The organism is Paenibacillus sp. ISL-20, from assembly GCF_018613005.1.
In the GTDB taxonomy this organism is placed as follows: Bacteria; Bacillota; Bacilli; order Paenibacillales; family Paenibacillaceae; genus Paenibacillus_AQ.
This window is the reverse complement of sequence record NZ_JAGGRD010000010.1, coordinates 115,343-173,013: the sequence shown is the minus strand read 5'-3', so window position 1 is coordinate 173,013 and position 57,671 is coordinate 115,343. Positions and strand designations below refer to the sequence as shown.

Annotated in this window: 54 protein-coding genes (2 of these 54 running past the window's edge); 2 read left to right on the top strand and 52 right to left on the bottom strand. The window is 49.4% G+C overall.

Annotation, left to right across the window (positions count from 1 at the left end; translation table 11 throughout):
- Positions 1 to 704, bottom strand: partial view of an NADPH:quinone oxidoreductase family protein gene (locus J7E85_RS07725; protein WP_215156562.1) — the 5' portion only. The gene continues 295 nt to the left of window position 1, outside the view; only the first 704 of its 999 coding nucleotides appear in the window; the start codon lies at positions 702 to 704; its stop codon lies beyond the left edge, outside the window.
- A 275-nt stretch (positions 705 to 979) separates the two neighbouring features.
- On the opposite strand from J7E85_RS07725, the gene J7E85_RS07720 reads away from it, so the two are divergent.
- A complete protein-coding gene (locus J7E85_RS07720; RefSeq protein ID WP_353049471.1) occupies positions 980 to 1,717 on the top strand; it encodes a hypothetical protein in 738 nt (245 codons plus the stop codon).
- Positions 1,718 to 1,796: 79 nt separating this feature from the next.
- Here J7E85_RS07720 and J7E85_RS07715 read toward each other — a convergent pair whose 3' ends face one another.
- The 27 genes from J7E85_RS07715 to uxaC all read right to left on the bottom strand — a co-directional run bounded on the left by J7E85_RS07715 (position 1,797) and on the right by uxaC (position 30,085).
- Positions 1,797 to 3,251 (bottom strand): nicotinate phosphoribosyltransferase, encoded by a 1,455-nt coding sequence (locus J7E85_RS07715; protein WP_215156575.1) that lies wholly within the window; start codon positions 3,249 to 3,251, stop codon positions 1,797 to 1,799.
- 60 nt (positions 3,252 to 3,311) lie between these two features.
- Entirely contained in the window at positions 3,312 to 3,866 is a 555-nt protein-coding gene (locus J7E85_RS07710; RefSeq protein WP_215156560.1) for a cysteine hydrolase family protein, read from the bottom strand.
- Between the two features lie 67 nt (positions 3,867 to 3,933).
- Positions 3,934 to 4,719, bottom strand: coding sequence for an NUDIX hydrolase (locus tag J7E85_RS07705; RefSeq protein ID WP_215156559.1), 786 nt, complete (start codon positions 4,717 to 4,719; stop codon positions 3,934 to 3,936).
- Positions 4,720 to 4,881: 162 nt separating this feature from the next.
- Entirely contained in the window at positions 4,882 to 5,331 is a 450-nt protein-coding gene (locus J7E85_RS07700) for a YlbF/YmcA family competence regulator (protein WP_076324921.1), read from the bottom strand.
- A 100-nt stretch (positions 5,332 to 5,431) separates the two neighbouring features.
- Positions 5,432 to 6,991, bottom strand: a complete 1,560-nt coding sequence (gene miaB / locus J7E85_RS07695) for a tRNA (N6-isopentenyl adenosine(37)-C2)-methylthiotransferase MiaB (protein WP_215156558.1) — start codon at positions 6,989 to 6,991, stop codon at positions 5,432 to 5,434.
- Positions 6,992 to 7,296: 305 nt separating this feature from the next.
- Positions 7,297 to 7,869 (bottom strand): phosphate propanoyltransferase, encoded by a 573-nt coding sequence (pduL, locus tag J7E85_RS07690; RefSeq protein ID WP_215156557.1) that lies wholly within the window; start codon positions 7,867 to 7,869, stop codon positions 7,297 to 7,299.
- Between the two features lie 178 nt (positions 7,870 to 8,047).
- The gene (locus J7E85_RS07685) at positions 8,048 to 9,004 is read right to left on the bottom strand and encodes a dipeptidase (RefSeq protein ID WP_215156556.1); all 957 of its coding nucleotides are present in this window, start codon (positions 9,002 to 9,004) and stop codon (positions 8,048 to 8,050) included.
- Positions 9,005 to 9,095: 91 nt separating this feature from the next.
- Positions 9,096 to 9,356 carry a stage V sporulation protein S gene (locus J7E85_RS07680; RefSeq protein ID WP_006211249.1) on the bottom strand — a complete coding sequence of 87 codons (261 nt, stop codon included), beginning with the start codon at positions 9,354 to 9,356 and terminating at the stop codon, positions 9,096 to 9,098.
- A 129-nt stretch (positions 9,357 to 9,485) separates the two neighbouring features.
- Positions 9,486 to 10,289, bottom strand: coding sequence for a TIGR00282 family metallophosphoesterase (locus J7E85_RS07675; RefSeq protein WP_076324925.1), 804 nt, complete (start codon positions 10,287 to 10,289; stop codon positions 9,486 to 9,488).
- A gap of 127 nt (positions 10,290 to 10,416) precedes the next feature.
- The gene (rny, locus tag J7E85_RS07670; RefSeq protein ID WP_215156555.1) at positions 10,417 to 11,958 is read right to left on the bottom strand and encodes a ribonuclease Y; all 1,542 of its coding nucleotides are present in this window, start codon (positions 11,956 to 11,958) and stop codon (positions 10,417 to 10,419) included.
- Positions 11,959 to 12,316: 358 nt separating this feature from the next.
- Positions 12,317 to 13,054 carry a regulatory protein RecX gene (locus tag J7E85_RS07665; protein WP_215156554.1) on the bottom strand — a complete coding sequence of 246 codons (738 nt, stop codon included), beginning with the start codon at positions 13,052 to 13,054 and terminating at the stop codon, positions 12,317 to 12,319.
- Between the two features lie 140 nt (positions 13,055 to 13,194).
- The gene (recA, locus tag J7E85_RS07660; RefSeq protein ID WP_215156573.1) at positions 13,195 to 14,256 is read right to left on the bottom strand and encodes a recombinase RecA; all 1,062 of its coding nucleotides are present in this window, start codon (positions 14,254 to 14,256) and stop codon (positions 13,195 to 13,197) included.
- 287 nt (positions 14,257 to 14,543) lie between these two features.
- Positions 14,544 to 15,806 (bottom strand): competence/damage-inducible protein A, encoded by a 1,263-nt coding sequence (locus J7E85_RS07655; RefSeq protein WP_215156552.1) that lies wholly within the window; start codon positions 15,804 to 15,806, stop codon positions 14,544 to 14,546.
- Positions 15,807 to 15,908: 102 nt separating this feature from the next.
- Positions 15,909 to 16,496 carry a CDP-diacylglycerol--glycerol-3-phosphate 3-phosphatidyltransferase gene (pgsA, locus tag J7E85_RS07650; protein ID WP_076324930.1) on the bottom strand — a complete coding sequence of 196 codons (588 nt, stop codon included), beginning with the start codon at positions 16,494 to 16,496 and terminating at the stop codon, positions 15,909 to 15,911.
- A 258-nt stretch (positions 16,497 to 16,754) separates the two neighbouring features.
- Positions 16,755 to 17,246: a YajQ family cyclic di-GMP-binding protein gene (locus tag J7E85_RS07645; protein WP_076324931.1), complete on the bottom strand. Its 492-nt coding sequence runs from the start codon at positions 17,244 to 17,246 to the stop codon at positions 16,755 to 16,757.
- A 148-nt stretch (positions 17,247 to 17,394) separates the two neighbouring features.
- Positions 17,395 to 17,616: a hypothetical protein gene (locus J7E85_RS07640; protein ID WP_215156577.1), complete on the bottom strand. Its 222-nt coding sequence runs from the start codon at positions 17,614 to 17,616 to the stop codon at positions 17,395 to 17,397.
- A gap of 29 nt (positions 17,617 to 17,645) precedes the next feature.
- The gene (locus tag J7E85_RS07635; RefSeq protein ID WP_215156550.1) at positions 17,646 to 18,629 is read right to left on the bottom strand and encodes a RodZ domain-containing protein; all 984 of its coding nucleotides are present in this window, start codon (positions 18,627 to 18,629) and stop codon (positions 17,646 to 17,648) included.
- A 48-nt stretch (positions 18,630 to 18,677) separates the two neighbouring features.
- Positions 18,678 to 19,445 carry a DUF3388 domain-containing protein gene (locus J7E85_RS07630; RefSeq protein ID WP_215156548.1) on the bottom strand — a complete coding sequence of 256 codons (768 nt, stop codon included), beginning with the start codon at positions 19,443 to 19,445 and terminating at the stop codon, positions 18,678 to 18,680.
- A 204-nt stretch (positions 19,446 to 19,649) separates the two neighbouring features.
- Positions 19,650 to 19,904, bottom strand: a complete 255-nt coding sequence (locus tag J7E85_RS07625; RefSeq protein ID WP_215156546.1) for a DUF3243 domain-containing protein — start codon at positions 19,902 to 19,904, stop codon at positions 19,650 to 19,652.
- Positions 19,905 to 20,012: 108 nt separating this feature from the next.
- A complete protein-coding gene (ymfI, locus tag J7E85_RS07620; RefSeq protein WP_076324935.1) occupies positions 20,013 to 20,783 on the bottom strand; it encodes an elongation factor P 5-aminopentanone reductase in 771 nt (256 codons plus the stop codon).
- A complete protein-coding gene (yfmH, locus tag J7E85_RS07615) occupies positions 20,783 to 22,063 on the bottom strand; it encodes an EF-P 5-aminopentanol modification-associated protein YfmH (protein WP_215156544.1) in 1,281 nt (426 codons plus the stop codon). Before yfmH ends, ymfI begins: the two co-directional genes overlap by 1 nt.
- 3 nt (positions 22,064 to 22,066) lie before the next feature.
- The gene (gene yfmF, locus J7E85_RS07610) at positions 22,067 to 23,347 is read right to left on the bottom strand and encodes an EF-P 5-aminopentanol modification-associated protein YfmF (protein WP_215156541.1); all 1,281 of its coding nucleotides are present in this window, start codon (positions 23,345 to 23,347) and stop codon (positions 22,067 to 22,069) included.
- A 125-nt stretch (positions 23,348 to 23,472) separates the two neighbouring features.
- Positions 23,473 to 24,285: a spore cortex-lytic enzyme gene (gene sleB, locus J7E85_RS07605; RefSeq protein ID WP_215156539.1), complete on the bottom strand. Its 813-nt coding sequence runs from the start codon at positions 24,283 to 24,285 to the stop codon at positions 23,473 to 23,475.
- A 191-nt stretch (positions 24,286 to 24,476) separates the two neighbouring features.
- Positions 24,477 to 25,589: a glycoside hydrolase family 88/105 protein gene (locus tag J7E85_RS07600; RefSeq protein ID WP_215156536.1), complete on the bottom strand. Its 1,113-nt coding sequence runs from the start codon at positions 25,587 to 25,589 to the stop codon at positions 24,477 to 24,479.
- Between the two features lie 45 nt (positions 25,590 to 25,634).
- The gene (locus tag J7E85_RS07595) at positions 25,635 to 27,149 is read right to left on the bottom strand and encodes a UxaA family hydrolase (RefSeq protein ID WP_215156534.1); all 1,515 of its coding nucleotides are present in this window, start codon (positions 27,147 to 27,149) and stop codon (positions 25,635 to 25,637) included.
- Positions 27,146 to 28,657 (bottom strand): tagaturonate reductase, encoded by a 1,512-nt coding sequence (locus J7E85_RS07590; protein WP_215156532.1) that lies wholly within the window; start codon positions 28,655 to 28,657, stop codon positions 27,146 to 27,148. The genes J7E85_RS07595 and J7E85_RS07590 overlap by 4 nt, the downstream gene beginning before the upstream one ends.
- A 3-nt stretch (positions 28,658 to 28,660) precedes the next feature.
- Positions 28,661 to 30,085: a glucuronate isomerase gene (gene uxaC, locus J7E85_RS07585; RefSeq protein WP_215156529.1), complete on the bottom strand. Its 1,425-nt coding sequence runs from the start codon at positions 30,083 to 30,085 to the stop codon at positions 28,661 to 28,663.
- A gap of 196 nt (positions 30,086 to 30,281) precedes the next feature.
- On the opposite strand from uxaC, the gene J7E85_RS07580 reads away from it, so the two are divergent.
- Complete coding sequence (locus J7E85_RS07580; protein WP_215156528.1) at positions 30,282 to 31,142, top strand: helix-turn-helix transcriptional regulator; 861 nt, start codon at positions 30,282 to 30,284, stop codon at positions 31,140 to 31,142.
- Between the two features lie 78 nt (positions 31,143 to 31,220).
- Here J7E85_RS07580 and J7E85_RS07575 read toward each other — a convergent pair whose 3' ends face one another.
- The 24 genes from J7E85_RS07575 to J7E85_RS07460 form a co-directional block, all read right to left on the bottom strand.
- Positions 31,221 to 33,884, bottom strand: coding sequence for an FtsK/SpoIIIE family DNA translocase (locus tag J7E85_RS07575; RefSeq protein WP_215156525.1), 2,664 nt, complete (start codon positions 33,882 to 33,884; stop codon positions 31,221 to 31,223).
- Positions 33,885 to 33,924: 40 nt separating this feature from the next.
- Complete coding sequence (locus J7E85_RS07570; RefSeq protein WP_215156523.1) at positions 33,925 to 34,167, bottom strand: YlzJ-like family protein; 243 nt, start codon at positions 34,165 to 34,167, stop codon at positions 33,925 to 33,927.
- Positions 34,164 to 34,940: a ClpP family protease gene (locus J7E85_RS07565; RefSeq protein WP_215156522.1), complete on the bottom strand. Its 777-nt coding sequence runs from the start codon at positions 34,938 to 34,940 to the stop codon at positions 34,164 to 34,166. Before J7E85_RS07565 ends, J7E85_RS07570 begins: the two co-directional genes overlap by 4 nt.
- A gap of 267 nt (positions 34,941 to 35,207) precedes the next feature.
- Positions 35,208 to 36,887: a ribonuclease J gene (locus J7E85_RS07560; protein WP_076324947.1), complete on the bottom strand. Its 1,680-nt coding sequence runs from the start codon at positions 36,885 to 36,887 to the stop codon at positions 35,208 to 35,210.
- A 224-nt stretch (positions 36,888 to 37,111) separates the two neighbouring features.
- On the bottom strand, positions 37,112 to 37,993 hold the full coding sequence (gene dapA, locus J7E85_RS07555; RefSeq protein WP_215156520.1) for a 4-hydroxy-tetrahydrodipicolinate synthase: 882 nt from the start codon (positions 37,991 to 37,993) through the stop codon (positions 37,112 to 37,114).
- A 103-nt stretch (positions 37,994 to 38,096) separates the two neighbouring features.
- Positions 38,097 to 39,311, bottom strand: a complete 1,215-nt coding sequence (gene dapG / locus J7E85_RS07550; protein WP_215156518.1) for an aspartate kinase — start codon at positions 39,309 to 39,311, stop codon at positions 38,097 to 38,099.
- 70 nt (positions 39,312 to 39,381) lie between these two features.
- The gene (locus tag J7E85_RS34515) at positions 39,382 to 39,576 is read right to left on the bottom strand and encodes a hypothetical protein (RefSeq protein WP_285228793.1); all 195 of its coding nucleotides are present in this window, start codon (positions 39,574 to 39,576) and stop codon (positions 39,382 to 39,384) included.
- A gap of 81 nt (positions 39,577 to 39,657) precedes the next feature.
- On the bottom strand, positions 39,658 to 40,248 hold the full coding sequence (locus tag J7E85_RS07540; protein WP_215156516.1) for a dipicolinate synthase subunit B: 591 nt from the start codon (positions 40,246 to 40,248) through the stop codon (positions 39,658 to 39,660).
- Complete coding sequence (gene dpsA, locus J7E85_RS07535; RefSeq protein WP_215156514.1) at positions 40,249 to 41,145, bottom strand: dipicolinate synthase subunit DpsA; 897 nt, start codon at positions 41,143 to 41,145, stop codon at positions 40,249 to 40,251.
- Positions 41,146 to 41,393: 248 nt separating this feature from the next.
- Positions 41,394 to 41,840, bottom strand: a complete 447-nt coding sequence (dut, locus tag J7E85_RS07530) for a dUTP diphosphatase (protein WP_215156512.1) — start codon at positions 41,838 to 41,840, stop codon at positions 41,394 to 41,396.
- Positions 41,815 to 43,083, bottom strand: a complete 1,269-nt coding sequence (locus J7E85_RS07525) for a M16 family metallopeptidase (RefSeq protein WP_215156510.1) — start codon at positions 43,081 to 43,083, stop codon at positions 41,815 to 41,817. Before J7E85_RS07525 ends, dut begins: the two co-directional genes overlap by 26 nt.
- A gap of 91 nt (positions 43,084 to 43,174) precedes the next feature.
- Positions 43,175 to 44,167, bottom strand: a complete 993-nt coding sequence (locus J7E85_RS07520) for a polysaccharide deacetylase family protein (protein ID WP_215156508.1) — start codon at positions 44,165 to 44,167, stop codon at positions 43,175 to 43,177.
- 213 nt (positions 44,168 to 44,380) lie between these two features.
- Positions 44,381 to 46,486, bottom strand: coding sequence for a polyribonucleotide nucleotidyltransferase (gene pnp, locus J7E85_RS07515; RefSeq protein ID WP_098746983.1), 2,106 nt, complete (start codon positions 46,484 to 46,486; stop codon positions 44,381 to 44,383).
- A gap of 407 nt (positions 46,487 to 46,893) precedes the next feature.
- Positions 46,894 to 47,163, bottom strand: a complete 270-nt coding sequence (gene rpsO, locus J7E85_RS07510) for a 30S ribosomal protein S15 (RefSeq protein ID WP_006211281.1) — start codon at positions 47,161 to 47,163, stop codon at positions 46,894 to 46,896.
- A gap of 165 nt (positions 47,164 to 47,328) precedes the next feature.
- Positions 47,329 to 48,282 (bottom strand): bifunctional riboflavin kinase/FAD synthetase, encoded by a 954-nt coding sequence (locus J7E85_RS07505; RefSeq protein WP_215156506.1) that lies wholly within the window; start codon positions 48,280 to 48,282, stop codon positions 47,329 to 47,331.
- 35 nt (positions 48,283 to 48,317) lie between these two features.
- Positions 48,318 to 49,229 (bottom strand): tRNA pseudouridine(55) synthase TruB, encoded by a 912-nt coding sequence (gene truB / locus J7E85_RS07500; RefSeq protein WP_215156504.1) that lies wholly within the window; start codon positions 49,227 to 49,229, stop codon positions 48,318 to 48,320.
- Positions 49,226 to 50,203, bottom strand: coding sequence for a DHH family phosphoesterase (locus tag J7E85_RS07495; protein WP_215156502.1), 978 nt, complete (start codon positions 50,201 to 50,203; stop codon positions 49,226 to 49,228). The genes truB and J7E85_RS07495 overlap by 4 nt, the downstream gene beginning before the upstream one ends.
- A gap of 30 nt (positions 50,204 to 50,233) precedes the next feature.
- Positions 50,234 to 50,587, bottom strand: a complete 354-nt coding sequence (rbfA, locus tag J7E85_RS07490) for a 30S ribosome-binding factor RbfA (protein ID WP_215156500.1) — start codon at positions 50,585 to 50,587, stop codon at positions 50,234 to 50,236.
- Between the two features lie 19 nt (positions 50,588 to 50,606).
- Entirely contained in the window at positions 50,607 to 53,282 is a 2,676-nt protein-coding gene (gene infB / locus J7E85_RS07485; RefSeq protein WP_215156498.1) for a translation initiation factor IF-2, read from the bottom strand.
- Positions 53,275 to 53,598: a YlxQ family RNA-binding protein gene (locus J7E85_RS07480; protein WP_215156571.1), complete on the bottom strand. Its 324-nt coding sequence runs from the start codon at positions 53,596 to 53,598 to the stop codon at positions 53,275 to 53,277. Before J7E85_RS07480 ends, infB begins: the two co-directional genes overlap by 8 nt.
- Positions 53,591 to 53,902: an RNase P modulator RnpM gene (rnpM, locus tag J7E85_RS07475; RefSeq protein WP_053492673.1), complete on the bottom strand. Its 312-nt coding sequence runs from the start codon at positions 53,900 to 53,902 to the stop codon at positions 53,591 to 53,593. Before rnpM ends, J7E85_RS07480 begins: the two co-directional genes overlap by 8 nt.
- Before the next feature lie 25 nt (positions 53,903 to 53,927).
- Entirely contained in the window at positions 53,928 to 55,025 is a 1,098-nt protein-coding gene (gene nusA / locus J7E85_RS07470) for a transcription termination factor NusA (protein WP_076324961.1), read from the bottom strand.
- 32 nt (positions 55,026 to 55,057) lie between these two features.
- Positions 55,058 to 55,519 (bottom strand): ribosome maturation factor RimP, encoded by a 462-nt coding sequence (gene rimP, locus J7E85_RS07465; RefSeq protein WP_076324962.1) that lies wholly within the window; start codon positions 55,517 to 55,519, stop codon positions 55,058 to 55,060.
- A 179-nt stretch (positions 55,520 to 55,698) separates the two neighbouring features.
- Positions 55,699 to 57,671 carry the final stretch of a PolC-type DNA polymerase III gene (locus J7E85_RS07460; RefSeq protein WP_215156496.1) on the bottom strand. 2,344 nt of this gene lie beyond the right edge of the window, so only the last 1,973 of its 4,317 coding nucleotides appear in the window; its start codon lies off the right edge, out of view; it ends in the stop codon at positions 55,699 to 55,701.

The window sequence follows — 57,671 nt, the reverse complement described above, 5'->3', positions numbered from 1 at the left end:
AGTGAACCCAGTTGGTTGCCTCCGACCGGATCTACCACTGCTGCCCATCGCTCGGCAGAGATGGCTCCCTTGGAGGCTGCCGCAGCTTCTGCCCTTGATATCACTTCATGGGCTCCCAGCTGTAAGAGCCAGTCCCTCTGACTGGATTTCCCTGTGGATGCCGTCACGCGATAGCCTAACTGACTGAGGATGGAAACTGCGAAGCTGCCCACTCCCCCCGTCGCGCCCGTAACCAGGACGGGACCCTGCTCCTGCTGCAGGCCATTCCGTAACAAGGCCTCTATCGATAATGCAGCCGTAAAACCTGCGGTTCCGATGGCCATCGCATCACGCGGGGACAAACCCTGCGGCAGCGGGACGAGCCATTCTCCCTTAACCCGTGCGTACTGGCTGAACCCGCCTTCGTGAGATACCCCTAATTCATAACCGGTACAGAGGACGGAATCGCCTTCCTTGTAATTTGCATGAGTGGAATGCACAACTGTTCCTGCTAGATCAATGCCCGGAATGAACGGGTACCGGCGAACAATTTTTCCTTCCGGTATGCTGGCCAGCCCGTCTTTATAGTTGACCCCGCTGTATAACACCCGGACAATAACGTCACCTTCGGGCAGTTGCTTCAAACTCAGGTTCTCCACGCTGCCGCGAACCCCTTGCTCATCTTGACGCAGCACGTAGGCCTGAAAGTCGGTTTCGTTGTACACACGGATCACTCCTTTGGTTAGTTTAGGTGCTGTAAAGCAATCTGGATCTGCACTATGAATATGTCGAAGCTTTATACATGCTCTCGGAATATGGCGACTTATGCGCTTTCCCGAGAAATGATCCAGTATCGTCCTTTATAATCAGAATTATGTTATTATGGAAAAAGGGTACTTTCATAAAAAAATTATCAGCAGGAGTTGAAATCCACGTTATGACTCATTTTGATCATGGATCTAAACGTAGATCCTTCCGCTTCTCGTACTTACTAACTTTGGTGACCTTAGTTCTGTTACCGGTCGTCTATAAATCGATCAGCCAGTTTTTTGAAGCCCTTGGTATTCATACACAATCAGGGGGCATTGCCGGCTCGTTTCTCGTGTTCTTTCTAAGCTTGGGGCTCATTCTTACACTGTATCGGCTAATCTTCAGAGTTTTCCCCATCATTACCCGGCCTGGTCTCAAAGTATACGTATTATTCGGTCTACTCTTCCTATTGATTATCGGGACCTACGAATACAGGAGCACATACCGCACGGTTGAAGCGGCCGTGTTCAATGGGAAGCATGCTTTTCTTGAGGCATCTTTCAGGGTTGATCATGCTGAAATCATACAATCAGAATTATCGCCGAACAAGGCATATGCTTTCTTGGATACACCTGGAACGGGATTGCATTTATCAACCTATACCAAGGGATGGTTCGGATGGAACACTTCATTTGCAACAATATTATACCCTCCTGCTAAAGATTCCTCTTCTCACTCCGTATTCTCGGAGACAAGCAAGTATTCATCACTCGTCATTGGCGTATATAGAAGCACAGAACCCATTCAGATTCATGTAAATGGTCAGCCGGCACATACCATACCCTACCAACAACTGAGGCCAGATGTCAGTGAAGATTTGTACATGTGGTATTACGAACGCCAGCCCGACATGCTTGAGAACAACGACCAAGTTCATCTCACCGCGAGTGACATCAACGGAAGTATTGTGGATCGACTTGACCTATAGCCGAGTACAAAAAGACGCTCCTTCTCCTGCCAAGCGGCAAGATTTGGAAAGCGTCTTTTTCATTGCTGTATTTTATAACTTAATCTTCATGTTGTTCCATGAACTCGGCCATCATCCGCTGTTTCACTTCCCAGACCTCTTCACTCAGATTAACGCGGTATATTTCCGGATTAAGCTTCCGCAGATACTCCGGCCAGAACTGATCCAGCTGAGCATCATGATAGCTGCGAATCTCTTCAAGCTTCGGCAGCTCATACACCAGTTCGCCATTCATGAACACCGGTTCAAGCATGGACACCGCTTCAAAATTCTTTACATTCTTGCGCATATAAGGATGCAGCGGATTAAACAGCTTTAATTTCCCGTTTTCCGGCGGCATCTCTTCTTCCGGGAAGCAGATGTAATCGGCTATCGCTTTGCCACTGCCCTTGGATATGATGCGGTATACCTCTTTTTTGCCTGGTGTGGATACTTTTTCGGGATTGCCCGAGATTTTGAGGGTCGGCACCATCTTGCCGTCAACCTCCCGCTCCACGAGCTTATAGACGCCTCCGAGCGCAGGCTGGTCGGCTGCCGTGATCAATTGGGTACCAACGCCCCAAGTATCCACTTTAGCCCCCTGTGCCTTGAGATCCAGAATCGTTCCCTCATCCAGATCATTGGATGCCACGATGCCAACATAATGAAGACCAGCCTCATCCAGCATCTTCCGTGCCTGAATCGACAGATAGGCCAAATCCCCGCTGTCCAGACGAATAGCATTCATCCGCTTCCCTTGGGCCTCCAGCTTCTTCGCTGTTACAATGGCATGGGGAATCCCGCTCTTTAACGTATCAAAGGTATCCACCAGCAGCGTCACTTGATCCGGCATCACCTCGGCAAAAATATCAAAGGCCTCCTGCTCACTCCGGAAGGTCTGCACCCAGGAATGCGCATGCGTACCTTTCGTCGGGATTCCGAACTTCTCGCCAGCCAGCATATTCGATGTGGCATGGAAACCGGCCAGATACGCAGCACGCGCGCCCCAAACCGCCGCATCCGCTTCCTGTGCACGTCTTGTGCCAAACTCCAGCAAGGTATCGCCGCTGGCAACCTGACGGATACGGGACGCCTTGGTGGCGATCAAGGTTTGAAAGTTCATGAAATTCAAGAGTGCCGTTTCAACCAGCTGTGTTTCAAAAATGGTGCCTTCAACTCGAATGAGCGGCTCATTCGGGAATACCAGCGCCCCCTCTTTCATGGAATGAATATTCCCTTGAAAACGGAACCGGCGAAGCTCCTCCAGAAATTCAGGTTTATACTTCTCTTCCTGTTTGGCCAAATACGCGATATCATCCTCCGTGAAACGCAAGGATTCAATATAATGTATAATCCGTTCAAGACCGGCAAAAACCGCGTATCCGTTACCGAATGGCAGCTTGCGGAAATACGCCTCAAACACCGCACGCGTACGATGAGAGCCATTAATCCAGTGAGCGTACATCATGTTGATCTGGTATTTGTCCGTATGTAGTGCTAATCCTGCTGTCAGCATCACGATCATCCTCCACTGTTACCCGGTTCATCTAGGCTTCCGGGTGGTTCAAGCTGTCTATTAATTAAGAAGTTCCTTACTTCGCACGACCGATGCCCCGAGACTGCCTTGAAAGTGACTTAAAGCCCACTTGTGTCCCTCCGGATTAAAGCTCGCGACGGCATCTTCATAAACCGTAATCCGGTATCCGTAATTATAAGCATCCACTGCAGTATGCAGCACGCAGATGTCGGTGCACACTCCGACGAGATCGACTTCGGTAATCCCGCGTTCCCGCAGCTTCTGGTTCAGATCCGTACCGCAAAATGCGCTGTATCTCGTTTTGTCCATCCAATAAATGGTGTCCTTGCGTTCCTCATATACCTGCTGAAGTTCACCGTATAATTCCCGCCCCCGGGTTCCCCGAATGTTATGCGGAGGAAACAGCTTGGTCTCAGGATGATAAGCATCATTGTGCTCATGCAGGTCCACGGCCATTACAACAAAATCACCGCGATCGCTGTATGACTTGGTTAGCTCCGCGATTGTGTTCTGAATGTCGATGGCGGGTTCGCCTACGGGCAGATTGCCATCCACGAAATCATTCGTGAAATCTATCACGATCAAGGCTTTCATCTGACACACTCCTCTTCAACATGATTAATGTGATCGATAAAATAACAGCGGGTGAATCCATTCATTCCTACGTATAAATCGATAGCAGCGGTGCATGATCCGTAAAACGATACAATTGGGCCGGCCGTTGGGAATATTGATTGGAATTTAGCGGCTTGCCGTTCTCATCCCGAGCTTCTTCCAGTATCCCCTGCCTGCTGCGGGTCGATGTGATTTTGCGGATAAAATTCGGCTCGTTGAACTCGGGCACGACGGTCTGAATGACCTGATACAACTCACTCAGTGTAAAATGCTCCGGTAAAAACTGTCGCGCAATCGTCGTTTGCAGCATTTGCTGCTGAATCTTGCGGTACGCATCCATAATGATATCCCTGTGGTCAAAAGCAAGCTCCAGCTCCTCCAGAGCTTCCGCTACAGTAAACAGACCCACCTCTTCCGCATCATCGGCAGCCTGGCGGTGCTCCAGCATCCATTCTTCTACCAGCGCGTAGAATGCGTGGCTAATAATCCAGCCCCTTGGATCCCGTCCCGGTGCGCTGTACACGCCCAAGTACTCCAAGTGACCGCCGTCCACCCCGGTCTCTTCCTTCAGTTCCCGTTTGGCGGCATCGTAAATAGACTCACTCTCACGGCAAAATCCGCCGGGGAGTGCCCACATCCCCGCACATGGCCATGATCTGCGCCTGATCAGCATCACCTTAAGCTCACGTATGGGCAATGTCTTGGTGAAGGTTTTCCGTTCCCGCTTCGTCAAGGTAAACATCACGATATCGGCGGGTACACCATCCGGTGTTCTGTATTTCTTGGCATTGCTCTTTGGCGCCTGTTCGCGATCCGTCATTTCCATCACCATAACTATTATTTTGATAATTTCATTATGACATATTTAAAGATGATGTCAAGGATTTCCTGACCTCATCCTCTTTATAAGTGTACTATGCCCTATTCATTCTCATTCTGTGCATAATGTAACAAGAATAGAAAAGGTGCGGAACCATTCCGCACCTCGTTTCATCTATCCGCAGCTGCTTGGCGGCGTATCTTTTCCTGTTTCCACATTCACTTTTTCCGAAACGGTATCATGAATCACGGACACAACCAGCTGAAGAAGATAATTAATATCGCTTTGACTTTGCTGGAATTCCATCACGAGCGGAATACCGTCAATTTCCTCTTGCAGTTCCTCGATCTCCCGTTCGATTTTGGCAACCATATCCTTGTTCTGGAACGATTCAAAGGCTACGATTTCTTTTTGCTTTTTCTTAATGGTTTTAATCAGGTTTTGAACCCGTTCGTGGTTCTGGATCTTCTCTTCGGCCTGCTTAAACATCTGAACTTCTTCACTGGTGGATATTAATTCAGCCAGCTCGCCGGCTTTTGCTAAAATATCGTCACGTATAATCAATTCACGCGTGTTGTAAGTTGACATACCGTATGTGTTCGTACGAACATGATCATGTGCCAAGGTTCATCGCTCCAATTCTTCATCATCTATATGGGAATATGCAGCACCAGCCGCATTCTGCTCGCAGCCCAATGCTGCATTTGAATGCTGTGCTTCTCTATTATACCGCATCCGAGGCAGGAATCGTGTTCGGGATCATATCCCCTTTGATATACCAGGTCTTCGTATCCGTAATTCGTACATTCACGAAGCTGCCTATGAGATCCGCTGAGCCTTCGAAATGAACCAGCTTATTCGTGCGTGTGCGTCCCGACAGCATGGAATCATTGTTCTTGCTGACACCTTCTACAAGGACCTCCACCGTAGCGCCAAGCAGCCTATCATTGCTCTGGCGGCTGTACTCACTAATGGCTGCATTCAAACGTTGAAGTCGCTCGCTCTTGACCTCCATCGGTACATTATCCTCCATCACCGCTGCCGGTGTTCCTTGGCGAGGAGAATAGATGAACGTATAAGCAGCATCATAACCTACTTCTCGCACAAGAGACAGCGTCTCCTCAAACTGCTCATCGGTCTCACCGGGGAACCCGACAATGATGTCGGTGGTAAACGCTACATTGGGAATTGCCTTCTTAATCTTATGGGCCAGTTCCAAATACGTCTCGCGTGTATATTTGCGGCTCATTTTTTTGAGCACTTCGGAGCTGCCCGACTGTACCGGCAGATGAATATGCTCGACCAGGTTGCCACCCTTTGACAGCACCTCTATCAGATGATCGTCGAAATCCCTTGGATGGGATGTCGTGAAGCGAATACGCGGGATATCGATCTTGTGAATATCATCCATCAGATCGCCGAAACGGTACTCGATATCTTCAAAATCCTTGCCGTAGGCGTTCACGTTCTGACCGAGCAGCGTAATTTCCTTATACCCTTGCCGGGCCAATTCACGAACCTCAGCAATGACATCCTCCGGACGCCGGCTGCGTTCCTTGCCGCGGGTGTATGGAACGATGCAATATGTACAGAATTTATCACAGCCGTACATAATGTTGACCCAGCCGCGGAGACCTTCTCTCTTCTTCGGAAGATTCTCAACAATGTCGCCCTCCTTGGACCACACTTCAACCACCATTTCCTTGCTGAAGAGCGCTTCCTGAATAAGGTGAGGCAGACGATGTACGTTGTGGGTACCAAAGATCAAGTCCACGAAGCCATGCTTTTGGAAAATTCGATTAACAACCGATTCTTCCTGCGACATACAGCCGCAAACCCCAAGCAGCATATCCGGCTTTTCGATCTTCAAATGCTTCAGGTGGCCGAGTTCGCCAAACACTTTGTCCTCCGCATTTTCACGAATGGCACATGTATTGAGCAAAATGACGTCCGCCTGCTTCCGATCCTCGGTTGCCCGGTAGCCCATCTGCTCCAGCAATCCCTTAATCGTCTCGGAATCATGCTCATTCATCTGACATCCGAACGTATACACAATATAATGCTTGCCAGCTCCGATGCTTCGGAACTCTTCCGGCAGCTCGGTATCATACAATACTTCGACACTCTGCTTGCCGCGCTGTTTTTCCTGTCTATGATTAGGCTCCGAAAGGATGTTGATTTCCCGGCCATTGATGCGAATTCTCTTCCCGTGTTCATCTTCCGAGAGAACTTTGGCTCCTGAAAAATCAAAATACTTGGAGTAGTCCTTACTTTCTTTGGACATGCTTGGTCACTCCTTAGATCCGCAAAATCTTTGGTTTACATGACAAAATATCTTAAATAGGCACTGTTTTAAATTATATCATGATCTTATTGCCTAAGCTACCACCCTGGCATTATTGAGGCTAAACCTTAACAGATGATCTTTCTCCTTCAAATTGGCTTCTCGAAACATTAAACCCTTGGGAAATTTCAAAAAAGAGCCTGAAATCGAAGTGAATCGACTCAGGCTCTTCCAGCTGTGATGGCTTAACAGCAGCACATGCGTGACACATACATATGTTCATAAAGGTTTACTGAAGCTATGGATTAATCAATAATTTCAGCAGTGTCTCCGGTTTTGGCGCCAGCAGCGTTAGCTTCATCGGTATCGATGTGCATGTCGAGCGCAAAATTATCGGATACGCGGGCAATGACATTCTCCAGTACAAGACCGCGTTCGCCGCCTAAGCGTACCTTCAGCAGATCCTTGTCTTTAATCCCCCATTGATCCGCATCGGACGTATGGAAGTGAATGTGACGAGCAGCTACAATAACACCTTCGTCCACCGTTACTTCACCTGCCGGGCCTTTAATCGTGATACCCGGGGTACCGGCGATGTTTCCGGATTCACGTACGGGTGCTTTCACACCGATGGCGAAGGAATCCGTGCGGGAAATTTCCAGCTGGGTTGCAGGACGTGCAGGTCCCAAAATTCTTACTTTATCGAATTGTCCCTTCGTTCCAATGACCGCTACCGTTTCGTTGGCTGCGAATTGTCCTAGTTGGGACAATGGTTTGAACTCTGTAAGCTGATATCCAGGGCCGAACAATGCCTCAATATGCTCTTGGGTTAAATGAATATGGCGGGCGGATACACCCACAGGTACAGTTTTACTCATCTGTCTCACTCCTTGTTTTTCTCTATATGCTGTACATGCCATCACCTATTATACTCTCTATTACCCAAAAATAAAAAGGCAACCCGGGTGATTTAGGCCGCCTTCTTCCGTTTCATGAGCAATCTGCAACAGGATTGTCAAAGTTATCCTCGAATCATGGTCGTTATGCAAAAGGTCACTATGCCTGGGCTGACAATGACGGCAAATTCTGCTCAAGAAAATGGAGGGCATACTCCGACATCCAGCCCTTGACCATCGATTCAGGATAATGTTTAAGCAGCAGCTCCTGAAAATCCGGATACCGGCCCGGATGCTCAAGTCCGTTGACCCATTGATCAATCCCGTCGAAATCCGAACCAAACATGATGTGGTTCTCTCCGCCCAGCTCACAAATCTTCTCGATGTGGAGCAATACGTCCTCCGGCTTGACACCCACTACTCCGCTGCGGATAAACCAGGGCACAAACGTGATTCCGATCATCCCGTTTAGCGCGATTAATGCCCGTATCTGTTCATCATTCAAATTCCGGGGATGCTGGCAGACGGAGTACGCATTGGAATGCGAGGCGATGATGGGTCGCTTGGTCAGCTCCGCGAGCTCCCAGAAGCCAGCTTGGGACAGATGGGACACATCCAGAATAATACCTGTCGAATTGCATAGCTCTACCAGCTGACGCCCCCGTTCTGTGAATCCCCCATTTCGCTGCTCCAATGCTCCATCTGCAGCCCAGTTCGCATAATTCCAGGTAATCCCCATAAAACGAACGCCCATCTCAAACAAGAGCTGGACGTAATACAGATTCCCCTCCAGCCCGTCAACGCCTTCCAGCGATAGAACGCCGTACCGTCCATTCTTCCGTTGTCCGAACTCTTGGACTTGTTCCCGCCAGAGCAGTGGCTTCAGATGACCCGGTTTAACAATGCGGCTGCGGTAAGTATCTATTTGTCCCAGCACCCGTTCAAAGGAGGGTCTCCCCCATTTCTCCGATAAAAAAACAGCGAACACCTGAAGGGCCAGATCGCCCTCCTCCATGCGCTGCAGCGTTACATCCAAATGCGGGTCATCCACAAAGGAGGCTTGGGAATCTTCCCACATTTTGCTCAAAACATCACAGTGAAAATCAACCGTCCGCATCGCGCCATTCATCTCCCTTCTAAACTTATCACAGCAAAAAGCCTGTTTACACCAAGGAGAGTAAACAGGCTAATACCTCAACATTCGAAATTTATCTAGGTTCTACGATCAATTTAATTGCCGTCCGGTCTTCGCCATCAATCACAATATCCGTAAAAGCAGGGATACAAATCAAATCCACCCCGCTCGGTGCTACAAATCCCCGGGCAATCGCTACCGCTTTAATGGCCTGGTTCAGTGCTCCCGCCCCAATCGCTTGCAGTTCCGCCCCGCCTCGCTCCCTAAGAACTCCAGCGAGCGCCCCTGCAACTGAATTAGGATTGGATTTTGCTGAAACTTTTAATACTTCCATGGTAAGTACCTCCCCTGGGAATGTTGAGTGATGGTTTGCTTCCGCTTACTAGATGTTATTCGTGAGAGGGGAAAAAATTCCTGCTTTTTACCATCCGTTCCTAATTTAATTAAACGGATTCCGCCTTTTTTAATCCATCCGCCATTCGTCTTCGTACATGCGGATTTTTTGTATCTTCCGGGCTCTTCCCGTTTCCTCATCCATATCCACGCATACGGCATGGAACTGCCATTTGCCTTCGTCGACCTGGAAACGAGCAGGAAGCTGGGTCTTGAACTTATACATTACCGCATCACGCTGCATACCGAGGATGCCTTCCTTGGAGCCGACCATGCCGGTATCCGTAATATAAGCTGTTCCTCCAGGCAGTATGGTGTCGTCATTGCTTTGTACGTGCGTGTGCGTTCCGACCACCATCGAGGCGCGGCCTTCCAGATGCCATCCCATGGCAATCTTCTCCGAGGTTGCCTCTGCATGGAAGTCCACCAGAATGCACTTCGTCTTCTGGAGAAGTTCATCCACAATGTCATCGGCTGCACGAAACGGGCAATCGATCGCAGGCAGGAATGTTCGTCCCTGTAAATTCACAATCGCTAGCTGTTTGCCGTTCGCTTTGATGATCGTGTATCCGCGGCCCGGTGTGCCGGGCGGAAAGTTTGCCGGACGAATCATGCGAGGCTCATCATCGATAAACTCAAAAATATCCTTGTTATCCCACGTGTGGTTTCCCAAGGTGATGCCATGAATGCCCCAATTAAAAAATTCATTGGCTATGGCCGAGGTAATGCCGCGTCCTGAAGCTGCATTCTCCCCATTGGCAATAATGATGTGCGGATTATATTTGGACTTCAGCTCCGGAAGGGAAGCCTTCAAAGCTTTACGACCTGTACTGCCGACAATGTCTCCGATGAATAATACGTTGATGTCAATCACTCCTTCAGGGATGCTTGTCCTGATTCCCGGCAAGACCGTTCCCGATTCATAAATGTCCGAACTGTATTTCCGGAAATTTCAAAGATAAAAAGTGGCCGGATTGCGGCCACTTTTTAAGGTTCAAACTCTATTTTGCGTAATCCACCGCTCGGGTTTCCCGGATAACGGTGACTTTGATATGACCCGGATAATCCAGTTCATTCTCAATCGTTTTGGTAATGTCGCGTGCCAAGCGGAATGCTTCAGCATCGTCGATTTTCTCAGGCTGTACCATGACACGAACTTCACGTCCTGCTTGAATGGCATAGGATTTCTCAACGCCTTCAAAGGATTCGGAAATTTCTTCGAGCTTCTCAAGACGACGGATATACGTCTCAAGCGTCTCTCTGCGTGCTCCCGGTCTGGCAGCAGACAATGCGTCAGCTGCGCCAACCAGCATGGCAATAACCGAAGTTGCTTCACAATCACCGTGATGAGAGGCAATGCTGTTGATAACCACCGGATGTTCCTTATACTTCTTCGCCAGCTCCACGCCGATTTCAACGTGCGATCCTTCCACTTCATGATCCAGCGCTTTACCGATGTCATGCAACAGTCCTGCCCGTTTCGCAAGCACGATGTCTTCGCCCAGTTCGCCGGCCATCAGGCCAGTCAAATAGGCCACTTCCATGGAGTGTTTCAACACATTTTGTCCATAACTCGTACGGAATTTCAGTCGACCCAGAATTTTGATCAAATCTGGATGCAAACCATGAACGCCAACCTCGAAAGTGGCTTGTTCTCCGTATTCGCGAATGCGTTCGTCCACTTCCTTGCGGGATTTCTCCACCATTTCTTCGATACGAGCCGGATGAATCCGTCCGTCTGCCACGAGCTTTTCCAAAGCTGTACGGGCAATTTCACGGCGAATCGGATCAAAACCGGAGAGAATAACAGCTTCCGGAGTATCATCGATAATAAGGTCAATCCCTGTAAGGGTCTCAAGTGCACGAATATTCCGGCCTTCACGTCCGATAATCCGGCCCTTCATTTCTTCATTCGGCAAAGTGACAACAGATACCGTGGTCTCAGCTACGTGATCAGCCGCACAGCGTTGAATAGCCAGCGTGATGATCTCGCGTGATTTCTTATCTGCCTCTTCCTTCGCCTGCTGCTCGATTTCTTTAATCATCTGAGCGGTTTCATGACGAACTTCCTGCTCAACATTACTGAGAATAATGCTGCGGGCATCCTCCATCGTCAGGTTGGAGATGCGCTCCAGTTCTGTCGTTTGTTTCTTGTAAATGGCATCGATTTGCTGCTGGGTTTCCTCTATTCGTTTCTCTTTGTTCGCCACTTGTTCTTCTTTACGTTCCAAAGATTCTATTTTTTTATCCAGCGACTCTTCCTTTTGCAACAATCTGCGCTCCTGCCGTTGAATTTCATTCCGGCGCTCACGAGTGTCTTTTTCAGCTTCGGCTCTGATTCTATGGACTTCGTCTTTAGCTTCGAGAACCGTTTCTTTCTTCAATGCTTCTGCTTCCTTCTTTGCACTTTCTACGATCTGCAAAGCGGCATGCTCGGCACTGGAAATTTTAGCTTCTGCAAGGGATTTGCGAATAAAATAACCGAACCCAAAGAATATAGCGGCTACAACGAGAACGATTACGATCCAGATCCATGATTGCATCTGTTCACCTCCTCGTTGGTTCCTCCAAGGCATTCCTTGGGAAATGTTCAATTGTCAGGTTACTCATTCATACATAAAATTTTCCGGCAGTGGAAGCTGCCGTCCATACTGCGCACGCCGTATCACGTACGCAAATCCCGCCTTAGCCAGCGGAATACATTTCACTATGAATTGGCGATTAAGAATCTTTCACAAAGTAGTCACTTTTTTGGAAGGAAAAAGGATTCTAATTTATGATAAAAAGATTCATATTTATTTTAGTATTTATAAAAAGATATTGTCAAGGGAAAGCAATGGGTAAACGTCAGTTTCATCCAATGAAACCATTTCTTACGCGAAAAAGTACCCAAATTGCCCTTTATTCGAAATCTCCGAGCTCGTCGTCCCACTCGCCCTTTTCCTGATCCTCATCCACCAGACGTTTGAGGACCTGACGCACCTGATCCCCGCCGAAGCCCCTACGCATTAAATATGCTCCCGTTTTACGTTTGCGATCCAGCATCTCCCCATGGGTTTGCTGCCATTTTTTCCGTCCCACGGCGAGCCCGCTCTCCAATTCGGCATCTGCACTGATCTCGCCCAATGCCTCGGAGATCAGCTCCGTGCCGATTCCCTTCTGTCTCAGTTCCTGCTTGACCCACAGCCGTCCCTTCTTATGGCTCGTCATTCGCTGCTCTGTCCACATCTTGGCGTATAACGCGTCATCTATCAGCTTGTCCTTCTCCAAGCGCTCCAGCGTTGTCTCCACGCTGCTCGGCTCGAAACCTTTTTGCTGCAGACGCTGGGTGATCTCCTTGGCTGTTCTTGGTTTCCTGGCCAGATGATTCAGTGCCTCTACGTAAGCCCGCTGTCGCTCGTCGGCCACGATAATTTCTTCTAACTCTTCCTTGCGAAAAACATTTCCCTTGAACATCCGGTATTTCAGTATTACATCTTCATGCACGGTCATGAGGTACGGACCAAACGCGATTTGGTATCGGTGTTTGGGCTTTTTCAGCATTTCGACTGACGTTACAACCAAATCCTCGTGAGCCGGAAAATGCTCAATACCTGATGATTCTGCCTGCTCCGACATTTCTTTATTCTCTTCTTCCATATGTCGCTCCTCTCACTACCGCATCATCCTGAGTAAAATAACCAAAACTGACTCTCAAGTCTCGATAAATGCAAAGAAGACCGTCTGGCGTTACAAACACCGGACAGTCCTCAACACTATAATCGTTAACCAGCAATTTACTACTCTACTTTAAACAACTCTTGCTCTTCTGTTTCCTCTTGTTCCTTATCCTTCTCGGAAGGCTCAGGAACAGCCGTAGTTAGATTGCTCGCTTCACGGATTTTGTTCTCGATAACACTAGCGATCTCCGGATTCTCCTTCAAGAATTGCTTCGCATTCTCACGCCCTTGGCCAAGACGGTCACCTGCATAAGAATACCATGCACCACTCTTATCCACGATATCGAGGTCCGTTCCGATATCGATTAGGCTTCCCTCTCTAGAGATGCCTTCACCGTACATAATATCAAGCTCAGCCTGTTTGAAAGGTGGCGCTACCTTGTTCTTAACAACCTTAATCCGTGTGCGGTTACCCACCACATCGTTCCCCATCTTGATGCTCTCAATTCGACGCACGTCCAAACGAACCGTCGAGTAGAACTTCAGAGCACGTCCGCCTGGAGTCGTCTCAGGGTTACCAAACATAACACCAACCTTCTCACGAAGCTGGTTGATAAAGATGGCAATCGTTTTCGATTTATTAATAGCACCCGACAATTTACGAAGAGCCTGGGACATCAGACGAGCCTGCAGACCCACGTGGGAGTCACCCATGTCGCCTTCAATTTCAGCTTTTGGAACAAGCGCAGCAACCGAGTCAATAACGATGACATCCACTGCACCACTGCGTACCAGAGCTTCCGCAATTTCCAGCGCCTGCTCACCCGTGTCCGGTTGGGAGAGCAGCAATTCATCAATATTAACGCCCAGTTTGCTTGCATACGATGGATCCAGAGCATGCTCGGCATCGATAAATGCAGCCTGTCCACCAGCCCTCTGAACCTCCGCAATAGCATGGAGGGCTACTGTTGTTTTACCGGAGGATTCCGGTCCATACACTTCAATAATCCGGCCTCTAGGCAAGCCGCCGGTTCCTAAAGCTATATCCAATGCCAACGATCCGCTCGGCACAATCTCTACTTGCATGTGGGTGGATTCACCCAGTTTCATGATGGAACCTTTTCCGAACTGTTTCTCTATCTGACGAAGCGCCATTTCCAGCGCAGCACGACGATCTGACAATTGTTCCACAACCCTTCACTGTTGATAGTCATATCATACCTTGTTTTGACACGTTTGCCAAGCTTTTTTTCGAACATACATTCGTTTTTTTTATTCAACGCCCCTTCCGGTATATGCTCCATACCCTATGTATAAAGAACAAGAACCGTGGCAACATCATTCGATATGCCACGGTTCTTCCGTATTTCCCATTATACTCGGAACTGTTCATTAATTCAAGAAGAGACACCAAGCAAGGTGTAAATTATTTACTTTTTTCAAAAAGCGGATATCTCTATTCTGCAAAATTAATCCTGTTTGGAGGCAACAAGACGCTGCCAAAGCCGGTAGAGCAGCGCCTTCGTTGCACGGAGCCGGATCGTCTCACGGTTACCCTGGAGGTGCAGCTCATGCACTTCTGTTTCTTTTCCCCGTTGTGACAATCCGATGTAAACAAGACCTATAGGCTTGCGTTCAGCGTACCCTGGACCTGCTACGCCCGTTACCGATAAACCAAAGTCGCTATCGGTTACCATCCGGACATGATCCGCAAGCGCTTCGGCAACCTCCGCACTGACGGCTCCCGGCGCATCATCCCCCTCAAGCAGCGCATGCGGGATATGCACAAGCTTCTCCTTGATCTGGTTAGTGTAACAGACAATCCCGCCAAGGAACATCGATGCGCTGCCGGGGATGGAGGTCAGCGTCTCCGCTACAAGCCCTCCCGTGCAGCTCTCCGCAGCGCTTAGCGTCCAGCTATGATCTGCCATCAAATCCACGATAACCTTCTCAATGGGCACATCCTCGTTAGCATACATAAACTCTGGGCCTCTCTCCTGGATCCGGGCTTCCAGTTCATTCAGCCGGACCATCGCCTCAGCCTCGCTTGCGGCCTTCGTGGAGATTCGGACGGTGACCTCCCCTTCCTTGGCATACAATGCAATCGTCGGATCAGTCTGGGTCGTAATCAGGTCTTCCAGGCGCTTATCAAGCGCGGACTCACCGATGCCTGCGAATTTGAGCATCTTCGAATAGATGGGAAGCTCTCCCGTAAGCACATGCTGCAGAAGCCAAGGCTTGGCCTCCTGCTCAAACATCGGCATCAGTTCTTTCGGCGGTCCCGGCAACACAATATAATGAGTGCCTTCATAGGATACCGCGTTCCCGACGGCGAGGCCTGTTTCGTTCGGAAGCGGAGTCCCTCCCTCGATAGCCAGGGCCTGGCGCCGATTGTTCTCGGTCATTACGGCTCCCCGTTCTTGGAAGAAACGTTCAATCCGGTCCATAGCCATCCGATCAATATGCAATGAACGATTCAGAAAGGATGCGAGCGCTTCCTTCGTCAGGTCATCCTGTGTGGGGCCCAGGCCGCCGGACAGAAGCACGATATCGGCTCTGCTGCTAGACAGCCGCAAGGTCTCCTTAAGCCTCTCCATGTTATCCCCGACAACGGTTTGATAGTACACATCGATTCCCATTGAAGCAAGCTGTCTGGACAAATACTGTGCATTGGTATTCACAATCTGTCCAAGGAGAAGTTCGGTTCCAACTGCAATGATTTCTGCTTTCATGATTCGTCGATCCTCCTGTATCTTCTATCTCTTCACAATATTCGCCGTCACTAATTTCTTACCCTGCGGAAGAAAAAAGCAATAGGATAGCTCCTATTGCCGTTATGCCCCGGTACCTTTAAGAAGATGCCTGTTCTGGACAAAATATTCGATTCCCGAATAGATCGTAATTATCGCGGCAGCCCAAATTGCAATGACATCAAACGGAATTCCCAAGAATACAAACGGGAAATTATTGATCAGAAGCGCGACAATTGCCACAATCTGAATCACCGTCTTGATTTTTCCTGATTGACCTGCTGCAACGACGGAACCTTCCAGGAGCGCAATTTGTCTCAAGCCAGTAACCGCGAATTCTCTGCTGATAATGACAACAGCAATCCATGATTCACATTTCCCCATCTCCACAAGCGATATGAGGATAGCTGCCACCAGCAGTTTGTCCGCGAGCGGATCCATAAGTTTACCCAGGTTTGTCACCATATTGTTTTTCCGGGCCAAATACCCATCAATCCCATCCGTGCTTGCAGCAAGTATGAATATCAAAGCCGCAATCAATTGGTTATAGGGCAGGACAAAATCATTCCATACAATAGGAGCCGGATAAAAATCAAAATCCACCAGCAGAAAAATCATCATGACAGGGATCAAGCAAATGCGGGCCAACGTGATACGATTGGGTAAATTCATGGGGCAACCTCCCTTGCAACGGGTTGTCTTGATAATTCGGCAGACCCCGTGACTGTTATCCATCTGTACTTCAATAGGGTCGCTCTTCCCAAGAGCCTAAAGGGTTTGAAGCGTGAAGCGCTGTCTGTCATATTCATCCCCCAGTGATCTATGTATACGTTAATCCTTATATATCGTTTTTTAGTATAATATTTCCGTTGACGCCCTGTCAAAAGAAACAACCTGCCCATCCAATCCTATGTGAGCCTGTGACGGCGTTTATTTAAAATTGGTGAACTGCAGGTCCAGAGAAAGATCCGCTTTGCGAAGCAGCTGCATGATCTGTTGAAGATCGTCCTTGTTTTTTCCGGTTACCCGAATTTGGTCACCTTGAATCTGACTCTTGACCTTCAGCTTGGAATCACGGATCAATATATTGATCTTTTTCGAATTTTCCTGATCGATTCCTTGCTTTAAAGTCAAACGCTGGCGAACGGTACCCATGGAAGCCGGCTCGATCTTGCTGTACTCCACATTTTTCAGCGACAAGCCCCGTTTCACCATCTTGGTTTGCAAAATATCAATAACGGCGTTGAGTTTATACTCGTCATCGGATGCAATGACCAGTGCGTCCTTGTCCAGCTTCAAGCTGCTCTTGCTGCCCTTGAAGTCAAAACGGTTCTCAATCTCCCGCTCCGCCTGATTAACCGCATTACTAAGTTCCTGCATATCCATTTTGGATACGATATCAAATGAATTTTCTGAAGCCATGGTGAATCCTTCCTTTCATTAACGATAATGCTTCTATTATAGGTAAAACATAGAGACAAGTCTAATCCCATAAAGGATCAGCGGGTGGATCTGGAACGAAAAAGACTCCGCTTATCGCCAACACCCGGCGAAAACGAAGTCTGCTCCTTCAACTGCTAGCTTTCTCATCACGCACCGGACGGCGGAACATGCTCAATATACCAAGCAAAATATGTGCCAGTCCAAAGCCTAATATGCCATATCCCCAGTCACTTGGAATCAAATAATAGCCCAAGAGGCTGACGATGACGCCTAATCCGAATATAATCCAGTTGACCGTCACGAAAGCAACACCTCTTCCAGGAAGCGAAATAACAGCATGCAATTGCATGCTGTTATGATGGCCTGGAGGTGAGACAATTATTCTACATCCGTGGTGCCTGTAGAGTCAGAAGTACTGGTGTCCGTAGTCCCTGTGGAACCATCTGCCGGCTCCAGCAGGATACGCGACGTTGATTTCCCATCTGTTACGGGCTGGCCGCCAACCGTAATGGTGGTTGCAGCGGAATTCCCCGATTTCACGTAGAGTCCCTGGCTATCCAGGTCAAAGCTGAGTGCAGCACCATTCTCAAGCATTTGGAAAGCCAGCTTCTCCCCGGAGGTATTGTAACCACGATACACTTCTACCCAGCTCTTTCCGTCACTCGTTGCCACAATTTCAACCTTCACAGACGAGCCTGATACCTTAAATACGGTGTTCTTGCCTTCCGTCCGGTCCTGCGTCACCGTAGTTGCTCCAGGCGTTGTATTCCCTGGTTCATCGATGTCCGTGCCATCCGTTGCGTCTGTTCCTTCACCGTCTGTGCCTTCGTTACCTGTACCGTCCGTGCCGTTATCGCCGCCCTGCGCTCCGTCACCTGGCGTGGCGGGATCCGTATTGCCCGGGTCTTCCGGCTTTTGCGCTTGATCCGTCTGCGTCTGGTCATTATTGCTTACCTGAGGTTCATCCTTAGGCTCATTCGAATTGATTGCCACCAAATAAATGACAACAACGATTAGAATCGGGAATGTCCACATCAGCAGAGTGGGCAGCCATTTCATGTTCCGTTCGGCTGAAGGTCTGGTGGCACGTTTTTGAATAACCGGCTCCATGGTCGCTTCCGGTTCGGATTTAGGCACATCCTGTTTATGGCCTTCAAGCAGTTCGTCCGGGTCAATCCCCACCGCTTCCGCATAGGTTTTGATGAATGCCCGCACGTAAAAACTGCCGGGAAGTACTTTGTAATCCCCTGCCTCGATGGCTTCCAAGTATCGCTTGCGTATTTTTGTCATTTCCTGCACATCATCAAGGCTCATCCCTTTTTGTAGACGCGCCTCCCTCAATTGCTGTCCCAGTTCGGACATGCCATCACCTCCTACTTTAGAATTTCGTGGTCAAAGTCAAAAAAAATATTATAAATCGTCACTATAAGAGCCCGTGAACGTATCATAAACGATTTCCTCTTCCGGATTGTTTCGCAATTCGATTATAATGTCGAAATCATCATAGGAATATTCGGATTCGCGAACAAAAATATCCGGATGCTCGATCACCTTCGTGCTCCCCATCCCCATAATATCCTGCAGAAGCTGATAGTGGCGCTCATTCGATCGGATCGTGCTGACAATCCCGTCAATGATGAAAACGTTGTTCGAGTTCATTTCGTCCTCAGAGAGTTGACTGCGAATGGTTTGGCGGAGCAGCGTAGAGGAGACAAACGTCCAGCGCTTCATCGCGCAGACACTGCCAGCGATAATGGACTCGGTTTTGCCGACGCGAGGCATTCCGCGAAGACCGATGACCTGATTACCTTCCCTTTTGAACAATTCACCCAAAAAATCAACAAGTAAACCGAGCTCATCACGCGTAAAACGAAACGTTTTACGATCATCCGAGTCCCGGTCAATATATCGTCCATGTCGGACAGCCAAAATATCCACCAGTTTTGGGGGTCTCAAGGCTGTTACCGTAATATTTTTCATTTTGTTTAACATTTTGCCCATCAGGATAATTTTTTCTTCATCATCCGTTTCCAGCAGCATTCCGCGAGTTTGGCCTTCAACGCCGTTAATTGTCAGGATATTCACTTCGAGCATACCGAGCACAGATGCAATATCTCCAAGCAAACCAGGCCGATTCCTATGTATCTTGTATTCCATGTACCATTGATTCGATTCCACAAAGACACCTCTTTGCACTTCTTTTCCATCAATATTCGACAAATTCCAGCGAAAATCGCACGCGAAAACAGGTCAAATGAAAAATGGGTCACGTTAATGATATATAAAATAAAAATGAAAGGCAAGTATTAACGATGACATGAAAATTACATTCTTTTTTCTTGACAAAAAGCCCCCGTTCGCGGGGGGCTTTTTGCAAGAGGGTTATGCGTTGTTCTTGGCCAGTCTCACCATCAGACGCGCGATAACATGGCGTTCTTCCTCGTTACCTACATCCCACAATTCTTTCAGTGCCCGGTTAGATGAGTTTTGCGGATCAACCTTCTCATCGAGGAAATCACCGATCTCATAAGCCAGCTGAGAAATGGTGTCTTCACTCATACCCGCTTTCTCGGCTTGAACGACACGATCGCCCAGGAATTTCTTCCAGGAATCAAAGTTTTTGATTACGGATGACATGAGTTAAATCCTCCTTTTGCGTGGTGGCAATTCAGATTTAAAGTAACAATAGTAATATGTCCCCGTAATCAACACCTTATGAGTGGTGAATTGCACCACGAACACCGATCAGGTCACCCAGCCGCCATTTGGACTGATCACTTGCCCGGTAATGTATCCCGACTCGGGCAGCGCCAGAAAATACACCAGTGATGAAATCTCATCCGGCTGCGCCAATCTGCCGACCGGAATTTCATCCTCCAGCATGCGGATCTCATCCGATTCCAGATGCCCCAGCATGGACGTATCCACCGCGCCGGGTGCAACGGCATTCACCGTCACGCCTGACGGGGCAAGCTCCTTCGCAAGCGCCTTCGTAAAGGCGTTAACGCCTCCCTTGCTTGTTGAATACAATACCTCGCAGGAGGCACCCGATAAACCCCAGATCGAGGACACATTGATAATCCTGCCAAACCGCTGGGAGATCATACGCCCCATAAACGCCTGGGAACACAGAAACATCCCTCTCAGGTTAATGGACATCAAAGTGTCCCACTCCTCTTCCGTCACGTCAGACAGAAGCCCATAATGAGATACCCCGGCGTTGTTTACCAGGATATCGGGCTCCATATCATGACTCTGCAGCTTCTCTTTCATGCGCAATATCTGCTCTTTGTCGCGAAGGTCCGCAGATACGGTTAATACCTTAGCTCCATAGCCCATACAGCGACGGGCAACTTCATTGGCCGCTTCATGCGAATTCATATAGTGAATAACCACATTCATGCGTACCGAGGCAAAGCGCTCGGCAACAGCCGCACCAATGCCTCTGCTCGCACCGGTGATCAGCACCGTCATTTCCCCGATCGGTTTCAGTTCTCTTCCCATGTCTTGCTTCATTACGGACTCACAACGATCGATACGGCCAATTGATCCCAATCGACATGCTCCTGCAGGCGGCGGTTTACATCATCAATGGTAATGGATTCATAAACCGAAAGAACCTTGAAGAAATCCACCCCGCGGAATTGATAGCGAGTGAATTCATGAGCAATGTTTTCCGGGGAATTGAGCATACGCAAGTATCCGCCCATTTTCTTTTTGCGGGCACGTTCAAAGTCGGAGACCTGAAATCCGGTTGCCTTTAGCTTATCCACCTCTGTGCGGATGCGCTCCAGCAGTTGATCCGGATCCTTCGTATCTCCGCCAACCGCAGAGAACGCATACTGGGGTGAACTGTTATACTCATGGCCGAAGCTGTCGGAAATCAAATCTTCGTCATATAGCTGCTGATACAATTCCGTACTGGATCCGAACAGGAGGTCCATCATCAGCTTCGTTGTCAAATCGCGATGCAGCTGCTTCTCGGCCGCTAAGCCGACCTGCTTCTCCTTGAAGCCGAACAGGCATTTCGGCAGCGATACAGCCAGGCGGCTCTCTCTCCGCTTCTCTTCAACCCCCTGCGGCTCCGGATCGAATAAACGCTCAATAGAGCCTTGCTTCTCATACGATTTCGCGGCTTGATTCGAACGGATCAGGTTCATCGTTTCTACAGGATCTACGCCACCCACCACAAACAGCAGCATGTTGCTCGGGTGATAAAACGCATTGTAGCACGTATACAGATCCTCCTTCGTAATCGTCCCGATGGATTCAACCGTACCGGCAATATCAATATGCACCGGATGCACCTTATACATCGCTTCGATCAGACCGAAGTAAACGCGCCAATCCGGATTGTCCTGGTACATGTTGATTTCCTGCCCGATAATCCCTTTTTCCTTCTCCACGTTCTGATCGGTAAAGTAAGGGTTCTGCACGAAATTGATCAGTGTCTCCAAATTTTCATGGATGTTCTCCGTGGCAGAGAAGAGATATACGGTCTGGTCAAAGCTTGTAAAGGCATTCGCCGAGGCACCGTTCGAGGCAAACTTGGCAAAAATATCGCCTTCCGGCTCCTCAAACATTTTGTGCTCGAGAAAATGCGCAATGCCATCAGGTACGCGAGTTTCGGACTCGCCTTCGACCTTGAAATGGTTATCCACCGAACCGTATTTGGTTGCGAAGGTCGCATAAGTTTTCTGGAAGCCGGGTTTAGGCAGCACGTACACGTGCAGCCCGTTATCCATCACTTCGTAATACAGCGTTTCCTGCAGGTTGTCATAATGAATGCTCTCCACCGGCTATTCCTCCTTTTGACCTTTCAGGAAATAGATCGTATCCAGCGAAAATGCCGCAGCCGCCTGCTTCACATCCTCCACTGTAATGCCTTCCACCTGCTGCAGCAGCTCATCCGGCGTACGTTCCCGGCCTGACAGCGTTCGATTGAAGTCATAGGCAATCATCTCAAAGGCCGAATCCTGCATTTCCTTAATTACGTTGCGAATCATCGCTTTCGTTTGGGTCATTTCGATATCCGTAATGGCACCCTTAGCCATGTCATCAAGCTGCTGGCGAATAATTTGGACGGCCTTCTCAAAATTTTGAACTTCGATGCCGGACTGAATGGTAGCAATCCCTTTATGACCGTCATATCGGGACGACGCGTAATACGCCAGACTTTCCTTCTCCCTCACGTTAACGAACAGCTTTGAATGCGGGTAACTTCCCAAAATCCCGTTATACATGAGCGCAGCGGCATACTCATCATCTCCGTAAGTAATCGTGCTTCTCAGGCCCATGTTGAGCTTGCCTTGATTAATGTCCAGTTTCTCCACAACCGTCTGCGTCTCGCTCGCGACCGTTCGTGTGGTGGAAGGAACATAATCCTTACTTCCGGTTCGGTTCAGTTTAAAATGCTCCTCTACGAGCTTCTTCACCTCATCCAAACTCGTATCGCCAACCACATACAGATCCAGAACAGATTCATTAAGCCAATTCTGATAGGACTCATACAAGCCTTCCGGCGTGATACCGTCAAGATCATTCCGTTCACCTAACGGATGCAATCGATACGGTTCGTTCTTGCACATGACCTCAATGCAGCGCTCCGCGGCGTAACGAATCTTATCATTGACGATGGACTCCAGCTTCTTGCGGACTGTGTCACGCTCGGTCTGTACATAAGATTTGCGGAATGCGCCATTCTCTAGCACAGGCTGGGTGAAAGCCTCGCCCAAAAAAGCAAATGAAGAGCGCAGCAGGCTCTCCGGACTCTTAACAAAAGAGTCATTGATCGTATCCATGCGAAAGTGCACGATCTGATAATCGCCACGCTTATACACGTCAAATCCAAATCCGGCGCCATATAACTGCTCCAGCTGCTCTCGGAATGCTCTTGTTTCCGGGTATGAAACGGTTCCTCTGCGCAGCACAAAAGGTGTAAGCGCGGTCGAGGTCACGGTTTCTTCTGCTAACGGACTTCCGGCGTAAAGCGATATCGCAAATGTCTTGAATCGGTTGGTCGGCAACACGTGAATTCGTATTCCTTCGACCGTACCGTGTTCAAATTCCGTTTTCGTCAAGGTCCATATCCCCTTACATCATGGATTGTCGTTGCCATAATTTACTTCATAGATAACTTTCATTCTAACCCATTGCAAAGTGAAGAAGCAACCGAAGACAGGCCCCGGTTGCTGTTGTTTGCGGCTTACATACAGAAGATATGTTGACCGATGGTTTTGACTTGAGGGCGGGTCCATATCCATGGCGAGGTCGCTGTTTTTGGATTAAAGTAATACAGACAGCCCCCTGTCGGATCCCAGCCATTTAGCGCCTGCTCTACGGCTTTCCGCGCCTGCTCGTTCGGCTCAAGCCATATTTGACCGTCAGCTACAGCGGTAAAGGCTCTCGGCTCAAATATAACCCCATGCGGCGAGTTAGGGAAGCTTGGAGATTTCACTCGATTGAGAATAACCGCCGCTACGGCAACCTGGCCTTCGAACGGTTCTCCGCGCGCTTCGCCATAAACGGCATTCGCCATGATCCTTAAATCGTTGTCTGAAAGTCCCATTGTATTCGAAGAGGCTAAGTTGTTATTGCCGCCTTCCTTGTTGGATGTATCGCCGCCCGCACCGGCTGCTGCTCCGCCCCCACCTTCATGAAGCTTCGGAGCGGTCGGACGGAAATCCTTGGTTGCATTATACAGTTTAAGCTTGACCTTCGGACCTACGATACCGTCAACCTTCATGCCAAACTCCGATTGGAACCATTTAACGGATCCTTGGGTTTTGGAACCGAATACGCTATCGATTTTGCCATGATAAAAGCCCAGGTATTTCAGACGGCCTTGCAGCTCATACACATCTTCGCCGGTAGAACCAAACTTGATGGTCTGCTGACTAAAGGTTGGCAAAGCTTCCTGAAGATTCGAATAATCTGCTTTAAGGCCTCCCTGAGCGAAGACAACGGCAGATAACAGGATCGCAATGCTGATCAGATTCCAGATTCTTGAGTTTTTCATGCTGCGCTCTACCTTTCTCTTGTGGTTTAACAAGCCTCGCTACCGTTATTATGACAAGCCTGCCAGTTTCCTATGCACCTGTTCCCAAGAGGATCGAACGAAGACGGCACATCATTGCAGCACAAAGAGAGCTGTTCCACTAAGGAACAGCTCCTTGTCGTTCGGAGTAGATTTAACGATCCTGCACGGATTTATTCAGATGTTCTGCCAAGCTCTACACACGCCATGACCAACGCTCCAACCCCATGGAGATCATTCTCGCATTGCTGCCTTTCCACATAGTGCTTATAATCGCCGACACCTGTCCCGATGCAGATTTTAGGCATAACCAGATGTCCCTGATCATTCATATATACGGATTGAGCCAGGCCGTTATATCCTTGTCTTGCATGCGAGATCAGGGAAGAATCCAGGTAACCGAGACGGATTCCTTTGGCCAAGGTATATATGAAAAGACTGGAGCATGAGGTTTCCAGCCAATTGTCCTCCCGGCCCCCTTTATCTATAACCTGATACCACAGCCCGGTCAGTGGATCCTGATAACGCACCAACGCCTCACTTAATTCACGGAGTACGACAGCCAGTTCTTCCCTCGCCGGATGATCCTCAGGCAGTAAATCAAGGAACTCCACGATCGACAGCGCATACCAGCCTAACGCACGTCCCCAAAATTCCGGGGATTGTCCGCTCACCGGATCTGCCCAAGGCATCGTTCTGCTCTCGTCCCAAGCATGATAGAATAACCCGGTTGCCTGATCCTTGGTATGGGAACGCATTATCCTCTCCTGAAACAGCACCTCGTCAAATAAATGCGGCTCGTTATACTGCCGCGCATATTTCATCGTGAACACGCCGCCCATATACAAGCCGTCCAGCCACATCTGGTAAGGGTACCGATCTTTATGCCAATATCCTCCTTCCGTGGTCCGATTCAGCGTAGATAACAGAGGCAGCAGCTTATCCGCAGCAGCCCTGTACCGATGTTCGGGAAATACAGCATCCAGTTCCATCAGGAGTTGGCCCGCTTGAACAGAATCCAGCTCTCCCCGCTCCAGCAGCAGATTCCCGTTGGAATCCACCAGATGATCGACATAACCCTTTACGTAATCCAAAAACTTTGACTCTCCGCTAAATTTCCACAATTGAGTCATGCCAACCAGAAATACGCCCTGGTGGTAATGCCACCGCCCTGCAGGCGGCAGCTGCTCCGGCGAATACGTTTCCATGATCGATTGACAAGCCTTGGTGCCAAGTTCTAGGGGTGATAAGGTCAACGGTCCTTGCTGCTGAATGGGATTGGACATATGTGCTCCTCCTCTTTTTTCTAAACACTGTTCCAACAACTCATGCTATAAAATGACGCCATCCTTAAAAATGGATATTTCCCGGAAGCCATTGCGTTCATTTCTCGTCTGTTCAACGCCCGAGGCTAATTGGACCATACGATTCATGAGTTCCTCATGGAGATCCTCCATGCTTTTGCCTTCCAGCAAAGCACCTGCATTAAAATCAATCCAATGCTTTTTGCGAGCGGCCAGTTCGGAATTGGTCGCGATTTTGACGGTAGGGACCGGGCCGCCAAACGGTGTCCCCCTGCCCGTTGTGAACAGGACGAGATGGGCGCCCGCTGCAGCCAAGGCCGTAACCGATACGAGATCATTGCCTGGCGCTTCGATCAGGTTTAACCCCGGCTTCGTTGATCTCACGCCGTAACGGAGTACATCGGATACGGTGGCATTTCCCCCTTTTTGAGTGCACCCCAGCGATTTCTCCTCCAGGGTTGTGATGCCGCCGTCTTTATTCCCGGGCGAAGGATTCTCATAGATTTCCTGTCCGTGCGATACGAAATATTGCTTAAAATTGTTAATCAGCACCGTAATATCCTTAAACACCTGTTCGTCGCCTGCCCGGTCCATCAGGATCGTTTCCGCTCCGAACATTTCCGGCACCTCCGTCAGCAGAGCTGTGCCACCGTGAGCGGTGATGGTATCTGCAATGCGGCCCGCCAGCGGATTGGCTGTAATGCCCGACAGACCGTCCGAACCCCCGCATTTCAGTCCGACCTTCAGTTTGGAGAGAGGAACCTCCGTTCGTTTGAAAGTCTCGGCATATTCCACAAGCTGGGATATGAGGGATATGCCCTCCTCCAATTCATCCTCCATATCCTGAGCCCGCATATATTTGATGCGTTTCCCATCCTGCTCTCCAATCATGGCCTGCATCTGATCGATCTGATTGTTCTCGCAGCCAAGCCCGATAATAAGCACGCCTGCTGCATTGCCATGGTGGGCCAGGGATGAGAGCAGACGCTGGGTATGGCTTAGATCGTCTCCAAGCTGCGAGCAGCCGTAGGGATGCGGGAAGTGATAAACTCCATCAATGCCTCTCCCTTGAAACTGCTGGCCAGCCATACGCGCTAACAGCTCGCAGGTTTTGTTAATGCAGCCGACGGTGTTGATGATCCAAATTTCATTACGGATCCCAACCTCACCGCTTGATCTGATATATCCATGAAATGTCGGGGATTCCATAACAGTCGGTGAATCTTGAGGCGCTGCTTTTGCACTAGGCTTATACTGGTACTCCACTTCACCGGACAGTCCGGTTTTCAAATTGTGGGTATGGATCCATCGTCCCGGCAAAATGACTTCCTTCGCCAGTCCGATCGAATAACCGAATTTTAAAACATGGCTGCCCGGCTCTATCAATCGAAGAGCCACCTTATGACCTTTTGGCACATTCTCGGTTACCTCGATCGCATACTCCTTCCCGTTCAGAAACCCGATGGCATGTTCTCCTGCTGACAAAGGACGAAGCGCGATGCCTACATCATCCTTGTTGTGAAGTATGACGATGTCGCTCATGTCTCGATCAGCTCCATTTCTTCGATATAGCTGCTCACAACCTCATGAAGATTGGATATTCGGTTCAAATCCTCGCCCCATAAAGACTGATTGCCAAGAATGGATGCTACAAGCTGACGTGTACTCCACTCCCCGTCTTCTACCTTTTGCCACGCTTGGTAAAAGGTCATCAGGCTGTCCGGATCATCTCTTAACAGCACCTGTTTACCATCAAGACACGTTCCGTACCACTGCCCCTCGATCGATTTGGCATGATACAGACGGATCAAGGAGGCCAATCCCCGAGTCATAAGGCTTGGGAGCGTGTTGTGTGAACTGACATATTCCTTTAAGCTTGGCAAAAGCCTCACTTTGAACTTGGAGATGCTGTTCATGGCAATATCCTGGAGCTTGTGCCGAAGAAAGGGATTGCGGAATCGCTCCCATACAGATATGGCATAAACCGTAACCTCTTCCAACGGGAGAGGCACCAAGGGGACGATCTCTTGCAACATTGCGTCGCGAATGTCTTTTCCCCATTCCGTGCTTTCTGCGATCTCTTTCACTTCAGTGAAACCGTGAAGCAAACCGATGGAAGCCATCAGCGTATGCGTTCCATTCAATATTCTTACCTTTCTCACTTGATACGGGGTCAGATCGGGTACCCATCTTGCCTGGAGACCCGCTGACTGCAGGGGCAGCCTGGACTCCAATGACGGGTCACCCTCAATAGCCCAGAAATAATAGGGCTCCGCCGTGTTCAACAATCGGTCTTCATAACCCCATTGGTCAAAATAGCGCTCAGCCTCTTCCGGATAACCGGTTACGATCCGGTCCACAAGTGAGTTCAGAAACAGGTTGCACTCCTCGATCCAGCTCCGAAAAGCCGGCGAAAGGCCCCAATCCTTTGCATGCCGCAGCACAATCGAGCGCAAGATGTCCCCGTTTCGTTCCAGCAGCTCGCATGGGAGGATTAACAGGCCCTTGTCCGGCGAGCCTTCATAACACTCATAACGCCGATATAAAAGCATGGTCAGCTTTGCGGGGAATGACATCGGCGGTTCCGACGGATTCCAGTCACTGAGCTGATAATCGAGACCAGCTTCTGTTGTATTGGAGACTACGATCTCCAGGGAATCGAGCTCGGCGATCCTTAAGAAATTCTCCCATTCCGCATAAGGATCTATGATCTTTGAGAACACCGGGATCCACCGTTCTTCTTCTATCTTCCGTCCATCCTGGATACCTCGGGTCAGCAAACCGTAAATCCCTTCCTGCTCTCGAAGCTGCTCCAGCTTGCGTCGTCCCCCTGGTCTTGGCTGACTGACGGCAACGCTCCCTTGAAATAATCCCTGCCGGTTGCATTCATAGATCATCCAATCGAAGAACCCCCTAAGAAAGCTGCCCTCCCCGATTTGAAGCACCTTAACAGGGTAATTCAACATTTCCAAGTGGTTCTGCTGTTGTAATTGTAAAAAATCCCGTCCGATCAACTTCAGCGCTCGGCCACGGTCTGTCTTTGCATCCATGATCTATCTCCCTTCCATCCCGCCAAATCGGAAGTAACTCTCGGCGTTGTTGTAACAAATATCCTGTACAATTCCCCCGAGCCATGGGAGATCTTCCGGCGCTTCCCCCCGTGTAACCCACTCTCCGAGGAGATTGCACAGAATCCGCCGGAAATACTCATGACGGGTATAGGATAAGAAACTTCTGGAGTCGGTCAGCATGCCGACAAATCGGCTTAACAGCCCCATATTGCCGAGTTTGCTCATCTGGTCGACCATACCGTCCTTGGTATCGTTGAACCACCACGCGGATCCGAACTGAATTTTACCCGGAATGCCGTCGCCTTGAAAACTGCCGATCAGTGCTGCGAGAATATCGTTATCGCTTGGGTTAAGCGAATAAAGAATCGTTCTCGGAAGTGCCCGCTCTTGATCAAGCCGATCCATCAGCTTCACGAGCGGTACCGCGATTGGACTATCGTGAATCGAATCATAACCGGTATCCGGGCCCAATTCTCGGAACATCCGGGTGTTATTGTTGCGCTGGGCATTAATATGAAATTGCATGACCCAGCCGAATTTCGCGTAGACCTGGCCCAGATAGAGCAGCGTATACGTTTTGAATTGTTCCTCTTCCTGACGGGAAACCCGCTCCCCTTTAAGCGCTTTCAGGAATATGTCAGCCGCTTGTGTCTCCGTAACCTCTTGATAAGGCACATAATCGAGCGCATGATCGGATACCCGGCCGCCAACCGAATGGAAAAACTCAGCCCGCTGCTCAAGCGCCTTCAGGAATGCCGAATACTCCGTAATCTCCATCCGGCTTCGGTCCGCCAACAATTTCACCCAGGGAAGGAATGTTTCCCGGTTAATCTCCAGCCCCTTATCCGGACGGAATGATGGGAGCATCTGAAATCCGGGATCGCTTTCCTCCGCCAGCTTGATATGATATTCCAGGCTATCCGTTGGATCATCTGTCGTACAGACTACTTTCACGCGGCTTGAAACGATCAATCCCCTGGTTGTCAAATCATGTTCCTGCAGACGCTTGTTTGCCGCTTCCCATATCTGCGGAGCATTCTGCTCATTAATAATATCTTTAATGCCGAACAGTCTTTGCAGCTCCAGATGAGACCAATGGAATAACGGATTGCCGATTGTCATTGGAACGGTGCGCGTCCAAGCCAAGAAGCGGTCATAATCGCTCACACCCGGGCCGCCCGTGATGTATGCCTCTTCCACTCCAGCAGCTCGCATCGCCCGCCATTTATAGTGGTCGCCGTTAATCCACGCTTCAGTCAAATTCTCAAACCGGTGATTGTCATATATCATTTGCGGACTCAGATGACAATGGTAGTCGATGATTGGCATGTCTTTTGCATAATCGTGGTATAAGGTACGTGCAGTCTCGTTGTTGAGCAAAAAATGTTCATCCATAAAAGGTCTCATGTTAACACCGCCCATTTCTGTAGATTTATCTACTATATTACGGCATCATCAGTTGGATTTCTTCACGTTTATTGCGAAATTGAAGGATTATTCAACATATCTTGCTTTGTTTTGGTCAATAGATGTTGTTACAATATTACTAAAGAATTGAAGTAGACCTCATCATGAAGGAGATTGAAACGAAGCGGGGGCGATTATGATATCCAGCGAGACTCATACCGTAACCTACGGGGAAGAAGAAGGGGGATTTTACTACCATCGCATTCATCGCACAAAGCCCTTTGAACGAAATAACCATTATCACGGAACCTATGAAATCTACTATTTGGTTTCTGGCGAGCGCAATTATTTTATAAAAGAAAAATTGTACACCATTCGGGCGGGTGACCTCATTCTCATCAATAAATTCGACGTTCATAAAACCTCGGGTCAAGGCGATCCGGAGCATGAACGTATCGTCATTAATTTTAGCGATTCTTTTCTCGGGAAAGGCCACCCCTTGCTGGCATCCGGATTGCTGAGCATGTTTAATCAGGATACGCCGCTGCTGCGTTTAACCGTTCCAGAGCAAGCGATCATCATGCAAATTTTGAATAAAATGGCCGATGAAATCAGAGATGGCTCCGCTTCGTACGAGTACATGCTGCAGATACTGCTTACGGAGTTATTAATTAAAACCTCTCGGTTAACCCATTCCGCCTCGCTGCCTGCCCACACTTCCATGAATCCGCTCCATCAGAAAATCACGGACGTCGTTAAGTATATTCACGCCCATTACGCAGACAAAATCACGCTGCAGCAATTATCCGAAACCTTCTACATCAGCCCGTTCTACCTGTCCCGGATTTTCAAAGAAATTACGGGCTTTACGATCATTAATTATCTAAACCTTACCCGCATTCGCGAGGCGCAGCGCCTTCTGACGGATACGGACCTGAAAATCGTGGACATCGCCGAATCGATCGGCTTTGAAAGCCTTACGCATTTTGACCGAACCTTTAAGAAAATTATGAAGATGACGGCAAGCAAATACCGCAAAATGAATAGCATCCCGTGAACCAACAAAAAAGGAAGCGATCCACCCAAAATTTGGGGTTGTTCGCTTCCTTTTTACGAAGTTACGGGATTGGCTCCCTTAACTGATTCGATTCTGCTGTTGTTGGTATTGCTCCATGGACATCAGCACTTCCCGCGGTTTGCTTCCCTCATAAGGTCCGATAACCCCGCGTGCCTCCATGGAGTCAATGAGTCGCGCTGCACGGGTATACCCTACGCGCATTCTCCGTTGCAGCAGCGATACGGACGCTTGCTTAGCTTCCAACACGATGGTCACCGCCTGCTCATACAGCTCATCCAATTCTTCTTCATCCGAATTCGAAGATTCCTCAATTTCAGGCACCAACGACTCATCATACTCCGCCTGCCCTTGATCCCGGACAAAATCCACGATGTTCTCGACTTCCTGATCACTCATGAAGGCTCCCTGCACCCGGATCGGCTTGGAGGAGCCCATCGGCATAAACAGCATATCCCCGCGGCCGAGCAGCTTCTCCGCCCCCGCCATATCCAGAATCGTTCGGGAATCGACCTGCGAAGACACACCAAAGGCAATGCGTGACGGAATGTTCGCTTTAATGACCCCGGTTATAACGTCGACCGACGGACGCTGCGTCGCGATGATCAAGTGGATTCCGGCAGCACGGGCCATTTGGGCCAGTCGTGTGATCGCGTCTTCTACATCGTTGGCTGCAACCATCATCAAATCGGCCAGCTCGTCCACAATAACAACGATATAAGGCAATACTGCAGGCAAGTTATCCTTCATCAGATTGTTGTAGCCCTCAATATTTCGCGTCCCGGATTTGGAGAACAGCTCATACCGTTTCTCCATCTCTACTACGATTTTCTTAAGTGCCAAGGATGCCCGCTTCGGATCGGTTACCACCGGTGCCATCAAATGCGGAATCCCGTTGTAGACATTGAGCTCGACCATCTTCGGATCGACCATCAGGAACTTAACCTCATCCGGCTTCGCTTTATACAGAATGCTGGTAATGATGCCGTTGATACATACGGATTTACCCGAACCCGTTGCACCTGCAACAAGGAGATGGGGCATGCGTGCCAAATTACCGACAATCGTCTGACCTGAAATATCACGGCCAAATGCAATCGACAGCTTCGATTCCGCTTCCTGGAACGTCGGCGTCTCCATAACCTCTCTCATCGTAACAAGCGAAACTTCGTTGTTCGGCACTTCGATCCCGATGGCTGATTTGCCGGGAATCGGCGCTTCCATCCGTATATCTTTGGCCGCAAGCGCGAGTGCGATATCATCGGTCAGATTGACGATCCGGCTGACCTTGACGCCGATGTCCGGCTGAATTTCGTAGCGGGTTACCGACGGCCCCCGGACAACCTCCAGCACCTTAGCCCGAACGCCGAAACTTTCCAGCGTCGCCTCCAGCTTGCGGGCTACCTGCATATAATCGTTCTGGTCTCCACCCTTGCCGCCATTGTTCGGTTTGGATAACAGCCGGAATGGAGGCAGCTTATACGGTTTAGGAGGCGGAGCGGGAGGCGCTGCCGGTGCCATTCCCTCTGGCGCCCCATCTTCCGTTATGGCTGCATTCGACTCGCCATTGGACGTCTCAGGGTCACCCATAGGCTCAGAACTCGCTGCCGTGTTCCCCGGAGGTTCCTCTTGTGCCGAACGAACCACCGCTTCGTGATCGTCGTACTCGTCATCGAGGCGCCCTTCTTGTTTCACTTGCTCGAAGAAATCGCGAATAATCGGCGATGAAGGCACGGATTCTGCTGCAGGAGTAATAACATCCGCTCCCTCCTCCGGTTGAACCGGACTGTTGAACAGGACGACCTCCCCTTTCTCCTTAGCACCATGCTCATTGCCAACGGTAAATATCGGAGCCGCCTCATCCGCAGCATCCCCAGCCTCTTCCACTGCTTTGTTCCGCTTGTTGCCTTTAGAACCGAACAGCTGGAAGAATTGCGGCGCTTTGCGGCGCGGCAGCCTCATGCTCTCCATATCCTCCAGATCATCATCCTCATCCAGATCTTCCGGCAGCTGCATGCGTTGTTCCTTCGCGCTTGATTTTGCCGCAGCTCTTGATTTGGTCTGCTGGCTGTTCACTTTTTTCTGAATCCGTTCTCCGGCCTTTACAACCCTCACGCGGAACATCCGCATTAAATCAACATAGGACAGATTGGTAATCAGCATGAAACTGATCACTAGCATGACAATCACAATCAACTTTGCCCCTATGCTGCCAAACAGCATTAACAGAAAGGCAAACTGCAACGCTCCAATGTAACCGCCGCTGATGTCTCTGCCCATGACGGGATGATGTCCATCATCTGCCCCGGCATGAAGGAGCTCGCCTTGCAAATCACTATGTATCTGGCTCATCGCATTTGATGCATTCAATTGTCCAATCGGGGCCAGCTTCGACTCCAAACCTGCAATGCTGCTCATTAAAGTAAGCGATAATATCAAGAGAAGGACACCGGTGCGTCTGCTGTTCCACCGTTTGGGCCATTTCCGGTGAATCATCACCATTAACCCGTAATAGATGCCGATTAAGGGGATGATAAAATAATACTTGCCCAGCAGATATCCCGACATCTTGGACAGGGAACGCCCCACCGGTGCTTCTCCGGATAATGCGATGACCGATAGTGTCATCAATACAATCCCATAAATTTCATACTTCAATACGGCTGCAAAGGCTGCCTTCTTCTTTCTTTTCCGCTTTGCCAAAAGTGTCACCCCCGAATCCATATTATAGCATAATATTCGGTGGCGTACCTATGTTCTGTTTTCAGCCTTTAGCCTCATTTTCTACCGTCGGAATATAGCGGATCATTGCCCCCGGAGCGTAGCGTGGATTCAAGTAATCTTGAAGCCCGCAATCCAATAAACGGACAATTTTCGCCTGATCCTCTGCCATAGGTTCAACTTCCATTAGTATTCCTTCAACCCGAACTTCCCTGGACGTGACGGCTGCCTGTTCTCCTTGCAGTATCCCGATCGGATCCAATGGCATGACGCTGTACCATATCATTGCGTAATCCCTCCAGGGCTTATCGTTTTACGTTCTTCAATCATGCTGTTCAAACGGCTCAATGCCTGCCCAATGCCCCCCACTTCGTTCATAAGACCATATTTAACGGCGTCTGTACCCGAAACCGCGGTACCGATATCCCTATTCAATTCACCGGTTTTGAACATCAGATCCTTAAACAATCCCTCCGTTATCTTTGAATGGCTCGTCACAAAGCGTACGACACGTTCCTGCATTTTCTCCATGTATTCAAAGGTTTGCGGCACGCCAATGACTAACCCGCTCATGCGTATCGGGTGAATGGTCATCGTCGCGCTCTCCGCGATGATCGAGTGATCTGCTGCTACAGCGATAGGGACGCCGATACTGTGCCCCCCTCCAATGACTACCGTTACAGTCGGTTTGCTGAGCGATGCAATCATCTCGGCAATGGCAAGTCCGGCTTCAACGTCGCCGCCAACGGTATTGAGAATGATCAAGAGTCCTTCGATCCGCGGATTTTGCTCAGCTGCCACAAGCTGTGGAATCATATGCTCATATTTGGTGGTTTTATTTTGCGGTGGAAGCACGATATGTCCTTCGATTTGTCCAATGATGGTCATGCAAAAAACGTTGGATTCCCCGCCGCTCGGCAGTCCCGTCTGTCCCAGCTGCTGTATCGTTTCCGTTACGGCCGCTTTCTTGCCCTCTTCGGTAGGGACGACCGGAGGCGCTTCCGTCTCGCCAGTCCATCCTGCTTTTCTGTTGCCGGTAGTCCATTGACCTTTCTCCATCGCGCATCCCTGCCTTTATCTTAATGTCTAGCTGCTGCAATCAACACATAGCTAACCCTTAGTATGGCAAATGACGGGATCATTTTATGCTTATATGGAACATTCAGCTTGGGATCGGAATTGCAGCAACCAAAAAAACTCCTGCCGAAATCATTCGGGAGAAGTTTAAGGATCAACCTATAAAAAGCCCCTCTTTCGCGGGAACCGTCCAATTATTACCTGCGAAAAAGGGGCGACTGTGTGCCTGATATATTTTATTATCTTGTATCAGACTTCCATAATGATCGGCAAGATCATCGGTCTGCGACGTGTTTGTTCATACAAGAAGCGTCCCAAAGCGTCTTTTACGCTGGTTTTCAGTGAAGCCCACTCATTCACGTTTTCACTCATCAGCTTCTGAAGCGTGCTGGAAACGATACGGTTGGCTTCATCCAGGAGCCCTTCGGATTCCCGTACGTATACGAATCCACGCGAAATAATATCAGGACCGGAAACGATGGAACCGTTTTGCTTGCTCAAGGTAACGACAACGACCAGAATTCCGTCCTGGGACAGAAGCTTGCGGTCGCGCAATACGATGTTTCCTACGTCACCAACGCCAAGTCCGTCAATCAGAACATTGCCAGCGGTTACTTTGCCTGCTTTGCGGGCCGAGCCGCCTTGGATCTCCACAATTTCACCGATATCGGTAATAAAAATGTTGTCTGGATCAACGCCAACGGACTCTGCAAGCAGAGCGTGACGGCGCTGCATCCGGTATTCGCCATGGACAGGGATGAAAAATTGCGGTTTCATCAGATTCAGCATCAGCTTGAGTTCTTCCTGGCTGCCGTGACCCGATACATGGACACCCGAATTGGATCCACTATAAATCACGTCTGCTCCGAGACGGAACAACTCATCAATCGTACGTCCCACATATTTTTCATTGCCTGGAACCGGTGTCGCTGCAATGATGACCGTATCCCCTGGCAGAATGTCCACCTTGCGGTGAGTGGAACGTGCCATGCGTGTGAGCGCTGACATCGGCTCTCCCTGACTGCCTGTACACAATACAACAACCCGGTCGGCTGCCATTTTGTTAACCTCTTCAGGTTCGATCAGCATGCCGTCCGGAATGTGCAAATATCCAAGCTCAGCGGCAATGGACACCACATTGACCATGCTTCTTCCGATAACCGTTATTTTGCGGCCCGTAGATTCGGCTGCATTAACAACCTGCTGAATCCGGTGCACATTCGATGCAAACGTTGCAACAACCACCCGCTGCTCGGCTTTGCGGAAAATATCTTCCAGCACGATGCCCACGTTTTTCTCGGAAGGCGTGAAGCCTGGTCTCTCTGCGTTCGTACTATCTGACAGAAGAGCCAATACTCCCTTGCTTCCGATCTCAGCCATACGCTGCAGATCCGCATATTGGTCATTTACCGGAGTATGGTCGAACTTAAAGTCACCCGTATGCACAACATTGCCTTCCGGTGTTTCGATACAGATCCCTACGGAATCCGGGATACTGTGATTAGTCTTGAAGAAGGTCGCTTTCAGTGTGTTTCCGAGTTGTACTTCCGAATCCGCATGGATCAGAATCCGTTTCGTCTCACCCAGCAAATTCGCTTCTCTGAGCTTGTTTTCCACTAATCCGAGCGTCAATTTCGTTCCGTATACAGGAACATTCAAGTGTTTCAATACGTAAGGTAGGCCGCCGATATGGTCCTCGTGACCGTGAGTCAGCAAAATCGCTCTCACTTTGTCGCGATTCTCCGTTAAATAGCTAATATCAGGAATAACAATATCAATCCCAAGCATATCTTCTTCTGGGAACTTCAATCCCGCATCCACGACAACGATGTCATTGGCATATTGAATGACATACATGTTCTTCCCGATCTCACCGACGCCGCCCAAGGCAAAAATCGATAGTTTATCGTTGCTTATTTTCTTAGACAAATGTATCTAACCCTCCTATAGTTTTGGACGTCGTACCATTGTTATATTAAATTTCAAAAAAATACCGCACCCAGTCACTTGAATTCATTATACATGATGAAAAAGTGAAAACACAAGTCAACCACCTTCGTGAGCCATAGGATACCCAGAAACAGAAGGGTTTAAAACGAAGAAAGCCACTGCCTTCATTGAAGGCAATGGCTTAGGTATGGTAGGTGCGCAGCTTACAAGGAAGACAGCATATTACGGATAAATGCAGCCTCATTCTCACTAGGGGAAACGAGCGGCAGACGAACGCCGCCGACCTGATAGCCCCGCTCATGCAGAGCGAATTTAACCGCCGCCGGGTTCGGAAGCGGGTCAGGACATTCAAACAAGCCCTTGAACAACGTGAACAAGGATTGATGCAGCTTGGCGGCTTCCTTCACGTTTCCTTCCACATAGGCGTGGATCATATCCTTCATGCGGGCGCCAGCGATATGGCTGGCCACGCTTACGATTCCGTAAGCACCTACGGCCAGAGCAGGCAGTGCTGAGGAATCGTCGCCGGAATAAACGATGAAGCCGTCCGGAGCACCTGCGGCAATGGCGGTGACCTGATCAATCGAAGCACATTCCTTCGTCGCAACGATGTTCGGTAATTGAGCCAGCCGCAGGGTGGTAGCCGTGCTTAGGCTGATGCCCGTCCGTCCAGGCACATTGTACAGCATGATAGGCAGAGAAGTTGCCTCAGCGATCGCCTTAAAATGCTGGTAGAGCCCTTCCTGGTTCGGCTTATTGTAGTACGGAGCGACAAGCAAAATGCCATCGACGCCGCAGCTTTCCGCTTTTTTCGTCAATTCTGCAGAATGTGCCGTATCGTTGCTGCCAGTACCTGCGATAATCTTACTTCGTCCACCTGCCTGCTTCACTGCGAACTTAAACAATTCAAGCTTCTCATCTTCGCTAAGCGTTGGGGATTCGCCCGTCGTTCCTGCAATGACCAGAGAGTCCGACTTCTGTTCGACAATCAGGTACTCAATCAATCTCGCAGTCTCGTCCCAATTGATCTCGTTATTCTGATCAAATGGGGTTACCATAGCCGTAATCAATCTTCCGAAATCCACAATGATTCCTCCTTAAAGCTCTCCCAAACAGGCAAGCTTCCTTCGTAAGTAATCTTATATATAGTATTTCCTATCAAACGATTAACGAACAGACTCTAAGGTATTATCGGTGAAGTTCAAATTTGTGATGCAATGCGCGCAGCGCTTGAGCCATATCTTCCTTCTTCACAAGCACCCAGATCGTTGTGTTCGAATCTGCCGATTGCAGAATCGAAATATCGTGCTCGCTCAAGGATTCCACGATTTGGGCCATGATGCCCGGAACCCCGTTGATGCCGCCGCCAATGACGGATACCTTCGCACAGCCGGACAAGCTTTTTGGTTTTAAATCCAGGCTCTGCAGCACTTCAATCGCCTTCTCCGAGTCGCTGTCAAACACTGTATAAAGGACTCCTGTAGGGGTAACATTAATAAAGTCCACGCTAATGGAATGCTCCGCCATCGATTTGAAAACCTTCAGTTGAAGACCTTCCGTGCGATCGCATTCCACTGAGATTTGCGTAATATTGCTTACATAAGCAACTCCCGTCACAAAGCGGTCCACGATTCCGGATTGTATATCTCTGAAGCCCTCCGGCTGGGTAACCAGTGTTCCCTCATTATCCGAGAAGGTTGACCGCACTCTGACCGGAATTTGGGATTGCATGGCAATCTCAACTGCTCTAGGATGAATGACCTTGGCACCTTGATGAGCCATATTGCAGATCTCTGTATAGCTTACATAGCTGAGCGGCTTCGCATCCTCGACGATGCGGGGATCTGCCGTAAGAATGCCGTTGACATCCGTGTAGATATCAACCATTTCGGCGCGAAGCGCGGCCCCAAGCGCAGTGGCCGAGGTATCGCTTCCGCCCCTGCCCAGCGTCGTGAAGTCACCCGAATCGGTCTGCCCCTGGAAACCAGTGACGATAACAACTTGATGAGACTCTAACTCTTTCAAAACCCGTTCAGGTTTTACGTCCTTAATGCGTGCATTTCCGAAGTGATCGTCTGTAAGAAATCCGGCTTGGGCACCCGTCAGCACCGTCGCGGTTATCCCTTCATGCTGAAGGAGACTGCATAGCGTTGTGGCTGAGATAATCTCACCGCAGCAGAGCAGCAAATCCCGCTCTCTGTCTGGAAGCGCGTTTCCGTTATGATCGATCCAATCCAGAAGAGTATCTGTAGCGTAAGGCTCACCCCGGCGTCCCATAGCCGATACGACCACGACCAATTGATAGTGATTAGCCAGCTCGCGCTGGATGTGCCCAATAACATGGGTTCTTGCTTGCGGTGTAGACAACGAGGTTCCGCCGAATTTTTGAACTAAGATGCGCATAAAATATTCCTCCGTTTATATATGCCCAGGAGACTTAAATTTCGGGCTGACCGATTGAAACGGCCGGCTACTAAGCCTGGCCGTTCCGTTTGTTGACGATGATTTCTGCGATTAGCACGGCATTCCATGCGGCACCCTCCAGAAGATGATCTGAAACGATCCACATGTTAAGTCTGCGCTGATGTCCCTCCAGCAGCTTGGGAATCTGTTGCCCGACTGCGCCAGTTGCTCCAACAACGGCCACATTATAATAATGCTCGGTCATCTGAATAAACTCCCTTTCATGAATGAAACTGCAGCTGTAACTTTTCTATGTGTCCTTATTGATCAAAAGGCTTTATCGCGGTTAAAGCGAATATTCAACAATCATCGGCTGCAGCTGCTTCCCTTCCAGTGCCGCATAACACGCTTCCGGAATCAAATCCATTTTGGCGACAAGTGAGTTAGGCTTCTGCTGCGGATTATCCTGTCCGTAAGGAACAAAATAAATATTTTTCGTTACAAGCAGCTTCGCGATATTCGCCGCATTCAGTCCAAGGCCATCATTCGTTGAAATCGCCAGAACCAGCGGTCTGCAATTTCTCATCTGCGCCTTGGCCGCCATTAACACAGGGCTATCAGTCATCGCATTGGCCAGCTTGCTGGTCGTGTTTCCCGTACATGGGGCGATAACTAGAACGTCAAGAAGCTTGGATGGGCCTAGCGGTTCCGCCTCCACAATTGTAGAAATAATATCATTCCCGGTTATATCTTTCAACTGTTTCTGCCAATTCTCCGATGTGCCGAATCGGGTATCCGTTGTCATGATAGTGCTGGACACAATCGGCACCACATTCGCTCCACCATCTTTGAACCGCTGGATCTGCGGCATTACTTCATCAAGCGTGCAGTGCGATCCTGTCAGGGCATAACCCACTGTTATTCCATTCCAATTCATCTACGCATCCCCCCGAATCTTGATTTCTTCAGAAATCAGCTCCACCAGCGTATTGGCCATAATGATGCCTGCTGTTTTAGGAGCCACGATTCCGGGTAGTCCGGGTGCGAGCATGGCTTTGATACCCCGTTTTTCAGCATAGCGAAAATCGCATCCACCGGGTGCGGAGGCAAGGTCGATGATGACAGCCTCCCGAGGCATTTTCGAGATGATTTGTGCTGTGACTATCATAGTTGGAATCGTGTTAAAAAGCAAGTCAATAGAAGACACATAAGAACTCAGATCCCTTACCAGGAAGGGCTTCCAGCCCATTTCCTCCGCTCTGGCATAGTGCTCCGATTTGCGTACGCCCATCCGAATTTTGGCACCCAGGCCTTGGAGACTGCGCGCCATGGTGAACCCTGTCCGTCCCATGCCAAGCACCATGCTGGTTGATCCGTGAATCGTAAAATCCGTATTTTGGATCGCCATCATCAGTGCACCTTCCGCTGTCGGAATGGAATTATAGATGGCTACATCGTCCCTCTCCAAAATCTCTACCAGCTTGATCTTATATTTGTCACATAGCGAGCGCAAATAGGGCTTCGCCATGCCAGTATAGATCACTCCATGTCCGGGCATCGCTGCGATATGCTCCTCCTGCAATCGCAATGGCCCCTCTGAGAACAGCGCGCTGACACGTCCCTCATCATCACATCCCACGACAGGCAGGATCAGAGCATCGGCATTCGATAACAGCTCTGGCGTGAGCGGCTCGCGAGTCACTCCCTGAAATGAATCCTGCAGTTTCTCAAACCCGGCGATCATGACGGAGGCATCCATCTCAGCGCACTTTCGTATGACTTCAATTTGCCTTGCGTCTCCGCCTACGAAGACGGTCCGGACTCCAGTCAGCATGGAAGGCCTCGCTCCTTTCTTCTAACCAACGTATAAACCATCTTATGCCGTCGCCTATAGGGTGGTGAGCGCATTTCAATTAAACTACCGCCTTAACGCAATAAATAACAATATAGATAACAAGTCGGATCCGAAGCCATTTTGCATGGACGCTAACGCAAAAAACACCGCCCGGCTAGGCCGGAGCGGTGTGCTTGGTAAAACCATGATGATTGATGATGATACCCATGAATTATCTATAATATAGTTTACTTGCCGGTATGACCGAATCCGCCTGCACCCCGTACGGTATCGGACAACTCGTCAACTTCCATGAACTCTACCGCCGGGACGGTTTTGAACACCATCTGGGCAATGCGTTCATTACGCTCAATTGCAAATGGCTCTTGTCCCAAATTCACCAGCAGCACCTTCACTTCCCCGCGATAATCAGCATCAATCGTACCTGGAGAATTCATGCAGGTAATACCATGTTTGTAGGCCAGTCCGCTGCGCGGGCGGATTTGAGCTTCAAGCTCGGCCGGCATGGCAATCGCAAAACCGGTCGGTATTAATTTGCGCTCGCCCGGGTTCAATACGACCGGTTCCGCAACCGCCGCGTGCAGATCAAAACCTGCGGCTAGTTCGGACATTTTAACGGGAAGTTTCACATCTTCATTACCTGGCAATCTATTGATTTGAACGTAGTGCAACAAATTCATTCCTCCTAAGTACATTCAGTGCTTTATCTGAGGTTCCTACCATCGCTAGTGCATATGGAGTCCCGAACATGCGGTCTAGAACCGCGTCGACATCCTTCATGTCCACCTGTTCAATCCGCTTAATGATTTCATCCAAACTGAAATGACGACCCAGCATTAATTCGTTCTTACCCAAGCGATTCATGCGGCTGCTCGTGCTTTCCAGACTCAGAATGAGACTGCCCTTCAGTTGTTCCTTCCCTTTGCGCAGCTCTTCCTCCGTCATCCCGTTCTGAGCCAGATCCTGCAGCATTTCCATGGTCAGCTGAAGGACTTCCTTTGTTTGCTTGGGCGCTGTACCCGCATAAATGGTGAACATTCCGTTATCTGCGTGCGAACTATGATATGAGTATACCGAATAAGCCAGTCCGCGCTTCTCCCGGATTTCCTGAAACAAGCGTGAACTCATGCCGCCGCCAATGGCGTTATTCAAGAGTACCATTGCATACTGAAGCTCGTCTCCGATGGAGCAGCCGGGAAACGACATGCAGATATGATTCTGCTCTGTTTTCTTCTTACGGAACTGAACACCATCCAAAAAGGCGGGCACGGCCAGCAGCTCGGAGCTGCCGTGATTGGCAAAGCCGCCAAAATGACGCTCCAATAACTCAATCGCATCCTCATTAATGTTGCCTGCCAGAGCGATCACCGTATTCTCAATGGTATAGTGTTTATCCATGTAAGATCTCAACGCTTGCGAATCCATCGATTCAAGCCGTTCCTTTGTGCCGAGAATCGGATATGCCAGCGGATGGTCGCCGTACGCCGATAACGACATCAGGTCATGGACCAGATCATCCGGTGTATCCTCATACATCGCGATCTCTTCCAGAATGACATTCTTCTCCTTGGCTAACTCGCCCGCATCCAGCTTTGAGTTGAAGAACATGTCGGACAGCACGTCAACCGCGATCGGAAAATGCTCATCCAGCACCTTGGCATAATAACACGTATATTCCTTGGACGTAAAAGCGTTGACGTTGCCGCCGATAGCATCAAATTCTTCAGCAATGGCACGGGCGTCAAAACGCTCCGTCCCTTTGAACATCATGTGCTCTATAAAATGCGTTATCCCGTTGATGTCCTCCGATTCATTGCGGGATCCGGTCTTCACCCAAATACCGAATGAAACCGAACGACTTGTCGGGATTTGCTCCATAACCACTCTTAGGCCGTTAGACAATTGTATTTTTTTCACGAGGGCCCCCCTAACTGTTCCATCCAGGCTCACTTTAGCTGATTACCAGCCTCATGCCATCCATTCATTCTATCAAACTTTACCATGCCGCTCAACTTCCCTTTGGCATAATTCGCTCAGGAGAAAGCGTCTGGCTCACGGTTCCGATTTCCAGCCCTTTGGCCCGTATTCCGTCAATCATTCCCTTTAACGCCTGCGACGAGGAATCGGTGGGATGCATCAAAATCAGAAAACCCGGCTCCACCTTCGTGGAGATCTTCTGAACGACGGCATCCGGTGCAGGATGCTTCCAATCGACCGTATCAAGCGTCCACAGGACCGTCTTCAATCCCCTTGCCTGCGCGATGGATACGGTCTGTTGATTAAAATCGCCGGAAGGCGGCGCAAACCATTTGTTCTCCACACCGAGGCTTTCTTTGAGCAGATCCTGTGTCTTCGCGATTTCCAGTTCCGCCCGATCCCTGCTGAGACGGCTCATATTCGGATGCGTATAGGCATGATTCTCCACCTCATGACCTCGTTTCAGAATTTCGCCGGCAAGCCCCGGGTTCTTCTTCAACCAGCTCCCATCCAGAAAAAAGGTCGTCTTCACTTTCTCCGCATCCAGCGTGTCCAGCATCGGCACCAGAAATTCATTCCCCCAGGCCACGTTAATCATCAGCGATACCATCGGCTTGTTGGGGTTGCCCCGATAGATCGGTTGTTCTCCAAGATCATTAAGCGTTACTTTGGCCGGAATTTGCCGGTACACGTAAGGAATGGCCTCTCCGGCTTTTCGCTTTTTCGACGATGCTGCTTGGTATGTAGCTTCAATATCGATTTCAAGTCCATTATAACCGGGAATTGCTTTCCACACGGAGTCCACCCTGGCATCCACCGGCTCAATGCGCGACTTCGCCGCGGCGGTTTCGATTTGACTCAATAAATCCAGATCGACTGCCTTCTCCGAACCAGTAACGAGTTGCACCTCCGGTTTACTCTGTAGTCCCGAAACATATCCCCAGGCCCCGCTGAACACAGCAACAGCCGATACCAGTGCGGCACCGGTAAGCAGCACAGCCATCTTTTTTCCATTCACGGGCATATCCACCCTCCCCTTGAGAAGCTTTGTCCCATTTTATGTAGGTTCAGGAGGAAATATGTGCCTCAAAGTGGGCTTATGCCGTGAAGCCTATTTTAGATGCTTGTCCAAGACTAGAGGAATCCCATGAGCCGAAAAGATTAGAAAAAGAGCCAGAATGATAGGTTCTGCCTCTTTTTCTTCTATCTATATGCTGTTAAACAAACAAAGCGCGGATTAAGATCCGCTCTTGTTTGTTTCCGCAGTTAAAACTGCTTTGCGAGACAGGTTAATCCGTCCCTGCTGGTCGATTTCGGTAACCTTCACGGTAATGACGTCACCGATGGCAACCACGTCCTCTACCTTCGCTACGCGCTCAGTCGAGAGCTGGGAGATATGAACAAGCCCGTCTTTGTTTGGCAGAATTTCAACGAATGCACCGAATTTCTCAATCCGTTTGACAGTACCTGTATAGATTTCGCCAACAGCTACCTCACGGACGATGCCTTCGATAATCGAAAGAGCTTTTTTGTTCATCTCATCGTTTGCAGATGCAATGAACACGCGGCCGTCTTGTTCAATATCGATCTTCACGCCGGTTTCCTCGATGATTTTGTTGATGATCTTGCCGCCGGCACCGATCACATCGCGAATTTTGTCCGGGTTGATCTGCATCGTAATAATCTTAGGCGCATATTGGGACAACGTTTCTCTTGGCTTTTGAATGGCTTCTGCCATTTTTCCAAGGATATGCATGCGTCCTTCTTTTGCCTGCTGCAATGCTTCCTGCAAAATCGCGCGGTCGATACCGTCAATTTTGATATCCATTTGAATGGCGGTAACCCCGTCAGGTGTCCCTGCTACTTTAAAGTCCATGTCGCCGAGATGATCTTCCATCCCTTGAATATCCGTCAAGATGGAAACATGATCTCCGTCTTTAATCAAACCCATCGCCACGCCGGCTACAGGTGCTTTGATCGGCACCCCTGCATCCATCATAGCAAGTGTGCTTGCACAAATACTCGCTTGGGAGGTCGAACCATTCGACTCAATTACTTCGGACACGAGGCGAATCGTGTACGGGAATTCCACTTCATTCGGAATAACCTTCGACAATGCACGTTCACCGAGTGCACCGTGACCAATTTCACGACGGCCTGGAGCGCGAAGCGGACGAGCTTCCCCTACGCTGAACGGCGGGAAGTTGTAATGGTGCATGAAACGCTTGGTCTCTTCCAGATCGATTCCATCGAGAATCTGTACATCACCTAGAGCACCTAGTGTACATACGCTAAGAGCCTGGGTTTGTCCACGTGTGAACAAACCGGAACCATGCGTTCTAGGCAGCAGACTGGTATCGCAATCGATAGGACGGATCTCAGACAGACCACGACCGTCCGGACGAACCTTGTCATGCGTGATCAAACGTCGAACTTCTTCCTTCACGATATCGTGAAGCACTTCTTTAACATCCTTCAACAACTCAGGTGTCTCGATATACTTCTCTTCAAATACGGTGTATGCTTCATCATTGATAGCGTCAATCGCATCCTGGCGAGCATGTTTCTCCTCAATGCGAACGGCTTCAACAAGACGAGCTTCGGCGAAATCACGCACTTCACGATTCACCGTTTCATTGACCGCATGAAGTTTAACTGCCATTTTCTCTTTACCGCAAGCGGCTACGAGTTCTTCGATCTTGGCTACGATTTTCTTGATCTCCTCATGCCCGAACATAATCGCTTCCAGCATGACTTCCTCAGGAACTTCGTTCGCTTCGGCTTCAACCATCATGATTGCATCTTTGGTACCTGAAACAACAAGATAGATGTCACTTGCTTCCTGCTGCGCAATATTCGGATTCACCACAAAATTGCCATCAACACGCCCTACGGCTACGCCGCCAATCGGACCGTTAAAAGGCACATCCGAGATGCTCAAGGCAGCGGAAGTACCGATCATGGCCGCGATTTCCGGCTCGCAATCCTGATCTACGCTCATCACGAGATTCAGAACCTGTACATCATTACGGAATCCTTCAGGGAACAACGGACGAATCGGACGGTCTGTCAGACGGCTCGCAAGAATCGCTTTCTCGCTTGGTCTGCCTTCGCGTTTGATGAATCCACCCGGAATTTTACCGACTGCATACAAACGCTCCTCGTAGTTGACCGTCAATGGAAAGAAATCCAAATCCTTCGGTTCACTGGAAGCTGTCACTGTACACAGGACTGCCGTTTCGCCGTAACGAACCATCACAGCCGCATTTGCCTGCTTCGCAAGGCGCCCTGTTTCGAACACGAGGGGTCTTCCGCCAAGCTGCATTTCAACACGTGTTTCCATGTAATCCCTCCTCATGGGGATAAATTTTTTTGAAATCTTCTTCTACCATCAGCATGTCTTTTGCAAAACGCTGTCCACATTTCCTAACCAGAGCCATCCAAACGGTCGAAATCGCAAACCTATGTACAGGAACAACCCGAACCGTATAGAACATTCTCCGTATAGATTGCCCCTGGTTATACCATCAAGCGAAATTTAGCGAACAGACCACGCCTACAATCTATAAAGAATCTATATTAAGATAACCCCACAAAGTGGAGTTTAGGCTATGAAGCGTACGCAGTACTTTGTGGGGAAGCTCGAAAACGGTAAATTGTACAATACTTAGAAAAGAGCCCGGCTGTGCCGCTGTCGTTCCAAGAAGGACAGTGGACAACCAGGCTGTTTTCGGCACATCTTATGGATGATTAGCGACGCAATCCAAGCTTCTCGATCAAAGCACTGTAACGTTTAACATCCTTGTTTTTCAAGTATGCAAGTAACTTACGGCGTTGGCCGACCATTTTCAACAATCCACGACGGGAATGATGATCCTTCTTGTGTGTACGCAAGTGGTCAGTCAAGTTCGTAATGTTTTCCGTTAGGATAGCGATTTGCACCTCTGGAGATCCAGTATCGGACTCATGAGTTTTGTGCTCGTCAATCAGTTGTTGTTTACGTTCTTGAGTTAATGCCATCCTGTTCACCTCCCTCATTATAATCGCCGTTGGCCCAGGTACCGACGGTGAGATCGAACATCCAAGCCAAGGTTAAAATCGCCCAATCTTCGGGCGACCTCTACGAGTATAGCATACTTTACCTGAAAAAGAAAATCCGTTTGCGAACATTTTGTCCCAAAACGTTTATTCACTGACTTCTAATATTTTGCGAGCCTCGACGGCATCTCGCTGAATCCATTCCACAAGCTCCTGAACCGATTCGAATTTATGCTCCTTGCGGATATATTGAACGATATCCACTGTCATGGTCTGATCATACAGATCCCCTTCAAAATCAAACAGATGCACCTCAAAAATAGGCTCTGTGATCCCTTCATGGAACGTTGGCTTCACGCCGACGTTCATAACGCCCGGAATCCAGTCATGATGCTTATCCGTGCTTGCCCGAACGGCATAGACGCCTAATGCAGGTACCACGAACGGATCCGTCAATTCCAGGTTAGCGGTAGGAAAACCGATCTTTCTTCCCCGCTTCTCCCCATGAATGACCGTGCCGCGGATATGATAATTCCGTCCGAACCAGCGGTTTGCATCCGACAGCTGCCCCGTTTTCAAAGCAATCCGTATGGATGAACTTCCTACCTTCTCGCCATCAACCAAGAATGGCGGAACCGTAACGACAGACATCCGGCCTTCACCGAGTTCCTGAAGTTTGACTGCGTCACCAGCGCCTTTATGGCCAAAGCGGAAATCAAACCCGACCACCACTGTTTGAAGATTCAAGGGAAACAGCATCTCTTCAACAAACGTTTCCGGACTCACCTGGGAGAACTCCTTATTGAACTCGACAACGTACAAAATATCGATGCCCATCTCCTCAAGCAACTGCTGCTTGTCAGGCTGAGGTGTCAGATATCCCTCATAGCTCCCCTTACCAATCACGTCTTTCGGATGAGGATAAAAGGTAATGAGGGCGGCCGGCACTCCATTCTCCCGCGCAATATTGACAGCGGTCGAAAGCACGCTGGCATGTCCCAGGTGAAGACCATCGAACTGGCCGATTGCAGCTACCTTCGGCTCGGCAGCTTCTCGTACGATATCAGAAGATACAGGATAAGATAAAGAAACAATCCTCATGATTACTCACCTCCACTCACTAAATCCAGTCATGCTTAGGAAAATACTTTCACAGGAACGATAGCCCCTGTCTCCTCTTGCCGCTGATAGATTCCCAGAAAGTTTTCCTTTATATCATACAAGCGAACAGGCTCCGAGCTGTCAACAGGTGGTTCTACCGCTCTTGAGGACAAGCGCTGTCCCTGCAGGGCAGCATCCGTTTTCTCTTCAGAAACCGTATGCTTCGGCAGATAATCAATCGCTTGATCCACGGGAATAAGTCGGGTGTGCAGCGTCTCATCCTTCATGAACTGCTCAATTTGCTCCAGGGTTAAGCACTGCTCCTCCGTGATTCCCGCCGATACTGTGCGTACCAGCTTAACCATGACAGACGGCACGCCGAGTTTCCTCCCGATATCCACGCAAAGCGTGCGGATGTATGTACCTTTGGAGCACAATACTCGAAAAGAAATTTCTGTATAATCCCCTTCAGCATCAAAATCCGTCATTTCGATTTCATGAATCGTTACGGTCCGGCTCTTGCGCTCCACGGTCTTACCTTCTCTGGCAAGCTCGTATAATCGTTTACCATTGATTTTGACAGCGGAGAACATGGGTGGGATCTGAGAAATCTGGCCTGTAAAAGATTGCAGCGCTTCAAGCGCCTCTTCTCTGGTCACATGAACATCATCTGCCGTCTCTACCACTTGTCCCGTGATATCCTCGGTATCCGTCGAATATCCAAGGCGGAGGACCGCATGATACTCTTTAGGCAGTTCCTGCAGGTATTCCACTACTCGCGTGGCTCTCCCCAGGCATAACGGAAGCACGCCCGTTACTTCGGGGTCCAGCGTACCCGTATGTCCAATTCGCTTCAATCGAACCATTCCCCGAACCTTCGCGACCACATCGTGGGATGTCCAGCCTGCCGGTTTGTGAACGGCCAAGATGCCTTCTAATTGCGTCATAGCTTTAATCTCACCTGCTCTACTACTCTAGGGATGATGTCATGAAGGGAGCCTTCAATGCTGCAACCGGCTGCCCGAACATGGCCGCCTCCTCCAAATATCTGGGCTAATGCCGCAACATCCACTTTTCCGGCTGAACGCAAACTCGCCTTGACCATTCCGGATTTCAGTGACTTGAATAGAATCCCGACCTCAACTCCCTGAATGTTTCGGGGGTAATTCACAATTCCTTCCAGATCCTCGCTAACGGCGCCGCATGATTCCATAAACTCAGGCGTTACGTATACCCAGGCTATTTTACCATCATCCGACACACTTAACGTATTTAATGCCTGAACCAGCACTTTCATCTGTGGAAGCGTCATTTCCTCTAGTAACGTTTCAGCAATTTCAGGTCCGTTCACGCCATAGGACAATAGATCGGAAGCGATGCTCATCACCTTGGGCGATGTATTCGAGTACCGGAAACCGCCGGTATCCGTTAGCAATCCCGTATAAATCGCCGTTGCAATATCGGCATCCCAGTCCACTTTAAACAAATTCAGCAAATCATAAAGGATTTCTGCGGTTGCTGCCGCTTCCGGCACGACCAGGTTGACGGCTCCATAACGATCATTTGTTGGATGATGGTCAATATTAACGATGCTTGCCTGATCGGCAAATACCTGTTTCGTATAGCCTACTCTAGCAAAATCCGCACAATCCACACAAATGACGTGAGAGAACGTTCTTCCTGGCTGCTCTTCAGACAGATTGAGAATGTCTTCTGCATGCCACAACATTTTCATTCGTTTTGGAATGGGCCCCTCATTGATCATCGTGAATTTCTTGCCCAGACATGAGAGAAGCCAGCCCACCGCAAGGGTGGAACTGACTGCATCTCCATCGGGCTGAACATGCGACACAACCAAATAATCATCGTGCTCCAGCAGGAATGATTTCACCTGCTGCAGCTCTTGTTCATAGGTCTGCATTCGCCCTCTCCTTTATAAAAACGAACTACTCTATTTCTCTTCGCGATCCACGATTTCGGTCAGCAGCTTTTCAATATGGCTGCCATACGCAATGGAATCATCGAATTTGAAGATCAGCTCCGGCACATGCCGGAGTCGGATCCGCTTGCCGAGCTCGGAGCGGAGAAAGCCGCTTGCCTTCTCCAACCCTTTTAAGGAAGCTGCCTTCTGCTCGTCGTCGCCGAGCACGCTCAGGTATACCTTCGCTTGAGACAGGTCATTTGTAACCTCAACACCGGTCACAGTAATGAAACCGATTCTTGGGTCTTTCATCTCCGTTTGGATCAGTTGGCTGAGCTCTTTTTTAATCTGCTCGCCTACGCGCCCAGTTCTGATTTTTGCCATGGTCTGATCACCTCATTCGTTAGCGCTCTACCGTCTCCATGATGAAGGCTTCGATTACGTCTCCTTCTTTGACGTCGCTATAGCTTACCAAGGTAATACCACACTCATAACCTTGTGCCACTTCTTTAGCGTCATCTTTAAAGCGCTTGAGGGAATCGATCTTGCCTTCATGAACGACAATGCCGTCACGGATCAAGCGAGCTTCTGCGTTACGCGTAATTTTACCGGATGTCACCATACATCCTGCAATCGTACCCACTTTGCTCACTTTAAAGGTGTTGCGGACTTCCGCATGACCGATCACGGTTTCTTTGTACTCCGGATCGAGCATCCCCTTCATAGCTTGCTCAATTTCCTCGATTACATTATATATTACACGGTGCAGACGAATATCAACCTTTTCCTGCTCGGCGGTTTGTTTCGCTTGGACGTCCGGACGAACGTTAAAGCCGATAACAATCGCGTTGGAGGCAGCTGCCAAAATAATATCGGACTCCGTGATCGCCCCGGCACCGCTGTGGAGAATTTTGACGCGAACGCCTTCCACTTCGATTTTGTTCAAGGAACCTTTCAGTGCCTCAACAGAACCTTGTACGTCACCTTTGATAATCACGTTAAGATCTTTGATCTCGCCGTCCTTAATGTGTTGGAACAGGTCATCCAGCGTCACGCGAGTATTCGTGTTCAACTCGGACTGACGATGGGTAATCGAACGCTTATCAGCGATATTACGCGCTTTACGCTCATCCTCAAACACCATAAACGGATCGCCGGCACCTGGAACTTCAGTCAAACCGGTAATTTCAACTGGTGTTGAAGGACCCGCTTCTTTTAATCGACGGCCTTTATCGTTCACCATCGCACGAATACGTCCAAAGCAGTTGCCCGCTACGAAGGCGTCGCCCACTTTCAATGTACCATGCTGAACGAGAATGCGTGCTACCGGACCTCTGCCTTTATCCAGCTCAGCCTCAATAACGGTACCGCGTGCGCGTTTGTCAGGATTTGCTTTGTATTCATTCACTTCTGCTACCAGAAGGATCATTTCAAGCAAGTCTTCCAGACCCATCCGCTGTTTCGCCGAAACGTTAACAAAGATGGTATCTCCGCCCCACTCTTCAGGCACTAACTCGTATTCCGTTAATTCTTGTTTAACTTTATCCGGGTTAGCATCCGGTTTATCGATTTTGTTCACGGCAACGATGATCGGCAAACCTGCTGCTTTCGCATGGTTAATCGCTTCGACTGTCTGTGGCATTACGCCGTCGTCAGCCGCAACCACGATGATCGTCATGTCCGTTACTTGTGCACCACGGGCACGCATAGCTGTAAACGCTTCGTGACCCGGTGTATCCAGGAACGTAATCTTCTTGTTATTGATCTCGACTTGGTAGGCACCGATATGCTGCGTAATACCGCCAGCTTCGCCACTAGATACGTTCGCGGAACGGATCGCATCAAGCAGCGTCGTTTTACCGTGGTCGACGTGACCCATAATAGTAACGACTGGTGGACGCTCTTTCAGTTCTTCAGGAGCATCGTTTTCTTCAACAGTCTCAAAACGATCTTCCTCTACCGGAATTTTCACTTCGACTTCTACACCGAATTCACCAGCGAGCAATAGAATCGTATCGATATCCAGCTCCTGGTTGATGGTGGCCATCACGCCGAGGAAAATCAGCTTCTTGATGACTTCGGAAGCGTCCTTATGAAGCAGCTTCGCCGTTTCACCGACGGTCATGTTGCCACGGACGATAATTTTCTTCGGCGTGTTGTCGATTTTCTCGCGAGGCGGCTGCTGATTATATTGATTCCGGCCGCGGTTGTTCTTTCCACCGCGATTGTTGCCACGGAATCCTCCCTGACGGTTGTCATCAAAACGCTTGGAGTCTGAACGATTGTTATTGTTGTTTCTGGAATTGCGGTTCTGGCCATTGTTGTTATTGCTATTGTTATTGTTGGATCCTGAGAAACCGCCACCGGTTCCACCCGGCTTGCTCTGAGGACGCGCTCCGCCTTGGTTGTTGCTGCCCTGCGGACGCGTTCCACCTTGATTATTGCCTTGCGGACGTGCGCCGCCTTGACCTCCGCCCTGAGGACGTGATCCGGTCTGCGTGCTGCCGCCTGGTCTGGATGATTGGCTACGATTGTTCTGCTGACTTCCTTGTGCGGAGCCAGACGGATTTCTTCGGGTATCCTGCCCTCCTTGGGGACGCTGGGAACCTGAAGTGTTCTGAGTGTTCTGAGTGTTTTGATTCGTTCTACTATTCATACCTACCTGCTTTTCCTGTTGTTTTTTGGGCTGGCTTTGACCTTGTTGTCCTGGTGCTCTCTGTCCTGAATTACGCATACCGTCCTGCCCATTACGGTTGCCTTCGGCACTTACACTAGCGGAAGTGCCTTCTGTTTTTGCATTGGATACAGTCGCAGCCGCATTGGCTCCGGAACCCGCTGGTTTACGGTTCTCGGTTCGGGAAGCGTCACCACTATCCCGCTTGGCTGCTGCATTGGATTTGATATCTTTGAAGAACTGCTCTACCTTGGACACCGTATCGTTCTCCATTACGCTCATATGGTTATTGACCGGAATGTTCAAACGTTTGAGGATCGTGATGATTTCTTTACTGCTCATGTTCAACGATTTAGCATATTCGTATACTCGAAGTTTATTGTCTTTGTTTTCCTGTTTACTCAATATACTCCACCTCCGACATTGTCTCCATTTTCTTGGAGATCATTTCTGCGAATCCTTGATCCGTAACTGCCAGCACAACCCGCTCGGGTTTACCTACACTTGTGCCCAGACTTTCCCGGTCAAATCCGATTACCAGAGGGATATTGTAAGTTCCGCATTTATCGCGGAACTTCTTTGTTGTATTAACTGAGGCGTCACCCGCCAGAATAACCAATTTTGCTTCAGAAGACCGGATGGCTTTGAGCACGATCTCATCCCCGGTAACCACCTTACCTGCCCTCATGGCCAGGCCGAGCTGAGAAAGCGCCCTATTCATCATCGGCAGCACTCTCTTTTGCAGCCAGGAATTCATCTTCCACCTTGATGAAATCCTGTGCCAACTGTTCATAAATCTCAGGCTTCACATGTTGTTTCAACGCTCGATCCAGTGCTTTATTTTTGTGTGCCAGCTTGAAGCAGGAAACTTTGCCGCATAAATACGCTCCCCGTCCCGACTTTTTGCCGGTGAGATCGATCAGGACAGCATCTTCGGGCGTCCTAACAATCCGGATAAGCTCTTTCTTCGGCATCATTTCCTGACACGCTACACATTTACGCAGCGGTATCTTTCTCTGTTTCAAGACGACCACCCCCTGTGATTTGGAATTAATCGACAGAGACGGAATCCTGGTGCATTTCACCTGATTGGGACTTCGGTCTGCCAAATTCCTGCTCCGCCTGACTTTCGCTCTTAATATCAATCTTCCAGCCTGTCAGCTTCGCCGCGAGACGAGCATTCTGGCCTTTGATCCCAATCGCAAGCGAGAGTTGATAATCCGGAACAATTACACGCGCCATCTTCTCATCTTCAAATACTTGAACTTCAAGCACTTTGGATGGGCTCAGCGCATTGGCCACGTATTCTTCAACCTGATCGGAATAACGCACGATGTCAATTTTTTCGCCGCGAAGCTCATTGACAATCGTCTGTACGCGCATACCCTTAGGTCCTACGCAAGAACCAACCGGATCGACTTCATCGTTGCGGGAAAATACCGCAATTTTGGAGCGGAATCCAGCTTCACGCGCAACCGAGCGAATTTCAACGACGCCATCAAAGATTTCCGGCACTTCAAGCTCGAACAGGCGCTTCAAGAGGCCCGGATGCGTACGGGACAGCATAATCTGCGGCCCCTTGGTTGTGTTCTCAACCTTGGTAATGTAAGCTTTGATCCGGTCGCCATGCTTGAACTTCTCGTTAGGCATAAGCTCGGTAAGCGGCAAGGCCGCCTCGATCTTGCCAAGGTCGATATAGATGTTGCGTAAATCTTGGCGCTGCAGCGTACCCGTTACGATATCATCTTCCTTGTCAATAAAAGCGCTGTAGATCAGGCCTCGTTCGGCTTCTCTAATGCGCTGGGTAACAACTTGCTTTGCCGTTTGAGCTGCAATCCGTCCGAAATCACGCGGCGTAACCTCGATTTCCGCTATATCTTCAATCTGAAAATGCGGATTGATTTCCCGGGCCGCATGCAGCGAAATTTCAGTCCGCGGATCCAGCACCTCGTCCACAATCAGCTTCCGCGCGAACACCTTGATGACACCCGTATTGCGATTCATGTCTACCCGTACATTTTGCGCCGTGTTGAAATTGCGCTTGTAACTCGAGATCAGTGCCGCTTCAATGGCTTCAAACAGCACATCCTTGCTGATGCCCTTTTCTCTTTCCAACTCATTCATCGCTTCAATAAAATCCATACTCATTGAAAATCGGTTCCCCCTTTCAAAACTTCCGTTTAAAAAATGATGGCCAATCTGGCACTGGCTACTTTTGCATATGGAATCACGTGCTGTTTCTTGACGGTTTGAATGACTAGCTCCTCGTTATCAAAGGATTCCAGCTTGCCTTCAAACTCTTTCAACCCGTTAATCGGCTCGTATACCGTAACAAACACGTTTTTGCCGACTGACTTCGCAACATCTTCTTTTTTCTTAAGAGGACGTTCCGCGCCAGGAGAAGAGACTTCAAGAAAATAAGCTGTCGGGATCGGATCGTTCTCGTCCAGCTTCTGGCTCAGGTATTCACTGATTAAACCGCAATCGTCAATGTCAATGCCGCCGTCTTTATCAACAAACACGCGCAAGAACCAGTTGCTTCCTTCCTTAACGTATTCCACATCTACCAGTTCAAAGCCGTGTTCGTCCAAATACGGCTGCACCATTTCTTCCACAGTCGTTTTAATCTTTGATGTGCTCAAAGAACATAACCTCCAAGTTGATTTCCTATATACCAAAGAGTAAAGAGTGGGTTGCCCCACTCTTTACACAACGGTTTTATCTCCATGATTACCAAAAAAATTATAACATAGTCTGGTAATAGTGACAAGTATGACTCCTTGACTGTCAAGGCGTCACGGCCATGAAAGGATGACAAGAATCAGAACAATGACAACTGATTGCTCTCAGGCAGACCGCGAAAGCATCCCATTTGGGTCAACAGCTCCACGGCGGTTTTGCTTGCCTTCGCTTTTTGCTGGAAATCCTCTATGGAGAGGAATTCACCGAATTCACGTGCGGCAGCAATATTGCGGGCGGCATTATCACCGATCCCCTGCAGTGCAGAGAACGGCGGAATGAGCGAATCTCCATCCACCTTGAATCGGAGCGCATCCGATTCATACAGATCGATGTTCTTAAACGAGAAGCCCCTTGCCGTCATCTCCAGCGCCATCTCCAGAATTGGCAGCATCCCTTTTTCCTTCGGGCTTGCTCCGAAGCCCAGCTGCTCAATCTCTTCAATTCGGCGATAAATCGCCTCATAGCCCTGACAGCATAATTCGATATCGAAGTCCTCGGCTCGAACCGAGAAGTACGTTGCATAATATTCTATCGGATAATAAAGCTTGAAGTAAGCCGTCCGCACCGCTGAGATAACATACGCGGCGGCGTGGGCTTTCGGGAACATGTACTGGATTTTGAGACAGGAATCAATGTACCACTGCGGCACTTTGCATTTCTTCATCTCGTCAATCCATTCCTGTGACAACCCCCGGCCTTTACGCACGCTTTCCGTTATCTTAAATGCGAGGCTAGCATCCATGCCTGCCTTATAAATCAGGAACAACATGATATCGTCGCGGCAACCAATAACGGTTTTGATGTTGCATGTACCATTCTTGATGAGCTCTTGAGCATTGCCGAGCCAAACGCCGGTTCCATGTGACAGACCTGAGATTTGCAACAAGTCGGCAAAACTCGACGGCTGCGATTCCACCAGCATCTGGCGTACAAATTTGGTTCCCATCTCCGGAACGCCGAAGGTGGCCACCGGTGAGCGTATTTGCTCCGGCTTGACGCCCAGCGCTTCCGTTGAGTTGAACATGCTCATCACTTTCGGATCGTTCATCGGAATGGTCGTTGGATCCACGCCGGTCAAATCCTGAAGCATTCTCATCATGGTTGGATCATCGTGCCCGAGTATATCAAGCTTGAGCAAATTCGCTTCAAAGGCATGATAATCGAAATGCGTCGTTTTCCACTCGGCGTTGACATCGTCCGCAGGGAATTGCACCGGCGTAATCTCTTCCACTTCGATGTAATCCGGCACAACGACAATACCGCCGGGATGCTGGCCCGTGCTTCGCTTGACGCCGGTACAGCCTGACGCAAGCCGGTTCAACTCCGCGCCCCGCCAGCGCTTGTTGTTGTGTTCCTCGTATTTTTTAGCGAAACCAAACGCCGTCTTCTCTGCCACGGTACCGATGGTTCCGGCACGGAATACATTCTCCTCGCCAAACATCTCTTTAGTGAAATTATGGGCATGCGGCTGATATTCACCGGAGAAGTTTAAGTCAATATCGGGAACCTTATCCCCTTTAAAACCCAGGAAGGTTTCAAAAGGTATATCCTGTCCCTCGCCTTTCATCATGTTTCCGCATTCCGGACAAGCTTTGTCCGGCAAGTCAAATCCACTCGGCACGCTGCCGTCCAGGAACCATTCGCTGTGCTTGCAGTCGCTGTTCAAGCAAATGTAATGGGCGGGAAGCGGGTTAACCTCGGATATGCCGAGGAATGTGGCAACGACGGATGAGCCTACGGAACCCCGTGAACCAACCAAATAGCCGTCCCGGTTTGATTTCTTAACCAGTTTCTCGGAAATCAAATAGTTCGCTGAGAAACCGTATTTAATGATCGGCTCAAGCTCTTTCTCCAACCGGGCCACTACAACCTCAGGCAAGTTCTCGCCATAAATGGACTTGGCCGTGTCGTAGCAGGTGTTGCGGATTTCTTCATCCGCGCCATCCAGAATCGGCGTAAACAGCTTATCCGGGAACAATTCCAACTCTTCAAAGCGGTCGGCCAGCTCGCTAGTGTTCGTTACAACAACTTCATAACATTTGTTTTGTCCCA

Excerpts from the sequence above, each read along its gene's own strand:
- pduL (WP_215156557.1), bottom strand. The coding sequence starts at position 7,869 with ATGAGTAAAACTGTACCTGTGGGTGTATCCGCCCGCCATATTCATTTA.
- J7E85_RS07655 (WP_215156552.1), bottom strand. The coding sequence starts at position 15,806 with ATGAAAGCAGAAATCATTGCAGTTGGAACCGAACTTCTCCTTGGACAG.
- J7E85_RS07480 (WP_215156571.1), bottom strand. The coding sequence starts at position 53,598 with ATGAATAGGGCGCTTTCTCAGCTCGGCCTGGCCATGAGGGCAGGTAAG.
- J7E85_RS07685 (WP_215156556.1), bottom strand. The coding sequence starts at position 9,004 with ATGCGGACGGTTGATTTTCACTGTGATGTTTTGAGCAAAATGTGGGAA.
- pgsA (WP_076324930.1), bottom strand. The coding sequence starts at position 16,496 with ATGAATTTACCCAATCGTATCACGTTGGCCCGCATTTGCTTGATCCCT.
- pnp (WP_098746983.1), bottom strand. The coding sequence starts at position 46,486 with ATGGAAACACGTGTTGAAATGCAGCTTGGCGGAAGACCCCTCGTGTTC.
- J7E85_RS07595 (WP_215156534.1), bottom strand. The coding sequence starts at position 27,149 with ATGAGCGACATCGTCATACTTCACAACAAGGATGATGTAGGCATCGCG.
- J7E85_RS07590 (WP_215156532.1), bottom strand. The coding sequence starts at position 28,657 with ATGGATGCAAAGACAGACCGTGGCCGAGCGCTGAAGTTGATCGGACGG.
- J7E85_RS07570 (WP_215156523.1), bottom strand. The coding sequence starts at position 34,167 with ATGATATGGTACAGCGTCATGCCATTGGATCCGATCGGGATACTGCAA.
- J7E85_RS07505 (WP_215156506.1), bottom strand. The coding sequence starts at position 48,282 with ATGAGGATTGTTTCTTTATCTTATCCTGTATCTTCTGATATCGTACGA.
- J7E85_RS07565 (WP_215156522.1), bottom strand. The coding sequence starts at position 34,940 with ATGGAGAAAGGTCAATGGACTACCGGCAACAGAAAAGCAGGATGGACT.
- miaB (WP_215156558.1), bottom strand. The coding sequence starts at position 6,991 with ATGTCCAAAGAAAGTAAGGACTACTCCAAGTATTTTGATTTTTCAGGA.
- J7E85_RS07575 (WP_215156525.1), bottom strand. The coding sequence starts at position 33,884 with ATGGATTCGGGGGTGACACTTTTGGCAAAGCGGAAAAGAAAGAAGAAG.
- J7E85_RS07645 (WP_076324931.1), bottom strand. The coding sequence starts at position 17,246 with ATGGCTTCAGAAAATTCATTTGATATCGTATCCAAAATGGATATGCAG.
- rbfA (WP_215156500.1), bottom strand. The coding sequence starts at position 50,587 with ATGGCAAAAATCAGAACTGGGCGCGTAGGCGAGCAGATTAAAAAAGAG.
- rpsO (WP_006211281.1), bottom strand. The coding sequence starts at position 47,163 with ATGGCATTAACTCAAGAACGTAAACAACAACTGATTGACGAGCACAAA.
- sleB (WP_215156539.1), bottom strand. The coding sequence starts at position 24,285 with ATGAAAAACTCAAGAATCTGGAATCTGATCAGCATTGCGATCCTGTTA.
- J7E85_RS07640 (WP_215156577.1), bottom strand. The coding sequence starts at position 17,616 with ATGCAATTGCATGCTGTTATTTCGCTTCCTGGAAGAGGTGTTGCTTTC.
- J7E85_RS07625 (WP_215156546.1), bottom strand. The coding sequence starts at position 19,904 with ATGTCATCCGTAATCAAAAACTTTGATTCCTGGAAGAAATTCCTGGGC.
- rny (WP_215156555.1), bottom strand. The coding sequence starts at position 11,958 with ATGCAATCATGGATCTGGATCGTAATCGTTCTCGTTGTAGCCGCTATA.
- J7E85_RS07495 (WP_215156502.1), bottom strand. The coding sequence starts at position 50,203 with ATGCAGACCTATGAACAAGAGCTGCAGCAGGTGAAATCATTCCTGCTG.
- J7E85_RS07635 (WP_215156550.1), bottom strand. The coding sequence starts at position 18,629 with ATGTCCGAACTGGGACAGCAATTGAGGGAGGCGCGTCTACAAAAAGGG.
- uxaC (WP_215156529.1), bottom strand. The coding sequence starts at position 30,085 with ATGAGACCTTTTATGGATGAACATTTTTTGCTCAACAACGAGACTGCA.
- dapG (WP_215156518.1), bottom strand. The coding sequence starts at position 39,311 with ATGCGCATCTTAGTTCAAAAATTCGGCGGAACCTCGTTGTCTACACCG.
- truB (WP_215156504.1), bottom strand. The coding sequence starts at position 49,229 with ATGACGCAATTAGAAGGCATCTTGGCCGTTCACAAACCGGCAGGCTGG.
- J7E85_RS07600 (WP_215156536.1), bottom strand. The coding sequence starts at position 25,589 with ATGTCCAATCCCATTCAGCAGCAAGGACCGTTGACCTTATCACCCCTA.
- J7E85_RS07705 (WP_215156559.1), bottom strand. The coding sequence starts at position 4,719 with ATGGTGATGGAAATGACGGATCGCGAACAGGCGCCAAAGAGCAATGCC.
- J7E85_RS07665 (WP_215156554.1), bottom strand. The coding sequence starts at position 13,054 with ATGGAAGAAGAGAATAAAGAAATGTCGGAGCAGGCAGAATCATCAGGT.
- J7E85_RS07680 (WP_006211249.1), bottom strand. The coding sequence starts at position 9,356 with ATGGAAGTATTAAAAGTTTCAGCAAAATCCAATCCTAATTCAGTTGCA.
- J7E85_RS07710 (WP_215156560.1), bottom strand. The coding sequence starts at position 3,866 with ATGAAAGCCTTGATCGTGATAGATTTCACGAATGATTTCGTGGATGGC.
- J7E85_RS07715 (WP_215156575.1), bottom strand. The coding sequence starts at position 3,251 with ATGCTGACAGCAGGATTAGCACTACATACGGACAAATACCAGATCAAC.
- dpsA (WP_215156514.1), bottom strand. The coding sequence starts at position 41,145 with ATGCTGACTGGAGTCCGGACCGTCTTCGTAGGCGGAGACGCAAGGCAA.
- ymfI (WP_076324935.1), bottom strand. The coding sequence starts at position 20,783 with ATGAAGCAAGACATGGGAAGAGAACTGAAACCGATCGGGGAAATGACG.
- J7E85_RS07580 (WP_215156528.1), top strand. The coding sequence starts at position 30,282 with ATGATATCCAGCGAGACTCATACCGTAACCTACGGGGAAGAAGAAGGG.
- J7E85_RS34515 (WP_285228793.1), bottom strand. The coding sequence starts at position 39,576 with ATGACCGAGCATTATTATAATGTGGCCGTTGTTGGAGCAACTGGCGCA.
- J7E85_RS07520 (WP_215156508.1), bottom strand. The coding sequence starts at position 44,167 with ATGCCCGTGAATGGAAAAAAGATGGCTGTGCTGCTTACCGGTGCCGCA.
- J7E85_RS07540 (WP_215156516.1), bottom strand. The coding sequence starts at position 40,248 with ATGAATTGGAATGGAATAACAGTGGGTTATGCCCTGACAGGATCGCAC.
- nusA (WP_076324961.1), bottom strand. The coding sequence starts at position 55,025 with ATGAGTATGGATTTTATTGAAGCGATGAATGAGTTGGAAAGAGAAAAG.